The organism is Pelistega indica (assembly GCF_000506865.1).
In the GTDB taxonomy this organism is placed as follows: domain Bacteria; phylum Pseudomonadota; class Gammaproteobacteria; order Burkholderiales; family Burkholderiaceae_B; genus Taylorella; species Taylorella indica.
In genome coordinates this window covers 1-57671 of the sequence record NZ_AYSV01000068.1, presented here as the reverse complement: position 1 = coordinate 57671, position 57671 = coordinate 1, and the positions used below count along the sequence as shown (strand labels likewise).

At 39.1% G+C, this 57671-nt stretch carries 47 protein-coding genes, 2 tRNA genes, 1 other RNA gene and 3 pseudogenes (1 of these 53 running past the window's edge); 39 read left to right on the top strand and 14 right to left on the bottom strand.

Translation table 11 applies throughout. From position 1 onward, the window contains the following. The 5 genes in view from V757_RS19890 to V757_RS27475 are tightly spaced (at most 49 nt apart) and all read left to right on the top strand, a layout consistent with a single transcriptional unit that may run on beyond the window. Positions 1-982 carry the 3' portion of a tartrate dehydrogenase gene (locus V757_RS19890; RefSeq protein ID WP_031274393.1) on the top strand. Its footprint begins 95 nt before the window's first position, so only the last 982 of its 1077 coding nucleotides appear in the window; its start codon lies beyond the left edge, outside the window; its stop codon occupies positions 980-982. A gap of 12 nt (positions 983-994) precedes the next feature. Then, the gene (locus tag V757_RS19885; RefSeq protein WP_245586972.1) at positions 995-1759 is read left to right on the top strand and encodes an NAD(P)-dependent oxidoreductase; all 765 of its coding nucleotides are present in this window, start codon (positions 995-997) and stop codon (positions 1757-1759) included. Next, positions 1749-1877: a hypothetical protein gene (locus V757_RS29605; RefSeq protein ID WP_261796528.1), complete on the top strand. Its 129-nt coding sequence runs from the start codon at positions 1749-1751 to the stop codon at positions 1875-1877. Before V757_RS19885 ends, V757_RS29605 begins: the two co-directional genes overlap by 11 nt. Positions 1878-1926: 49 nt before the next feature. Further along, a complete protein-coding gene (locus V757_RS27480; RefSeq protein WP_052019277.1) occupies positions 1927-2337 on the top strand; it encodes a Rossmann-fold NAD(P)-binding domain-containing protein in 411 nt (136 codons plus the stop codon). Between the two features lie 27 nt (positions 2338-2364). Then, positions 2365-2904, top strand: coding sequence for an NAD(P)-dependent oxidoreductase (locus V757_RS27475; protein ID WP_081710656.1), 540 nt, complete (start codon positions 2365-2367; stop codon positions 2902-2904). A 137-nt stretch (positions 2905-3041) separates the two neighbouring features. On the opposite strand, the pseudogene V757_RS19875 reads toward V757_RS27475, so the two are convergent. The 4 genes and pseudogenes from V757_RS19875 to V757_RS19860 form a co-directional block, all read right to left on the bottom strand. Then, positions 3042-5256 (bottom strand): annotated as a pseudogene (locus V757_RS19875) (NADP-dependent isocitrate dehydrogenase). Positions 5257-5491: 235 nt separating this feature from the next. After that, on the bottom strand, positions 5492-6676 hold the full coding sequence (locus tag V757_RS19870; protein WP_218184489.1) for an MFS transporter: 1185 nt from the start codon (positions 6674-6676) through the stop codon (positions 5492-5494). Further along, the gene (locus V757_RS19865) at positions 6676-7821 is read right to left on the bottom strand and encodes a 5-methyltetrahydropteroyltriglutamate--homocysteine S-methyltransferase (RefSeq protein WP_023950355.1); all 1146 of its coding nucleotides are present in this window, start codon (positions 7819-7821) and stop codon (positions 6676-6678) included. The genes V757_RS19870 and V757_RS19865 overlap by 1 nt, the downstream gene beginning before the upstream one ends. A 209-nt stretch (positions 7822-8030) precedes the next feature. Then, positions 8031-8318, bottom strand: coding sequence for an SWIB/MDM2 domain-containing protein (locus tag V757_RS19860; protein WP_023950353.1), 288 nt, complete (start codon positions 8316-8318; stop codon positions 8031-8033). Positions 8319-8457: 139 nt separating this feature from the next. On the opposite strand from V757_RS19860, the gene pyrC reads away from it, so the two are divergent. Both pyrC and V757_RS19850 read left to right on the top strand, forming a co-directional pair. Beyond that, positions 8458-9516, top strand: coding sequence for a dihydroorotase (gene pyrC, locus V757_RS19855; protein WP_031274392.1), 1059 nt, complete (start codon positions 8458-8460; stop codon positions 9514-9516). A gap of 21 nt (positions 9517-9537) precedes the next feature. Next, entirely contained in the window at positions 9538-10230 is a 693-nt protein-coding gene (locus tag V757_RS19850; protein ID WP_023950350.1) for an O-methyltransferase, read from the top strand. Between the two features lie 113 nt (positions 10231-10343). Here V757_RS19850 and V757_RS19845 read toward each other — a convergent pair. Continuing rightward, positions 10344-11784 (bottom strand): annotated as a pseudogene (locus V757_RS19845) (catalase). A 321-nt stretch (positions 11785-12105) separates the two neighbouring features. Here V757_RS19845 and rnpB point away from each other — a divergent pair. The 16 genes and pseudogenes from rnpB to lpxC all read left to right on the top strand — a co-directional run bounded on the left by rnpB (position 12106) and on the right by lpxC (position 31363). Then, an RNA gene (gene rnpB / locus V757_RS27495) (RNase P RNA component class A) lies at positions 12106-12488 on the top strand. A gap of 448 nt (positions 12489-12936) precedes the next feature. Next, positions 12937-13365, top strand: coding sequence for a division/cell wall cluster transcriptional repressor MraZ (gene mraZ, locus V757_RS19840; RefSeq protein WP_173391498.1), 429 nt, complete (start codon positions 12937-12939; stop codon positions 13363-13365). Next, positions 13365-14360: a 16S rRNA (cytosine(1402)-N(4))-methyltransferase RsmH gene (gene rsmH / locus V757_RS19835; RefSeq protein ID WP_023950346.1), complete on the top strand. Its 996-nt coding sequence runs from the start codon at positions 13365-13367 to the stop codon at positions 14358-14360. Before mraZ ends, rsmH begins: the two co-directional genes overlap by 1 nt. Continuing rightward, entirely contained in the window at positions 14357-14662 is a 306-nt protein-coding gene (gene ftsL / locus V757_RS19830) for a cell division protein FtsL (RefSeq protein ID WP_023950344.1), read from the top strand. Before rsmH ends, ftsL begins: the two co-directional genes overlap by 4 nt. Before the next feature lie 12 nt (positions 14663-14674). Beyond that, positions 14675-16504 carry a peptidoglycan D,D-transpeptidase FtsI family protein gene (locus V757_RS19825; protein WP_023950342.1) on the top strand — a complete coding sequence of 610 codons (1830 nt, stop codon included), beginning with the start codon at positions 14675-14677 and terminating at the stop codon, positions 16502-16504. Continuing rightward, positions 16504-19278 (top strand): bifunctional UDP-N-acetylmuramoyl-L-alanyl-D-glutamate--2,6-diaminopimelate ligase MurE/UDP-N-acetylmuramoyl-tripeptide--D-alanyl-D-alanine ligase MurF, encoded by a 2775-nt coding sequence (gene murF, locus V757_RS19820; protein ID WP_023950340.1) that lies wholly within the window; start codon positions 16504-16506, stop codon positions 19276-19278. Before V757_RS19825 ends, murF begins: the two co-directional genes overlap by 1 nt. A 19-nt stretch (positions 19279-19297) precedes the next feature. Beyond that, positions 19298-20467 (top strand): phospho-N-acetylmuramoyl-pentapeptide-transferase, encoded by a 1170-nt coding sequence (gene mraY, locus V757_RS19815; RefSeq protein ID WP_023950338.1) that lies wholly within the window; start codon positions 19298-19300, stop codon positions 20465-20467. A 12-nt stretch (positions 20468-20479) separates the two neighbouring features. Beyond that, positions 20480-22003 carry a UDP-N-acetylmuramoyl-L-alanine--D-glutamate ligase gene (gene murD, locus V757_RS19810; RefSeq protein ID WP_023950336.1) on the top strand — a complete coding sequence of 508 codons (1524 nt, stop codon included), beginning with the start codon at positions 20480-20482 and terminating at the stop codon, positions 22001-22003. A 56-nt stretch (positions 22004-22059) separates the two neighbouring features. Next, on the top strand, positions 22060-23208 hold the full coding sequence (gene ftsW, locus V757_RS19805) for a putative lipid II flippase FtsW (RefSeq protein WP_052019285.1): 1149 nt from the start codon (positions 22060-22062) through the stop codon (positions 23206-23208). 2 nt (positions 23209-23210) lie between these two features. Beyond that, positions 23211-24287 carry an undecaprenyldiphospho-muramoylpentapeptide beta-N-acetylglucosaminyltransferase gene (gene murG, locus V757_RS19800; protein ID WP_023950332.1) on the top strand — a complete coding sequence of 359 codons (1077 nt, stop codon included), beginning with the start codon at positions 23211-23213 and terminating at the stop codon, positions 24285-24287. A 9-nt stretch (positions 24288-24296) separates the two neighbouring features. Continuing rightward, positions 24297-25710, top strand: a pseudogene (gene murC, locus V757_RS19795) (UDP-N-acetylmuramate--L-alanine ligase). Continuing rightward, positions 25707-26642, top strand: a complete 936-nt coding sequence (locus tag V757_RS19790; protein WP_023950330.1) for a D-alanine--D-alanine ligase — start codon at positions 25707-25709, stop codon at positions 26640-26642. The pseudogene murC and the gene V757_RS19790 overlap by 4 nt, the downstream one beginning before the upstream one ends. A 9-nt stretch (positions 26643-26651) precedes the next feature. Beyond that, on the top strand, positions 26652-27458 hold the full coding sequence (locus V757_RS19785; RefSeq protein ID WP_023950328.1) for a cell division protein FtsQ/DivIB: 807 nt from the start codon (positions 26652-26654) through the stop codon (positions 27456-27458). Continuing rightward, entirely contained in the window at positions 27455-28675 is a 1221-nt protein-coding gene (gene ftsA / locus V757_RS19780) for a cell division protein FtsA (protein WP_023950326.1), read from the top strand. The genes V757_RS19785 and ftsA overlap by 4 nt, the downstream gene beginning before the upstream one ends. 194 nt (positions 28676-28869) lie before the next feature. Further along, positions 28870-30099 (top strand): cell division protein FtsZ, encoded by a 1230-nt coding sequence (gene ftsZ / locus V757_RS19775; protein WP_023950324.1) that lies wholly within the window; start codon positions 28870-28872, stop codon positions 30097-30099. A 334-nt stretch (positions 30100-30433) separates the two neighbouring features. After that, positions 30434-31363 (top strand): UDP-3-O-acyl-N-acetylglucosamine deacetylase, encoded by a 930-nt coding sequence (gene lpxC, locus V757_RS19770; protein ID WP_023950322.1) that lies wholly within the window; start codon positions 30434-30436, stop codon positions 31361-31363. A 77-nt stretch (positions 31364-31440) separates the two neighbouring features. Here the strand turns inward: lpxC and V757_RS19765 are convergent, their stop codons facing one another. Continuing rightward, positions 31441-31620, bottom strand: coding sequence for a hypothetical protein (locus V757_RS19765; RefSeq protein WP_023950320.1), 180 nt, complete (start codon positions 31618-31620; stop codon positions 31441-31443). A gap of 4 nt (positions 31621-31624) precedes the next feature. Further along, positions 31625-31954, bottom strand: coding sequence for a DciA family protein (locus tag V757_RS19760; protein WP_023950319.1), 330 nt, complete (start codon positions 31952-31954; stop codon positions 31625-31627). Positions 31955-32181: 227 nt separating this feature from the next. Between V757_RS19760 and secA the strand changes: the two genes are divergently transcribed. Next, positions 32182-34917 (top strand): preprotein translocase subunit SecA, encoded by a 2736-nt coding sequence (secA, locus tag V757_RS19755; protein ID WP_023950317.1) that lies wholly within the window; start codon positions 32182-32184, stop codon positions 34915-34917. Positions 34918-35021: 104 nt separating this feature from the next. Here secA and mgtE read toward each other — a convergent pair whose 3' ends face one another. Then, positions 35022-36512: a magnesium transporter gene (gene mgtE / locus V757_RS19750; RefSeq protein ID WP_023950315.1), complete on the bottom strand. Its 1491-nt coding sequence runs from the start codon at positions 36510-36512 to the stop codon at positions 35022-35024. Positions 36513-36533: 21 nt separating this feature from the next. Next, positions 36534-37400 carry an inositol monophosphatase family protein gene (locus V757_RS19745; RefSeq protein ID WP_023950312.1) on the bottom strand — a complete coding sequence of 289 codons (867 nt, stop codon included), beginning with the start codon at positions 37398-37400 and terminating at the stop codon, positions 36534-36536. A 157-nt stretch (positions 37401-37557) separates the two neighbouring features. Here V757_RS19745 and V757_RS19740 point away from each other — a divergent pair, with 157 nt between their 5' ends. From V757_RS19740 to V757_RS19730, 3 genes are all read left to right on the top strand, one after another. Beyond that, on the top strand, positions 37558-39330 hold the full coding sequence (locus V757_RS19740) for an FAD-dependent oxidoreductase (RefSeq protein ID WP_023950311.1): 1773 nt from the start codon (positions 37558-37560) through the stop codon (positions 39328-39330). Positions 39331-39468: 138 nt separating this feature from the next. Further along, positions 39469-41625, top strand: coding sequence for a TIM-barrel domain-containing protein (locus tag V757_RS19735; protein ID WP_023950309.1), 2157 nt, complete (start codon positions 39469-39471; stop codon positions 41623-41625). Positions 41626-41642: 17 nt separating this feature from the next. Then, positions 41643-42488, top strand: coding sequence for a polysaccharide deacetylase family protein (locus V757_RS19730; protein ID WP_023950307.1), 846 nt, complete (start codon positions 41643-41645; stop codon positions 42486-42488). Positions 42489-42610: 122 nt separating this feature from the next. Here V757_RS19730 and V757_RS19725 read toward each other — a convergent pair. Further along, positions 42611-42686: transfer RNA gene (locus V757_RS19725), tRNA-Lys, on the bottom strand. A gap of 78 nt (positions 42687-42764) precedes the next feature. Then, positions 42765-42840 (bottom strand) — tRNA-Lys (locus tag V757_RS19720). 246 nt (positions 42841-43086) lie between these two features. Between V757_RS19720 and V757_RS19715 the strand changes: the two genes are divergently transcribed. The 10 genes from V757_RS19715 to V757_RS19675 all read left to right on the top strand — a co-directional run bounded on the left by V757_RS19715 (position 43087) and on the right by V757_RS19675 (position 52605). Next, positions 43087-43290, top strand: coding sequence for a hypothetical protein (locus tag V757_RS19715; protein ID WP_023950303.1), 204 nt, complete (start codon positions 43087-43089; stop codon positions 43288-43290). Positions 43291-43617: 327 nt separating this feature from the next. Further along, positions 43618-45060: a circularly permuted type 2 ATP-grasp protein gene (locus V757_RS19710; RefSeq protein WP_023950301.1), complete on the top strand. Its 1443-nt coding sequence runs from the start codon at positions 43618-43620 to the stop codon at positions 45058-45060. Then, complete coding sequence (locus V757_RS19705; protein WP_023950299.1) at positions 45060-45662, top strand: hypothetical protein; 603 nt, start codon at positions 45060-45062, stop codon at positions 45660-45662. The genes V757_RS19710 and V757_RS19705 overlap by 1 nt, the downstream gene beginning before the upstream one ends. 11 nt (positions 45663-45673) lie before the next feature. Then, on the top strand, positions 45674-46288 hold the full coding sequence (locus V757_RS19700; RefSeq protein ID WP_218184488.1) for a transglutaminase family protein: 615 nt from the start codon (positions 45674-45676) through the stop codon (positions 46286-46288). Beyond that, the gene (locus V757_RS28895) at positions 46270-46464 is read left to right on the top strand and encodes a hypothetical protein (RefSeq protein WP_218184487.1); all 195 of its coding nucleotides are present in this window, start codon (positions 46270-46272) and stop codon (positions 46462-46464) included. The genes V757_RS19700 and V757_RS28895 overlap by 19 nt, the downstream gene beginning before the upstream one ends. Positions 46465-46573: 109 nt before the next feature. Further along, positions 46574-47308 (top strand): proteasome-type protease, encoded by a 735-nt coding sequence (locus V757_RS19695; RefSeq protein WP_023950297.1) that lies wholly within the window; start codon positions 46574-46576, stop codon positions 47306-47308. A 276-nt stretch (positions 47309-47584) separates the two neighbouring features. Beyond that, positions 47585-50185, top strand: coding sequence for a Fe/S-dependent 2-methylisocitrate dehydratase AcnD (acnD, locus tag V757_RS19690; RefSeq protein WP_023950295.1), 2601 nt, complete (start codon positions 47585-47587; stop codon positions 50183-50185). Between the two features lie 43 nt (positions 50186-50228). Next, positions 50229-51422, top strand: a complete 1194-nt coding sequence (gene prpF / locus V757_RS19685; RefSeq protein WP_023950293.1) for a 2-methylaconitate cis-trans isomerase PrpF — start codon at positions 50229-50231, stop codon at positions 51420-51422. A gap of 138 nt (positions 51423-51560) precedes the next feature. Then, positions 51561-52274: an AzlC family ABC transporter permease gene (locus tag V757_RS19680; protein WP_023950292.1), complete on the top strand. Its 714-nt coding sequence runs from the start codon at positions 51561-51563 to the stop codon at positions 52272-52274. Beyond that, entirely contained in the window at positions 52267-52605 is a 339-nt protein-coding gene (locus tag V757_RS19675) for an AzlD domain-containing protein (RefSeq protein WP_023950290.1), read from the top strand. The genes V757_RS19680 and V757_RS19675 overlap by 8 nt, the downstream gene beginning before the upstream one ends. Here V757_RS19675 and V757_RS19670 read toward each other — a convergent pair. The 3 genes from V757_RS19670 to V757_RS19660 all read right to left on the bottom strand — a co-directional run bounded on the left by V757_RS19670 (position 52600) and on the right by V757_RS19660 (position 54741). After that, positions 52600-53406, bottom strand: a complete 807-nt coding sequence (locus V757_RS19670) for a thiazole synthase (protein WP_023950288.1) — start codon at positions 53404-53406, stop codon at positions 52600-52602. The two genes, V757_RS19675 and V757_RS19670, sit on opposite strands and share 6 nt — an antisense overlap. 61 nt (positions 53407-53467) lie before the next feature. Further along, positions 53468-53656, bottom strand: a complete 189-nt coding sequence (gene thiS, locus V757_RS19665) for a sulfur carrier protein ThiS (RefSeq protein WP_023950286.1) — start codon at positions 53654-53656, stop codon at positions 53468-53470. A gap of 20 nt (positions 53657-53676) precedes the next feature. Beyond that, positions 53677-54741: an FAD-dependent oxidoreductase gene (locus V757_RS19660; RefSeq protein ID WP_023950284.1), complete on the bottom strand. Its 1065-nt coding sequence runs from the start codon at positions 54739-54741 to the stop codon at positions 53677-53679. Between the two features lie 165 nt (positions 54742-54906). Here V757_RS19660 and recQ point away from each other — a divergent pair, with 165 nt between their 5' ends. Together recQ and tnpB are read left to right on the top strand one after the other, a co-directional pair. After that, positions 54907-56802, top strand: coding sequence for a DNA helicase RecQ (gene recQ / locus V757_RS19655; protein WP_023950282.1), 1896 nt, complete (start codon positions 54907-54909; stop codon positions 56800-56802). 337 nt (positions 56803-57139) lie between these two features. Beyond that, positions 57140-57532 (top strand): IS66 family insertion sequence element accessory protein TnpB, encoded by a 393-nt coding sequence (tnpB, locus tag V757_RS19650; RefSeq protein WP_023950278.1) that lies wholly within the window; start codon positions 57140-57142, stop codon positions 57530-57532. Positions 57533-57671: the final 139 nt, after the last annotated feature.

Here is a 57671-nt window from a genome sequence, read left to right as displayed (position 1 = left end):
GAAATATCATTTACCTGTAGAGATTGAAAGCTTTTCGTGGCCAAGTTGTGATTATTTTCAAGAGCATGGCAAGATGATGCCGGATGATTGGTTTGCTATTTTAAAAGAATATGATGCGCTTTATTTTGGGGCAATTGGTTGGCCTGAGAGTGTCCCTGATCATGTCTCATTGTGGGGATCATTGTTAAGGTTTAGACGAGAGTTTGATCAGTATGTTAATTTAAGACCCGTACGTCTTTTTAAAGGCGTACCATGTCCTTTAGCGAATAAACAAGCAGGCGATATTGATTTCTTAGTAGTACGTGAGAATACTGAAGGTGAGTACTCATCCGTTGGTGGCAAAATTTATGAAGGAACAGAGCATGAAATCGTCATGCAAGAGTCAATTTTTAGTCGTCGAGGTGTTGATCGTATCTTGCGTTATGCGTTTGATTTGGCTCAAAAAAGAGAAAGAAAGTATCTATCTTCTGCAACCAAATCTAATGGTATCTCTATCAGTATGCCGTATTGGGATGAGCGATTGGCTGATGTAGCGAAAGACTATCCTGATGTTAAATGGGATAAACATCATATTGATATTTTAGCTGCTCGTTTCGTATTGCAACCAGAACGTTTTGATGTAGTAGTAGCGTCTAATTTATTTGGTGATATTTTGTCTGATTTAGGGCCCGCATGTACAGGTACTATTGGTATTGCTTCTTCTGCTAATATTAATCCAACACGTGATTTCCCTTCATTATTTGAACCAGTCCATGGATCAGCCCCCGATATTTATGGCAAAAATATTGCTAATCCTATCGCGATGATTTGGTCAGGGGCGATGATGCTGCAATTTTTGGATCAACATGAAAATTTCCAAAAAGCTCATGATGATATTATGCGAGCTATTGAAACAGTATTAGAGCATGGTCCACATACGCCAGATATGAAAGGATGTGCCACCACACAAATGATAGGCGATGCTGTTGTTAAACACTTATAGAGGCGGGAAATAATGAGCGAACAACAATCTATCGGTATTATTGGTGTTGGTTTAATGGGCCATGGGATTGCAAGTAATATTGTTAAGCATGGCCATTCGTTAACTATTTTAAATCATAGTGGTAATCAACCTGTTGATATATTACTCAGTCAAGGGGCTAAGTTAGTTGATTCGGTAGCTGAATTAGCTAAATCTACACAAGTGATTATTCTTTGTGTAACAGGCTCACCTCAGGTTGAAAGTATTTTTTATCAGGAAGATGGCTTATTAGCAAACCTACGAGAGGGGAGTATAGTTATTGATTGCTCGACAGCGATTCCAACATCAACAGTTAAGTTGGCAAAGGCGGTACAAGCGAAAAAGGCATTTTTCATTGATGCGCCAATGACTAGAACGCCTAAGGAAGCCGCAGAAGGACGCTTAAATCTTATTGTAGGGGGTGATGAAGAAATTTTCCTACGTGTTAAACCTCTATTAAATTGTTTTGCTGAAAATATTGTTTACGCAGGAAAAGTAGGTACAGGGCATCGCTTAAAATTAATTCATAATTTCGTCTCATTAGGGTTTACCGCTGTATTATCTGAAGCTGTGGCAGCAGCTAGAAAAGCAGACATTGATGCTAATGTGCTGATTGATATTTTAGACGCAGGCGGAGGGCAAGGGGTCGTGTTAAACCGTATGAAACCTTATATCCAATCTAATGATGATTCAAGTTTTCGGTTTGCTTTATCTAATGCTTATAAAGATTTGTACATATTATACGGAGATGGCTACTGATAATCATGACTATCAAGTAGTGGCTGATGCGATCAAACAGACGTTTGCATCATGTTTAGCTGAAAAACCAGCAGCTACATTACCTGAAATAGTCTCTTTATTAGCACAGAAAGGGTAGGTGGTTGTTTATAAGTTTTTCCTAAAACAACCATTTTTAGGAGGAGATTATGGATAAAAAACAAGTTGTTTTTTTGGATGATTGGGAGAATTGGTTTCAAGGTAGTATTGATATCCAGCCTATTCGAGAGGTTGCTGAAGTTAAATTTATTTCAAAGAGTCTGGAGGGTAATGAATTAATAACAGCGCTTCAGAAGTGTAATGTATTAGTACTCTTCAGAGAGCGTACAAAAATTACAGAATCTATACTAAAGCAATGCAAAAAGTTAGAAAGGATAATTTGCACGGGAGTTCAGAATAGGAACCTAGATTTAAAAACAGCGGCTGAGTTAGGTATTGAAGTAAGTTATGCCAAAGGGGGAAACTCAAAAGATAGTACATGTGAAATCACATGGACATTACTATTAAGCGCATTTAAACGCTTAAATTTATTAACGCTTTCATCGTCACAACCTGCATGAAGAAAAAATGATGATGGATCTGTTTTTATTCCTTCTAAGCTAAATGGGCGTTGTTTGGGTGTTATTGGTCTAGGTCATATTGGTCAGAAAGTAGCAAAAATTGCACAGGCATTTGGTATGGAGGTGATTTGTTGGAGTCCACACATGACGCAACAAAGAGCAGAAGAATATGGTGTGAAGTATGTGAGTAAAGATGTTCTTTTGCAATCAGCAGATGTTATCAGTCTTCATTTAGTATTATCTGAGACCACAAAGCATATACTCGATACAAACGAGTTGAATTTATGTAAACAAAATGTGTGTATTGTGAATACGGCTAGGGCAGAACTAGTAAACCAAGATGCGCTGTTGAGTTTTTTGCGAGACAATTCAAAAGCTATCTATGCAACAGATGTTTTTGAGCAGGAACCTATTACGGAAGAACATCCATTTTTTGGGTATCAAAATATTTTGATGACAGGACATTGGGGATTTGTTTGTGATGAGGTCTTAGAGGGATTCACTAAAGATGTTCAAAAACAATTAAATGATTTTTGCTTATTGAGTGAAAAAGGAGCAAATGAATAGCTGAGAAGTTGCTTGTGCAATATAAAAAATAAGCTATAAAAGAATCCCAAAAAATTAAACAATTTTTTGGGATTTTCTTTTGAGCTTGAATCAGTTAAGAACGCAAAAAGTAATAATGAGTTCTTAACTTAAAACAATTAAATGCTATCAATAATGCTATTTAATGTAGCAGATGGACGCATTGCTGCAGAAGTCGCATTGAAATCAGGTTGATAGTAACCTTTGATATCTTTTGCTGATCCTTGAGAACCAATCAATTCTTCGTTGATTTTTGATTCTTGTTCTTGCATAGCTTTTGCTACAGGTGCAAATTTAGTAGCTAACTCTGCGTCTTTGCTTTGATTTGCTAATGCTTCAGCCCAGTACATCGCTAAATAGAAATGAGAGCCACGGTTATCAATAGTACCAAGTTTACGTCCAGGTGATTTATCGTTATCTAGGAATTTAGCATTTGCTTCGTCCAATGCATCTGCTAATACTTGTGCTTTAGCATTTTTTTGTGTTTCGGCAACATGCTCTAATGAGGCTTGTAAAGCTAAAAACTCACCCAATGAATCCCAACGTAAGTAACCTTCTTCGATGAATTGCTCAATATGTTTTGGAGCAGAGCCACCTGCACCTGTTTCAAATAAACCACCACCGTTCATAAGAGGAACAATAGAAAGCATTTTAGCTGATGTACCAAGCTCTAAAATTGGGAACAAGTCAGTTAAGTAGTCACGAAGCACATTACCTGTTGCTGAAATTGTATCTTCGCCTTTGCGGATACGAGCAATTGAGAATTTGCATGCTTCCACAGGAGAAAGAATACGAATATCCAAGCCGTTAGTATCAAACTCTTTGAGGTAAGTTTCAACTTTAGCAATGATTTCACGGTCATGAGCACGTGCACTATCTAACCAGAATACTACAGGTGTATTTGATAGACGGGCACGGTTAACTGCTAGTTTAACCCAGTCTTTGATAGGAGCATCTTTTGTTTGACACATACGGAAAATATCGCCTTGAGCAACATTGTGCTCCATAAATACTTTGCCAGCCGCATCCACAACACGAATAACTCCGTCAGTTTCTGCTTGGAAAGTTTTATTCATGTGAACCATATTCTTCCGCTTTTTGAGCCATTAAACCAACGTTTGGTACTGAGCCCATCGTAGCAGGATCATAGGCACCGTTTGCTTTGCAGTCATCAATAACAGCTGTGTAGATACCAGCGTAGCAACGATCAGGGATTAAAGCGAAAGTATCTTGTTGCTTACCATCTTTATTCCACATTTGACCTGAGGTACGAATCATTGCAGGCATTGATGCATCTACAATCACATCAGAAGGAACATGTAAGTTAGTGATACCTTTGTCGGAGTTGACCATAGCAATGGCTGGACCATTTTCGATGGCGGCATCAATAGCAGCTTTTACTTCTGCTTCTTTTGCATGTCCTGCAATTTTTTCATAAAGCTCGCCTAACCCATTGTTTGGATTAATACCTAATTCAGCAAATAAGTCGGCGTATTTAGTGAATACGTCTTCGAAGAAAACAGATACTACAGCACCAAAAATGATTGGGTCAGAAACTTTCATCATAGTAGCTTTTAGGTGTACAGAGAATAATACACCAGCGACTTTAGCTTCGTCTTTTGCTTTTTTCACAAATGCTTTTAAAGCTTTGAGGCTCATCACAGATGAGTCGATGACTTCACCAGCTTTAAGATTAGTTAATGCTTTTAATTCTTTAACTGCACCATCTTTTGCTACAAATTCAATTTTGAATTGTGTTTCGTTAGGTACAGTGACGGATTTTTCAGAACCATAAAAATCACTATCATCCATGTGGGCAACTTTTGTTTTTGAGTCTTTAGACCAAGCGCCCATTGAGTGAGGGTGTTTTTTGGCATAGTTTTTTACAGCTTTTGGTGCACGACGGTCTGAGTTACCTTCACGTAATACAGGGTTTACCGCAGAGCCTAATACTTTTGAATAGGCTGCTTTGATCGCTTTTTCTTCATCAGTTTTTGGATCAGCGGGATAATCTGGTACAGCAAAACCGTGTTTTTGTAATTCAGCAATTGCCTCATTTAATTGAGGAATAGACGCTGAGATATTTGGTAATTTGATGATATTTGCTTCTGGTTTCTTTGCTAATTCGCCTAATTCAGCTAAGGCATCGGCTGTTTTTTGATCCTCTTTTAAATAGCTTGATAAATTGGCTAGGATACGACCAGCTAAAGAGATATCCTTTGTTTCTACGTCAATACTTGCGGCAGAAGTAAAGGCTTTAACAATAGGTAAAAAAGAATATGTCGCCAACATTGGCGCTTCATCTGTTAGTGTGTATGTAATTTTTGCTGACATAATACAAACCCATAAAAAGTTTTAAAAATAAGCATTGAAGAGAAGCATTGGTTGCATCACTCATCATATATTTGTCTATTTTACACGGAAAACGACTTAACTCATATATAAGAGTTGAAGGAGTTTTATTTTTTAGCGATTTTTTGATTTCAGCAAAAAAATTGTCAGTGTTACAAATAGCATAATGAAGGCTGTGGTAAAGTAAAGGTTTTCTTTGCTCCATCCTATTTGTCAGTCAGCCTGCGAGGAGAGGAGAGAGGATTGAGCCTAAACGACCAACACCAATAGCAGCACCAACGCCTGTGCTACGATAATCAGCGTCGTAGAGGGTGGGATTAATTGTATATAATCCTGTGATACAACCGTTCATTAATGCACCAACAAGAATAGCTAGAGTAATAGCGATGGCTAAAATACTAGCGTTGACAAACCAAATGGCAGCAATAGCAGATAGTACAGTAAAAGCCATTAAAGTAGATTTTGCTGAGTATTTGCTGACGATAAACCCAAAAACAAGTGATCCGATAGTACCACCTAATGAGATTGCTATGCCCACGGATTGGCTATGTGTCTTGCTCATTCCCGCAGTTTCCAATAAGGTTGGTGTCCAAGAGCTTACAAAGTAAAAACTAGACATTACTCCAATAAAACTTAACCAGATTAATACGGTCGTTACAAGGTTGCTCGGTTCAAAAAGACGGAAGAAAGAGCCCTTTTTTTGCTGAGGAGATATATCAACTAATGTCCATTCACCAGTTTTTTTTATTTTTTGGGCGATAGTTTGAAGTCTTTGTAATGCCTTGCTAGGACGCTTTGAGAGTAGATAGTCTACAGATTCGGGTAAAAAAACAGTAATGGCTATAACAGTAATTCCAGTTAGAATAGCACCTGTTAGAAATACAGAACGCCAACCATAAGCTGTCTGTAATAAAATAGCAGACATTCCCCCCAAAGTAGCACCAATGCCAAAGCCGGCGGCATATATTGCAATAGCTAGACCACGCCATTTTTTATTTGAATATTCACTGACAATAACGTTTGTACATGGCAAAATCCCACCTACACCTATGCCTGTAAAAACACGCCAAAAAGTGATGCTTTCTAAACTAGAACAAAAATAGGTCATCAACATGCCTAATGAGGCGATCGCCGTTGAGGTAATCAATAGTGGACGTCGTCCAAACTTATCAGCGAAAGGAGCAAGAAAAAATGATCCTAATGCCATACCAATAAAACCAGCACTCATTAAAGTACCAATGTGAGCAGGTTGTAGATTTAACTCACCGCTAATACTTTTGGCAGTAAAAGCGATAGCGAGTACATCGAAACCATCTAGAATATTTAATAGGACAGCGAGAGATACAACTAGCCACTGATAGCCACTCATTGGGCTATCAGCAATTTTTTGACGCAAATCCATTATTTCCCCCAAACCTCTTCAGCGATATCACGAATGAAGGCTAATTTTTGCCATTGCTCCTCTTCACTGAGGATATTACCTTCTTCAGTAGAAGCAAAACCGCATTGTGGGCTTAAGCAAAGTTGATTAATATCAACAAATTGAGTAGCTTCTTTGATACGAGCAATAATATCATCGCGGTTTTCTAATGTTCCTGATTTAGAGGTTACTAATCCTAAAACAACTTGTTGATTTTTAATAAAACGTAATGGTTTAAAGTCACCAGCACGATCACTGTCGTACTCAAGGTAAAAACCGTCAACATGGCAGTTGGAAAATAAAATTTCAGCAATAGGCTCGTAACCACCACTAGAGAACCAGGTCGAACGAAAATTTCCGCGACAAATATGCATAGTAATTGCCATATCAGCTGGAGCAGCTTGACGGATAGCATTAAGAACCTCTACATAGCGTTTTGCGACAGCATCTACATCCACACCTTGGGAAGTGTAGAGTGCACGTTTTTCCTCAGAGCAGAACTCCCCCCATGAGGTATCATCTAATTGTAATTGACGACACCCTAAGTCATAAAAGGCTTTGACAGCATCTAAGTAAGTCTGTGTAATATCTTGGAATAACAATTCTTGGTTATTTTTGTAACGATCAATGAGTTGTGGATTAGCTGTACGAACACACGTAATTAGGTGAAGCATGCTAGGTGATGGAATGGTGAATTTGATAGGATAACCATTAGCCTCTTTATGCAAACGTGTAAAGTGCTCCAAAAAAGGGTGTTCCGGATTCCATTCGACTTTATTCTCAATACGAAGTGTTACAGGACGGTGCATATGTGCTTTAAAAGTTGTTGAGTATTTCTCTACATCTTCTAATGCCACACCTTTGAGATTATAGAGAAAGTCTAAGTGCCACCACGTACGACGGAACTCACCATCACTTACGGCTTTTAAGCCAATTGCCTTTTGTTTTTGTACAAGTTTTTGAATTTCTTGGTCTTCTACGGTTTGTAATTGTTGAGGACTACATTCGCCACAAGCACATTGTTGGCGTGCTAGTTTGAGTGTTTCAGGACGTAGAAAGCTACCGACGATATCAAAACGGTAAGGGGCTTGTGTACGGGGTTTAGCATTAGGAAATAAAGTGTTCATTGTATTTGTTTAATTTGTTTATTTAAAAAATTCATGGAAATAGCAGTATATCAATATACGTGTGGACGATGAATAAGGTTGGACGTGATATTTTTTTCTGAAAAATATGAAAAATATTCATGTAATAAAAAAGCCTTATCGTATTAGATAAGGCTTCGTGCTATTAATATGCTTAGTCATTGATTAGCTAAGCAACAATAGTATGCTACTTATTTTAAATGTTGGCTAACTAGTTTAGTCATTTCGAACATAGAAACTTGGTCTTTGCCAAAAATAGGACGTAATTTAGCGTCAGCATTGATATTGCGACGGTTAGCGGCGTCTTGTAAGTTGTTAGCTTTAATATAGTCCCAAATTTTCTTAGTTACTTCTGTACGAGGTAAAGGAGTAGAGCCAACAACTGCGGCTAATTCTTTACTTGGTGTTAAAGGTTTCATGAACGCTGCGTTAGGTTTACGAGCTGGTTTTTTTTCTGCAGCAACTTTCTTTTCTGCCATTTATATACTCCTGTGTATATTTATAAAATGTGTGTACTGGGTGATTTTAAGCTATTTATTTATAAAAGAGCAATTTTCTTTTGGTAGAGTTTGTAAAATATTAACTATTGTGGATAAAAAACTAAGGATGGCACAGTTTATGCAGCTAACGGAACAAACAATTACATTTATACGTCCAGACGATTGGCATTTACATTTGAGAGATGGTGAGGCACTTTCTGCCGTACTGAAAGATACTGCTCGGCAATTTGCTCGGGCTATTGTGATGCCAAATTTAAAGCCTCCTGTAACGACTGTAGAGTTAGCAAAAACTTATAGAGACCGTATTTTGCAGGTGATGAAGCAACAGAATATCTCTGGTTTTGAACCGTTAATGACCTTATATTTGACGAATAATACTAGTATCGAAGAGGTGTTGAAGGTAGCTGACAGTGGTTTTGTTAAAGCGTTTAAATTATATCCTGCTGGTGCGACTACTAATTCAGATGCAGGAGTAACAGACCTGTTAGGGAACTGCTCTGCCGTATTAGAGATGATGCAGGAGAAAGGGGTTCCTTTATTAGTGCATGGTGAGGTTACAGATATTACCGTGGATTTATTTGATCGTGAAGCTGTATTTATCGATCGTGTAATGTTGCCTTTGCGTAAACGTTTTCCTACCTTAAAGGTAGTTTTTGAGCATATTACGACCAAGCATGGTGCTCAGTATGTGCGTGATGCCGAGGGACCTATTGGTGCTACGATTACCCCACAACATTTACTGTATAACCGTAATGCCATATTCCAAGGCGGTATTCGTCCGCATTATTATTGTCTGCCAGTGTTAAAGCGTGAAGAACATCGTTTAGCTTTAGTTGAGGCAGCAACAAGTGGAAATAAACGCTTTTTCCTTGGGACGGATAGTGCCCCCCATGCTAAGGGAGCAAAAGAAGCGGCTTGTGGATGTGCGGGTTGCTATTCTGCCTTGCATGCTTTGGAACTTTATGCGACAGCATTTGAAAAAGCAGGCAAATTGGATCAGTTAGAAGGTTTTGCAAGTTTAAATGGTCCTGCCTTTTATGGCTTACCTATTAATAAAGAGACAGTAACGCTTAAGCGTCAAGCATTTACTATTCCAGATGAATTAGGTTATGCTGACGGACAACGTTTAGTTCCCTTGGCTGCCGGCGAGTCCTTGGCTTGGTCTTTTGAAAATTAATTTAGTTTATATATAAAGAATATGCGTAGTGCTGTAATACCTTCACCTCTACCAGATGAGGTAGATGATCTTGTTTTTAAGCGTTTACATCAAGATGAAAAGATGTTTGATACCATTTTATCTTTTCATCGGACAAAACCTATTCCCAAAATTAATGTACCAGCCAATCATGGCAAATTCCTGAATTTTCTGATTCGCTTGATGGGTGCCAAACATGTGCTAGAAATAGGGACACTAGCGGGTTACAGCACAGTTTGGATGGCTAAAGATTTACCTGATGATGGCAAAGTAACAACAATAGATTTTGATGAAAATCATATCAAGATTGCTGAGCAAACCTTTGCGATGGTAAATATGCAAGAAAAAATTCGTCTACTACAGGGTAAGGCAATGGATTGTCTGGAGGACTTATTGAAGGAATATAAGCAAGGACTAATTCCTAGTTTTGATTTTATATTTATTGATGCTGATAAGGAAAATAATCCGTATTATTTGGATTATTGTATTGAAATGAGTCATTCTGGAACGGTAATTATTGCAGATAATATGGTTCGAGATGGAAAAATTATTACCGAAGATGATAAGGCACCTAATATTCGAGGGATTAGGCAATATTTGCAAAAATTGCAAGACAATCCACGCTTGGATTCTACAGTGCTACAGACAGTAGGGCACAAAGGGTGGGATGGATTTGCAATAACGATGGTGAAATAAATAGAATCCTTTTTTCTTTAATATGCTCAATTAGTGAAGTATTCTAAAAAGGTCTCGTTAATATCGGATAGATAACGAGACCTTTAGACTTAAAATATTATTAAGTATTAAGCTTATAAAAAGCTAGGTAAATTTTTAGCCGGATCATTTTCACGAGCGTCTAATGCATCCTTTACGCTCAGCCCTAGAGCTTTAGCGACTCCTGCCGCATAGTCAGGGTGACATTTTTCGCAGTTACGTATATGACGATATTTAATAAAATCAGGTGCATCTCCTAAAGCACGAGCTGTATTTCCAAATAAAGCTTCACGTTGTTCTTTAGTCATTAAATTAAACAATGCTCTAGGTTGGCTGAAATAATCACTGTCATCGTCACGAAAATCCCAATGGTCAGCGTCACCATTGATTTTTAGTGGAGGCTCTTTATAAGTTGGTTTGTTCTTGCCATTGGCTAAAACTATTTGGCTCATAATGAGGTAGGCCACCATAGTTACCATCAGCGCGACCTTGTCCATCGCGATGGTTGCTATGCACAGGACAACGAGCAGCGTTGACTGGAATTTGATGGTAATTGACTCCTAAACGATAGCGTTGTGCATCAGCATAGTTTACTAAACGTGCTTGCAACATTTTATCGGGAGAGACGCTAATGCCGGGAACAATAGTACTAGGTGCAAATGCAGCTTGCTCTACATCCGCAAAGAAGTTTTCTGGATTGCGATTTAATTCAAAGAAACCTACTTCAATTAGTGGGTAGTCTGCTTTTGGCCATACTTTAGTTAAATCAAATGGGTGATAAGGTACTTTTTCAGCATCAGTTTCAGGCATGACTTGTATATACATTGTCCATTTAGGAAAATCCCCACGTTCTATCGCTTCATATAAATCACGCTGATGGCTTTCACGACCTTTACCAATTAATGCTTCTGCCTCTGCATCTGTTAAGTTTTTGATTCCTTGCTGTGTTTTGAAATGAAATTTCACCCAGAAACGTTCTTGTTTGCTGTTGATAAAACTATAGGTATGAGAGCCAAAACCATGCATATGGCGATAAGAGGCAGGAATGCCTCGATCGGACATCACGATAGTTACTTGGTGCAGTGCTTCAGGCAAGAGAGTCCAATAATCCCAGTTATAAGTGGCACTACGTAAATTAGTACGAGGATCCCGTTTAACAGCTTTATTTAAATCAGGGAATTTGCGAGGATCACGGATAAAAAATACGGGTGTATTATTGCCAACTAAGTCCCAGTTTCCTTCTTCTGTATAAAATTTTAAGGCAAAACCACGAATATCACGTTCAGCATCAGCTGCACCACGTTCTCCAGCAACTGTGGTAAAGCGAGCGAACATATCTGTTTTTTTAGCTACTTCACTAAAAATTTTTGCACATGAATATTGGGTAATATCATTAGTTACCGTAAAAGTGCCAAAAGCACCAGAGCCTTTTGCGTGCATACGTCGCTCAGGAATTACTTCTCGTACGAAGTTAGCAAGTTTTTCGTTTAACCATAAATCTTGGGTGAGTAATGGACCACGAGCACCCGCTGTCATACTGTTTTGATTATCAGCGACAGGAGCACCAAATTGTGTGGTCAAATGAGTAATGGGGTCATTTTTTGATGTCGTTAGACATAATAAGTTCCTTTGGAGGTATTTGTGATTGAGAAGAAGTACTACTTATGGATGAAATGCTAGTCTACTAAGGTTTATGGTTATAGTAAAATTCTATTTTTTTATTTGATTGATAGATAAAAATTATAATTAATTGTGGATATCTGCTTCCATGTGACAATGTGACATAACCAAAACATGCTGAATTCATTTATCCAATATAATTCATTATTGTTATTATGATGTTACAATAACAAGTGCAAAGTAAGCTAGGCAATCGCGAATTATTAATTCGAGGAAAGTCCGGACTCCGTAGAGCGAGATAGCGGCTAACAGCCGTCCACTTAGCAATAAGTGAGGAATAGGGCCACAGAGACGAGACTATTATGTGGGTTTGTCCTCTGGATAAACACTGATACGGCAACTTCCGTATGGCGTTATGTCAATAACAGCATAGTAGGGTGAAACGCGGTAACCTCTATTTGGAGCAACATCAAATAGGCATACGCTAAGGGCTGCTCGTCCGAGTATGCGGGTAGATGGCTTGAGTACTTAAGTAATTAAGTACCTAGAGGAATGATTGCCGACCCATGAAGAGAAATCTTAAGGGTTTACATAATCCGGCTTATAGGCTTACTTTGTCTTTCTTTTTGGTGTATTACTGTCTATTTTTACTTATTATTCATTTTCTCTTCATTGAGTGGTTTTCCCTCATCATACACCATACTTAACTCCCCCCTACATATCCTCTGATTTCTTTTATCTTTTTGTTTAAACCTACCCACGATTTGCTTTTAATAGTGGCTGAGGACTCTTTGTCTAGGCATACTCTTTGGCGTCTCAGAAAAAACACAGTCGCAATTGTTAAGTTTTGTAAGGTTTTTTGTGATTTTTAAGCTGTATTTAGCGTAATACTTTCAGTTAATTACATAAGCCTTTGATTTTATTAAACTTGAGTTAAGTAGTTGCATTGTTACTAATACATAAGTCTTTATTTTCATTGGAAAAAATGAAATTTCTGCTTGAAAAAGATAAATAAATGCATTAAAGTGGAGATAAGTAGGAAATTGTGTAAAAAAGTGGGATAAAATGATTTTTCAGGGTAACAGTTCACTCACGCTAGATACTAAGGGACGGATGACAATTCCGGCTCGGTATCGTGATGTGCTGTTAACAGAGTCTCATGGCAAGATAACTATCACACGAAACCTTGATGGTGGCTTGTTAATCTACCCCCGATTTGAATGGGAATCACGAAGAAAAATCATTATGGAATTGCCCTCTAATTCGCGAGGATTACAACGACTTTTGTTAGGTAATGCTCAAGATGTGGATATTGATGGTTCAGGACGAGTTCTGATAGCACCAGAGTTGCGTGACATTGCTGGTATTGTTAAGGATGTGGTCTTGGTTGGTATGGGTCAGAAATTTGAGTTATGGGCAGCAGATAAGTTTGCTGAACAGCAAATCACCGATTTGGCCTCCATTGATTTATCCCAATTAGATAGCTTTTCATTGTAATGGACACGATATTTACACATAAAACTGTCTTATTAAATGCGACAGTTAATGCCTTGGTAGCCCGCGACTTTAATGCAAAAGAGGAGTGGGTGCATCTGCCTGTGCCATCAGCTAAGGTGGATGGGGTGTTTGTGGATGGTACTTTTGGTCGTGGTGGTCATAGTCGTTATTTGTTGAGTCATTTGTCTGAATCAGCCAAATTGTTTGTGTTTGATAAGGATCCATTGGCGATACAAGAAGCACAGAGACTGCAGCAACAGGATCAGAGAGTGCACATCATACATGATGGATTTTCGACAATGCAGGAAGCTTTAAAAGAGCATGGTATTGAGAAAGTCCAAGGGATATTGTTGGATCTAGGTATATCATCACCACAGATAGATGATGCGAGCAGAGGATTTTCCTTTATGAAGGAAGGTCCTTTAGATATGCGTATGGATACAACGAGAGGAATAACAGCACAAGAGTGGCTGGAAACAGCAGATATTAACGAAATTAAAGAGGTAATAAAAAATTATGGCGAAGAACGGTTTGCTTTCCAGATTGCAAAGGCGATTGAAAATCGCCGCAAATCCAGCCCTTTACGCACAACGCTCGAACTTGCCGAGCTCGTCTCAGCCACAGTCAGGACGCGTGAAAAAGGCCAACATCCGGCCACACGCACCTTTCAAGCTATACGGATTTACCTCAATGAAGAACTCGAGGAGCTTTCACGCACCCTCGCGTCAATACTAAATTTATTAGCGCCTGAAGGGCGTATGGCGATTATTAGTTTTCATTCGTTAGAAGATCGTTTGGTGAAACAATTTATCGCAAAAGCAGTAAATCCTGCGGCGGCAATTTCTAGGCATTTGCCACTCAGGGAGAGTGAAATGCCCCAAGCGTTATTGAAAAGTTTTGGAAAAATTGTGGCAACAAAACAAGAAGTAGAAGAGAACCCTCGCTCACGGTCGGCTGTGTTGAGAGTAGCGGAGCGGACGGAGGTAGAGCAATGAAAGGTGTGGTCGCTGTATTAGTATTAGTCAGCATATTCATATATAGTGCGATGGATTTGATTACGGTTAGATATCAACAACGTTTGCTCTATAACGATTTGGTGCGTGCGCAAAATGTGGAACAAAAGCTCAATCAAGTGTGGAGCTATTTGCAGTTAGAGCGAGCCAATTTAACTAGTACAGCTTATATTAATACCGTCATGGCTCAAAAGCTAAGTTTAAAACCAGCTGATATTGGACAGATTATTTATATAAAAGACTCTGAGTTACATAAACATAATTCAGTGATAGGGAAAGAGTAGTAAGGGGTTATTATGAAAAAATGGTTTAATAATTCCAATTGGAAAAAACAAAAAAACAATACTAATATTAGCCGTAATTATGAAACAGCTGGTGAGAAAGCCTCTTTTAAAACAAGAGGTAATTGGCTTTATGTGGCGTTACTTTGCGGCTTTGGTGCTGTAGCAGCGCAAGCCTTATATCACCAAGCATTTAATAGTGACTTCCTTAGAAAAGAAGGGGATGCTCGCTATGAAGCTAGAATTCCTTTGCATGCGGAACGTGGGCGTATTGTTGATCGTAATGGAGAGTTTTTAGCGACTAGTGTGCCTGCAAGTAGTATCTGGGTTGTGCCGGAACAATTATTGAAAGCACCTGTAGAAAGCCGTGTCGCTCTTGCTAAAGAGTTGGGAATGGATATTAAGCATTTAGATTCTCAATTAGAAGTAAATAAGAAAAAAGCCTTTTTGTTCTTAAAAAGACAAATTGCCTTAGATATCTCTGATCGTATTAAAGCATTAAAAATCAAGGGTGTGAATATCGACTCAGAAAGTAAAAGACTTTATCCTCAGGGATCACTCATGAGTCATATTGTTGGGTTTACCAATATTGAAAATGATGGTATTGAGGGTTTAGAGAAGCAATATAATAAAGTATTAGAAGGGGCTGATGGTTCACGTGTCGTTATTCGAAATCGTTTAGGGGCTGTGATTGAGGATGTTACCTCTAGTGATAGTTTGCCTGCTCAGCATGGAGATAATATTCAATTAACCATTGATAGTCGAGTTCAGTTCATTGCTAAAAATGCCTTAGAAAAAGCTATTAAAGAGCATGATGCTGAGTCTGGTGGTGTAGTGGTTATTGATGCAACTACAGGCGATATTTTATCGATGGTGAGTATGCCAACTTATGATCCGAACAATAATAAAGATCGTAAGGGAGCGGCGTTAAGAAATCGTGTGATTACGGATACGTTTGAGCCGGGCTCTATTATTAAACCATTGGTCGCAGCCTTAGCTTTGGATGCGGGCGTAGTCACCAAAAATACTAAGTTTGCTACAGGTAATGGTGTGTGGCTATATCAAGGCGCTAGAATTACGGACGTAAGTACACGAAATGGTACATTGGATGTAGCAGGTATTTTGCGTCGTTCAAGTAATATTGGTATGGCGATGATGTCTGAGCGTTTGCGTGCACAACAAATGTGGACAGTATTTAATGCCCTAGGTTTTGGACAAACGCCAACAATGGGTTTCCCTGGTGCAGCGGCAGGTCGTGTTAGACCTTGGAAAACTTGGTTGCCTATTGAAAAAGCTACTATGTCATATGGTTATGGTCTTTCTGTTTCGTTGATTCAAGTTGCTCAAGCTTATACTGCATTGGCTCGTGATGGGGATATGATTTCTTTATCATTGGTGAAACGTAATCCAAATGAGCGCCCAACTAGTATTCAAGTATTTTCGCCAAAAATTGCTAAAGATGTGCGTATGATGCTTGAGGGAGCATCTGGTGCGGAAGGATCAAAAATTCAAGCAAAAGTTAATGGGTATCGTTTAGGTGGTAAATCAGGAACAGCACGTCAGTTGGTTAATGGTCAATATTCTAGGACGGCTTACCGTGGATCGTTTGTGGCATTAGCGCCAGTATCTAATCCTCGCATTGTTGTCGCAGTGACCTTAGATAAGCCTAAAAAAGGTGGTTACTATGGTACTGTTATTTCTGGTCCAGTAGTGGCAGAAGTTGTTGAGCAAACACTTAAATATTTGGGTGTACCACCAGATGCGCCAGTAGATAGTATGAATACCACATCCTTAGAGGCCAATAACAAACCAGCTAAAACTCAAACAAAAAGGACGCAAGGATAATGACAACAATTGATTGGTTGAAGCAATTTACTGCTCAAGGATCTCATCTTCGGCTTGACAGCAGAGACATCCAGAAAGGGGATGTCTTTGTTGCTTGTAAAGGGCATCAGGTAGACGGTGCACGATTTATTCAAAATGCTATTGATAACGGTGCTGTGGCAGTATTGGTAGAAAAAGGCTTGGTGGTACCGCCAACCAATATTCCGGTGCAAGAAATAGTTGGGCTTAGACAGCAGCTGGGTAGTTTGGCTGATGAGTGGTATGGACATCCTTCACAACAATTGATGGTTATTGCTATTACTGGGACAAATGGTAAAACGTCATGTGTTAACTGGGTGGCTAGGGCGTTGAACAATAATAACATCCCATGTGCGACTATTGGTACCTTGGGAACAATATTACCAACAGGTGAAAATTTAGGTGGTTCATTGACAACGCCTGATGTATTGAGTATCCATAGATTATTGGCCGAATTGTTGATCAAAGGCATAAAAGCAGTGGCTATTGAAGCTTCTTCAATTGGTTTAGAGCAAGGACGGCTAGATAATGTAAACATTCAAATTGCAGGGTTCACAAATTTAACCCTAGATCATTTGGATATTCATCAAACCATGCAAGAGTATGAGCGTTGTAAGGGATTGTTATTCGCTTGGAAAAACTTAGAGCACGCTATTATTAATGTAGATGATGATGCTGGTAAACGTTTTTTTCAGCAAACTATAGCCAAACATAAACTTGCTTATACCATTCAAAACCTTTCCCAACAATATTCTCCTGCTTTGTCTGCTAACCATATTGATATCAAAGATAAGCGCATAGTCTTTGATTTATTAACATCGTCAGATAATTCTGTTCGGGTAGAAACTAAATTGGTTGGTGATCATAATGTTTCTAATTTGTTGTTAGTGGTAGGTGTTTTACAAGCGATGGGTTTTTCACTAGAAAAGATTATAGATAGTATTTCTTCGCTTGAACCAGTTCATGGGCGTTTGGAAATTGTGACTATTGAAGGCGTGACTGGTAATACTCTATCTTCGTTGCCCTTGGTGGTAGTGGATTATTCTCATACGCCAGATTCTTTATTACAAGCACTAAAGGCGCTACGTCCTTCTGCGACAGAGAAAAAGGGTAAATTAATTTGTGTATTTGGTTGTGGTGGCGATCGGGATCCTACTAAGCGTCCTGTTATGGGTAAGATTGCTGCTGAAAAAGCTGACCTTGTTTATGTGACTAGTGATAACCCTAGAACAGAAGACCCACAGCAAATCTTGAATCAAATTCTGCAAGCAATGCCAAAAGAGACTTTTGTTAATGTTGATCGTGCAGAAAGTATTGTAAGTGCTATATTAAAAGCAAAACCTGAAGATGTTATCTTGATTGCTGGTAAGGGGCATGAGACTTATCAAGAGATTAATCATCATAAATATCCGTTTGATGATAGCCACTGGGCAAAATTAGCGTTGTTATTGAAGTCTGGTGCGCATATTACAACTGATTCTAGAGCAGTTAAAAAAGGGGATATTTTTGTTGCATTAAAAGGTGATAATTTTGATGCGCATCAATTTTTGCAGGATGTCGCTGAGAAAGGTGCGGCGGCTGCTATTGTTAATCATGTTAATCCAAATGTAGGACTAGAACAATTTGTTGTTGATGATACGCTTAGAGCCTTATCACAAGTGGCAAGAGCTTGGCGTTTAAGTTTTGATATTCCAATTATCGCCGTAACTGGAAGCAATGGTAAAACAACATGTAAAGAAATGATTGCTTCAATTTTACGGGCTTATGTGGGAGAAGAGCATTGCTTAGCTACAGTTGGAAATTTAAATAATCATATTGGTGTTCCGCTTAGTTTGTTGAGACTTAATTCAATGGTAAAAGTGGCTGTCTTTGAATTAGGTATGAATCATCCGGGTGAAATTGCTACGTTGGCTCATTTAACACAGCCGCTAGTAGCAATGGTGAATAATGCACAACGAGAACATCAAGAGTTTATGAAAACCGTAGAGGCTGTGGCTTATGAAAATGGTGAGGTGTTTAAATTCTTACCTGCTAATGGTACAGCTGTATATCCAGCGGATGAAACATATACGTCGATTTGGAAAGGTTTATCAGAGCATGTGCAACAAATTCTGTTCGGAGAACAAGGGAATGTTTGGGCATCCAATATCAATACCACAGCAGGTGGTACAAGTTTTATCTTGCATTATGATGCGCCAGTAAATGCTAAGATTGCTAGCGCACAGATTCCTATTACCTTATCCATTCCGGGTGATCATAACGTGAGAAATGCTTTGGCTGCCGCCGCTTGCGCCTTAGCGATTAAAATCCCATTAGCCACCATCGCTGAAGGTTTATTGAATTTTTCGGGTGCTAAAGGTCGTATGCAAAAACAAGTATTAGATAATGGTACTGTGCTTATTGATGATACTTATAATGCCAATCCAGACTCAGTGATAGCCGCTATTGATGTGATGACTAATTTACCACAACCGGGTTTATTAGTGTTGGGTGATATGGGTGAGGTCGGAGATAATGGTCCAGCTATGCATGCTGAAGTAGGGCATTATGCCAAAGAAAAAGGTATTCAAACCTTATTTGCTATGGGAGAACTTTGCCAAGAGAGTGTCAATGCTTTTGGTGAGGGAGCATTGCATTTTACAGATATTGATGAGTTGATTAATGCCATTACAACGAGTCAATATAAAACAATTTTAGTTAAAGGATCACGCTTTATGAGAATGGAGCGTGTGGTGCAAGCACTTTTGAGTCGGTAGTGCTGAAAAGGAAAAATAAATGTTATACGAGTTATTTAAAGCATTATCAGGCACATTTACCTCATTATCAGTGTTTGAATATATCACGCTGCGAGCAATGTTAGCTTGTGGTACAGCGTTATTTATTGGTCTTATTGCGGGTCCTTATGTGATTCGTCGATTAACTGAGTTAAAGATTGGTCAAGCGGTTAGAGCATACGGCCCTAAAGATCATTTGGCTAAAAATGGTACGCCGACAATGGGTGGTGTATTAATCCTGATTAGTATTGCGATTAGTGCATTTTTGTGGGCAGATTTAAGTAATCGTTTTGTATGGGTTGTTTTACTAGTTACTTTAGGTTTTGGTGCTGTCGGTTGGGTAGATGATTACCGTAAAGTGGTTTATCGTAACCCAGAAGGAATGTCTTCAAAAGAGAAGTTTTTTTGGCAAACATTAATTGGTTTAATCGCATCAATTTATTTAAGTTTCGCGGTAGCAGCACCTGCGAATGCTGAATTATGGCCATTATTTAAAGACTGGGTATTAAGTGGTTTTACGATGTCATTGCCAGCACGTGCTGACTTAATTGTGCCATTTTTTAAGCATGTCAGTTATCCTTTGGGGGTATTTGGTTTTGCAGCATTAACATGGGCAGTCATTGTGGGCGCGAGCAATGCAGTAAATTTAACAGATGGTTTAGATGGTCTTGCTATCATGCCAACAGTAATGGTGGGTGCTGCTTTAGGTATCTTCGCTTATGTAGTTGGTCGCGTTGACTATTCAAACTATTTACTCTTTCCATATATCCCTGGTGCATCTGAAATGATGGTGTTGTGTGCAGCATTAGGTGGTGCCGGTTTGGCGTTCTTATGGTTTAATGCTTATCCAGCACAAGTATTTATGGGAGATGTGGGGGCATTGGCTTTAGGTGGGATGCTTGGCACTATTGCGGTCATTACACGTCAGGAAATTGTATTTTTTATTATGGGTGGCGTTTTTGTTGTTGAAACGTTATCGGTAATGTTGCAAGTGACTTGGTTTAAATATACGAAGAAACGTTTTGGTGAGGGGCGTCGTATTTTAAAAATGGCTCCATTGCATCATCATTTTGAAGTAGGTGGTTGGAAAGAAACTCAAGTGGTAGTGCGCTTTTGGATTATTACAATCATGCTTGTTTTGGTTGGGTTGTCGACTTTAAAGCTTCGTTAATACAGAAAAATCATGAGTCAAATTAATTCAAGTTTAAATGGTTTATCTATACTAGTGCTAGGACTAGGTGAAACAGGTTTAGCATCGGCTAAATGGTGTATGCAACAAGGTGCTATTGTTACCGTAGCTGATACGAGAGAGCAACCACCAGGATTGGCTCAATTACGTGAAGCTGGTGTTCCCGATGAGCGCTTTTTTTTAGGTGAGACAAAGGCACTCAGTAATCAGGCATTAGAGGGGGTGCACAGTATCGTATTAAGCCCCGGCTTAGCACCATTTCAGTCTCCTTTAAAAGAGTTTTTAGATGCAGCAAAGGCACAGAGTATTGAGGTCATTGGTGAGATTGAGTTATTCGCGCGAGCCTTAGTTGATTTGCAAAATAATCAACAGTACATACCCAAAGTATTAGCTATTACGGGAACTAATGGCAAAACAACAGTGACTACGATGACTAGAGATATGTGTCTCAATGCTGGACTAGATGCTGTCGCTGCTGGGAATATTAGTCCTTCTGCGTTGGATGCCTTGATGGAAGCTCAACACAAAAATACGCTACCAGATGTATGGGTACTAGAGTTATCTAGTTTTCAATTGCATACAACAGTCTCTTTAAAACCTAATGCCTCAGTCGTTCTGAATGTTACTCAAGATCACTTGGATTGGCATGGCTCAATGGAACATTATCAAGCGTCAAAAGAAAAATTATTAACCATGAGCGAAATTGCTATTGTTAATAGAGACGATGAATTAACCATGAAAATGGTGACCTATATTGATGATGTGAATGTGCGTTCATTTGGTAGTGATGAGCCAGTATTGGATCAGGACTTAGGTATTGAGACAGTCAATGGTATGGCATGGTTATGTGTGAGTGAGTATGATGATTTTGATGCGCCGATCACTAAAACAAAAAGAAAAACTCAAGAAAGGCCAATGCGTTTTAATGGAGTCATTAAACGATTAATGCCTGCGGATGCTATGCGCGTAAGAGGTCGTCATAATGCGTTAAATGCGTTAGCCGCTATAGGTTTGTGTAGAGCGATAGGGATTGCTTATACACCACTATTGACGACATTAAGAGATTATGAAGCGCAGGCACATCGTAGTAATTTTGTAAGATCAATTAAAGGTGTTGATTTTATTGATGATAGCAAAGGCACGAATGTTGGAGCGACACAAGCGGCCTTACAAGGTATGGGGCGTCCTGTTGTGATTATTCTAGGCGGAATGAGTAAGGGGCAAGACTTTTCATCATTAATTAATCCGATTAAACAATATGCACGAGCTGTTTTACTGATTGGTGTAGATAAAGCTATTATTGAGAATACTTTAAAAGAAACAGGTGTTCCGATAGAGAAATGTGAAACCTTAGAGCAAGCTGTTGAATTATCAATGAATTATGCTAAAGAAGGAGATGTTGTTTTACTTTCACCAGCATGTGCAAGCTTTGATATGTTTAAAGGTTATCATCATCGTGGAGAAGTATTTGTCAATGCTGTTTCTCAATTGGCGATAGAGTTAGGAGAGTTAACGTGAGCGAGGCAACAACTACTGTCAGGGGATTTTCACCTGTAAAACCAACAAGAACTAATATGCGTGATTATGATTTAATGCTTATTAGTACGGTGGGAGCATTACTCATTTTTGGCTTGATTATGGTGTATTCTGCGTCTATCGCCTTGGCTGATGGTCCTAAATATGTTAATGCTGATCGCTATTTCTTTTTTACCCGTCACCTTATTTTTATCATAGTTGGGGTTGTTGCTTGTTTACTTTCCTTACAAATACCCATGGGACTGTGGGAAAAACATGCTTTGCATTTATATATTTTAAGTGCTGTGTTTTTATTATTAGTATTGATTCCATTCATTGGTAGAGAAGTAAATGGAGCGCATCGTTGGATTCCTGTTGGTCCAATTAATTTCCAACCTTCTGAGTTAACCAAGTTTTCAATGATTATTTTTACGGCTTGGTATACGGTTCGTAAGAAACAATATATGAAGCAAGTCAGAGGCTTTTTGCCTATTTTAGGGTTTACTGCCATCGTAGCTTGTTTTTTGATTGCAGAGCCTGATTTAGGGGCGACTATGGTCGTTATCGCTATCGTTTTTGGCTTGATTTTTCTAGGCGGTGTAAATTTAAAAGTATTTGCTTCTTTAATCGTGTTAGCTGTGTTAGGCATTGTGGGGCTCATCGTGATGGCGCCTTGGCGGTTGCAACGTATTTTTGCCTATTTAGACCCTTTTAGTACTGAACATGCTCAATCGACAGGTTACCAGCTGAGCCATTCTTTAATTGCTGTAGGACGTGGCGAAATTTTTGGAGTGGGACTAGGGTTTAGTATTGAGAAATTACACTACTTACCCGAAGCACACACTGACTTTATTATGGCTGTGGTTGGTGAAGAGCTAGGTTTTATTGGTATTTTTATGGTAATTATGCTATTTGCGATTATTGTGAAAAAAGGCTTAAAAATTGGTAACCAAGCGATAGCAATGGATAGGGAATTTAATGGTCTTGTTGCACAAGGAATTGCTATTTGGTTTGGTGTGCAAGCTTTTATTAATTTAGGGGTTTGCTTTGGCTTATTACCGACAAAAGGATTGACCTTACCACTTGTTAGCTATGGTGGCTCAGCATTAGTGATGAATCTGATAGCCGTCGCATTGTTATTGCGAGTGGATTATGAAAATCGCTGCTTAATGCGAGGCCAACATATTGAGGCTAGAAGAAGAGGATAAGCATGCAGAATCAGGTAAAGAGAGCGTTAGTTATGGCCGGTGGCACAGGTGGGCATATTATGCCTGGTTTAGCTGTTGCTGCAGAACTTAAGCAAAGAGGCTGGGAGGTAAAATGGCTCGGCAATCCAGAGAAAATGGAAGGGAAACTTGTGCCTAAATATGGGTTCGAGTTATTGCCTATGGAGTTTGCCGGCTTAAGAGGTAAGGGTATAAAAGCTCTTATTAAATTGCCGTTTACAATGTTAAATGCTTGTTTATCTGCACGCAAAGCTATTAAAGCATTTAAGCCAGACATGGTACTTGGCATGGGAGGATATGTATCTTTCCCAGGAGCTTTAATGGCAAAATTTGCTGGTATTCCCGTTGTAGTGCATGAGCAAAACGCTGTAGCAGGAACAGCTAATAAAAGCATTGCTAAATTTGCAGCTAAAAAATTAACTGGATTTCCAAATGTGCTAGATGGTGGTGTGACCGTAGGGAATCCTGTACGCCAAGCGTTATTAAATTTAGCAAAGCCAGCAGAGCGATATGGGTCACGTCAAGGACCTTTAAACGTTCTGGTGGTTGGTGGTAGTTTAGGTGCAATGGCATTAAATACGTTGGTACCAGAAGCTGTAGCCATGTTGCCTGAGCAAGATCGCCCGATTATTACTCACCAATCAGGTGAGCAACATTTATCGGTACTACAAGCAGATTATCAAAAAGCTGGGGTTGAGGCAAAATGTGTTGCTTTTATTGATGATATGGCAACGGCTTTGGCTGAAACAGATTTAATTATATGTCGTGCTGGAGCGATGACTGTTGCTGAGGTGGCGGCGGTAGGGGTGGCGGCGTTGTTTGTTCCACTACCACATGCGATTGACGATCATCAAACAGCTAATGCTGAATGGTTAAGTAAAGAAAAGGCAGCGTTTACTTATGCACAAAAAAATTTAAACGCATTAGAATTATGTACTTTCTTAAAAACCTATTCGCGTGAGGATTTTAGCCAAGTTGCACAAAGAGCACATCAGATGGCATATACGCATGCCACACAAGATATTGCTGATGTCTGTGAACAAGTCGCTAAAGTTGGTTAGAGGACAAATATGAAACATAAAATACATCATATCCATTTTGTTGGGATTGGTGGCTCTGGTATGAGTGGTATTGCCGAGGTGTTACTCACTTTAGGTTATAAGATCAGTGGTTCAGATATGAGTGATACTGCTATCACTAGACGCTTGGCTAGCTTAGGCGCAACGATTTATAAAGGCCATGAGGCAAGTCATATAGAAAATGCAGATACGGTAGTGACTTCTACCGCTATTCAAGGAAGTAATCCTGAGGTATTAGCTGCTCGAGCTAAGAATATTCCCATTGTTCCTAGGGCGATTATGTTGGCTGAATTGATGCGTTTGAAAAGTGGTATTGCGATTGCCGGAACACATGGAAAAACAACAACAACCAGTCTGGTGGCTAGTATCTTAGGTGAGGCAGGCATGGATCCAACATTTGTTATTGGTGGAAAACTGAATTCAGCTGGTGCGAATGCACGACTAGGGACAGGTGAGTTTATTGTTGTTGAAGCGGATGAGTCTGATGCCTTCATTTTTGAATTTATTGCCCGTCATTGCTGTTATTACGAATATTGATGCGGATCATATGGATACTTATGGACACGATGTAGCAAAATTACGTGGTGCTTTCATTCAGTTTTCACAACGATTACCTTTTTATGGAAGTATTATTGCCTGTACAGATGATGATAATGTTCGCAAAATTTTGCCATTAATTTCATGCTCTGTAACAACTTATGGGTTTAATGAGGAGGCAGATGTACGAGCGCTTAATGTCTGTGCTAAAGGTACGCAGATGTTTTTTGATGTTAAAAGAAGAAATCATCGCAAGGAAAATTTACCTGATCTGCATATCACCTTAAATACCCCAGGAAAACATAATGTACTAAATGCGTTGGCAGCAATTGCTGTGGCAACAGAGGTGGGGGCTTCAGATGCTTCTATTGCACAAGCATTAGAGAAATTTAATGGTGTTGGTCGACGTTTCACTCAGATTGGTGATTTTGCCGTCCCTCAAGAGCATGGTGGTGGTACATTTAAAGTGATTGATGATTATGGACATCATCCAGTTGAAATGGCAGCAACAGTAGAGGCTGCTCGTGGTGCTTATCCCGATAGACGTTTGGTATTGGCTTTCCAACCACACCGTTATACCAGAACTCGGGATTGTTTTGCTGACTTTGTTCATGTATTAGGTACAGCTGATGCGGTAATCTTAACAGATGTCTATCCTGCGGGTGAGGCTGCTATTGCAGGAGCAGATGGCTTAGCACTCTCTAATGCTATTGCAGAGGATGGCAAGGTAAATCCATTGTTTGTGAAAGAGGTGACGAATTTGCCACAGACAATTGTTGATTTTGTTCGTAACAATGATGTAGTGATTTGTATGGGCGCAGGATCTATCAATAAAGTCCCTAACCTTATTGGAGAATTGGTGAAATGAAAAATTTAGGTAAAGTTGGTGTTTTATATGGTGGCATTTCTGCGGAAAGATCCGTTTCATTGCAATCAGGACAGGGTGTTTATGAGGCCTTGAAAAGTAAAGGTGTGGATGCTCATCTTTTTGATACAGGTGAAAGAAGTTTAGCTGATTTGGCAGAACAAAAATTTGATCGCGTTTTTATTGCTTTACATGGCCGTTTTGGAGAAGATGGTTGTACTCAAGGGGTATTAGAGTTACTAGGGATTCCCTATACGGGTCCAGGAGTGATGGCATCTTCCATCGCTATGGACAAAATTATGACCAAACGTATTTTGCTAGAAAAAAACTTACCAACTCCTCGCTATTATGTGGCACGTAGTGAGGAAGATTTACATATGGCAGAAGAACAGCTTGGTTTGCCTATGATTGTAAAACCACCTCATGAAGGCTCTACATTGGGTCTGAAAAAGGTGAATGTATCGCAGGAAATTAGTGAAGCGTTTGAATTATCTAAGACTTATGAAAGTGAGTTATTAGCGGAACAATGTATTATTGGTAGAGAATTAACAGTACCAGTTATGGGTAAAGGAGCAGATGCACATGCCTTGCCTATTATTGAAATTATCGCCCCAGATGGTAATTATGATTTTAATAATAAATATATTGCTAATGATACAGTTTATGAATGTCCTGCAAAATTATCGCCTGAATTAACTGCAAAAATTCAAGAATATTGCGTTCAAGCATATAATGCAATCGGAGCTGAAGGATGGTCTCGAATTGATGTTATGCTAGACAAGAATAATCAGCCATGGATTTTAGAAATTAATACCTCTCCTGGTATGACATCTCACTCTTTAGTTCCAATGTCAGCTAAAGCTAATGGTATGTCATATGCTGATTTATGTGTTTATTTAGTTGAAACCGCTAGTACAAAAGTTTTTAAGAAATAGGTTTGTTTTGTGTTTAATAATCCAAGATTTTTAAATTTTATTGCTAATATCATAATGCTGGTTGCCATACTGGCATTACTTGTCGGCGCTGGTTCTTGGGTTATTAAACAGCCAAGATTTAATATTACCAAAATGGTTTTAGAGCCGAAGGAAGGGAATACGCTACTTCATGTGTCACCGGCCAATATTCAAGCGGTTATTGCAGGACATATTGATGGAAATTTCTTTACAGTAGATTTGCCTGCGTTAAAAGAACAAATTGAAAAAGCCCCTTGGGTTAGAAACGTTGATATTAGTCGTGTATGGCCTGATGGATTGTTGCTCCGAATTGAAGAACACGAGGCTTATGCCAAGTGGAATGAAAATCAGATGATTAATACCTGGGGAGAAATTTTTACGGCTAACCGCGCTGAGTTGGATAGTAATGTGGAATATCCCCAATATAATGGGCCTGATGGTTCTGAAAAATTGATAGTACAACGAGCGGGAGAGTTAGCGACATTATTATCACCATTAAATTTACATATTGATACTATGTCGTTAAGTGATCGCTATGCGTGGCAAGTAAAATTAAAAAATGGTTTAGAATTAATATTAGGTCGAGATGGTGGAGCAGAGGTTGTTGACCCGTTAGGAGGTAGCCAAGAAGCTGTCAGTTTTGCTGAAAATGTAAAGAGATTTGTTCAAGCATGGCCAGTTTTATTGGAAAGAACTAAAGGAAGACGCATCAAAAAGGTCGACCTCAGGTATACTAAGGGTTTTGCTATATCTTTTGATCAAGCAGTCGTTAACGAAGAAAGTACAGAGAAAAAATGAATCGTGATTCAAAAAGGGATTTAATAGTAGCTTTAGATATAGGCACCAGCAAGGTAGTTGCTGTTGTCGCTGAAGCACTACAAGCAGAGGGCCGCTTTGAAGTGTTGGGTCTTGGGCAAGCACCAACTCAGGGTGGAATACGCAATGGTTCAGTGATTAATATTGATATTACCGTTAAAGCTATTCAAAAAGCCTTAGAAGAGGCTGAGTTAATGGCAGATTGTAAGATTCGTGATGCTTTGGTAGGTATCGGTGGAGCACATATTTTAAGTTTTAACTCTAGTGGCATGGTGGCCATTCGTGACAAAGAGGTTACGAGCTACGATGTTAATCGCGTGATTGATACCGCAAAAGCCGTTAATATTTCTAATGATCAGCGTATTCTCCATGTGATTACCCAACAATTTATCGTGGATAGACAAGAGGGAATCTCTAGACCAGAGGGAATGGCAGGCGTACGCTTAGAGGTTCGTGTACATATTGTGACAGGCGAGGAAACAGCCGCACAAAACATTCTAAAATGTGTGCGTAGATGCGGTTTAGAGCCTCATCGCTTAACATTAAATCCATTAGCGGCAAGTAATATTTGTTTAACCGAGGATGAGAAGCAACAAGGCGTGTTGTTGATCGATATCGGGGCTGGTACAACAGGTATTGCGATGTATAAAGATGGATTTATTCGTCATAGCCATATATTTGATATGGGTGGTCAATTAGTGACCAATGACTTGGCGAAAGTATTCCATATTCCTGTGCCAGAGGCAGAAGATTTAAAACTAGAAAATGGGATTGCTAAAGCAAGCTTAGTTTCTGAAAATGATTTTGTTGCATTATCACCAGTAGGTGATCAAGGCCGTCAAGAAAGAAAAGTATCACACCAGATTATTGGTGAAATTATTTTCTCTCGGATGGTCGAGATTTTTGAAACAATTCATCAAGATTTAGAAGAACAAGATTTATCACCACACTCAGTGGTTTTAACAGGTGGTGGTGCTTTGTTACCAGGTATTGCTGAATTAGCCGAAGAGGTTTTCCAAATGCCAGCTAAGGTTGGTCGTCCTCTTTATTATGGAAGCTTGGCGGATGTTGTGTCTCAGCCGCAATTTGCGACCGTAATGGGCTTGTTATTAGAAGCTAGAGTTCATTTGGATCATTTACCATTTGAATCAAGTAAACAAGGATTTTTCAAAAAAATTTGGGAATATATAATGAATTAAACGACTTTTCATTATATAATTCTAGGTGAATGCATCTTAAAAAAGATGCGTATGTAGTATTGGTTGGGGAACCAATACTACATAGGAGACGATTCAAAGAGAATGACGAGTAGTCACGCACTGGTGTTTTCTTTGAGGCGATTTCCGAAATTAGCAGGGGGTTTCGTTAATGGTTTCGTTTTCAGGGGTTGATAATGCCAGTAGGATTCAACTTTATTGATGAAGTAGACACTTCATCCGCTCAACAAAGAGGTTCAAGTTTAGGTTTTGATATAGTCGATGATAGCCAACCCAGCAAGACACTCATTAAAGTAGTAGGTGTCGGTGGCGCAGGTGGTAATGCCATCAATCATATGATTGCATCAGGTGTAAAAGGCGTAGATTTTATTTGTGCTAATACAGATGCTCAGGCCTTAAAACAATCAAAAGCAGAGACGCAAATTGCGTTAGGTAAATCGGGTTTAGGAGCAGGTGCTCGTCCAGAGCAAGGTCGTGCTGCTGCTGAGATGGCTCGTGAACAAATTCGTTCTGCATTACAAGGTGCTCAAATGGTCTTTATTACTGCCGGTATGGGTGGTGGTACAGGCACAGGCGCGGCTCCTGTGGTAGCAGAAATTGCCAAAGAGTTAGGCATTCTTACGGTTGGTATTGTGACGAAACCGTTTGACTTCGAAGGTAGTAAGCGTATGCATATTGCTGAAGAAGGTGTTGCCGAGCTTTCAAAACATGTTCATTCTTTAGTCGTTGTATTAAATCAAAAGCTCATTGATATTATGGGTGAAGATGCAACTTATGAAGATTGCTTTAAAGAAGCAGATAGCGTATTAAATAACGCTTGTGCCGGTATTGCTGAGATTATTAATGTTCAGGGTATTGTTAACGTTGACTTTGAAGACGTTAAAACAGTAATGGGCGAGTATGGTCAAGCGATGATGGGTACAGCGACTGCATCTGGAGAAAATCGCGCAGTTAAAGCGGCAGAAGAAGCTATTGCTTGCCCACTTCTAGAGGGTGTTAACCTAAATGGTGCTCGTGGTGTTCTTATCAATGTGACATCTAGCAAATCTATTAAGATGTCTGAGATGAAGAAAATTAACGAAATCATTACTAGTTATGCAGACAAAGATGCAATGGTTATTACTGGTAACGCTTATGATGAAAGCATGGGTGATAAGATTCGAGTAACTGTTGTAGCAACAGGTTTGGGTCGTAACCTTGAGCTAGTTCATTCAGCAGAAGAAACTCAAACTCCTGCTGTCGCTACTGGTACAGACGGTATTCCTTTGTTCAATGATTTACGTTCATCTGAAAACTCATCTATTGGTTCTATCAGAATCCGTACGACTGGTCGTTCTCGTTCGTTAGGTTCTGGTTCTGATGCTGATCGTGATGTTCCAGCTTACTTGCGTAGACAAGCGAATTAATACAGTCTAAATTTCAACAAGACAAGGGCGGAAGCAGTATATAAGCTGGTTCCGCTGAGGACTGTCGATAAAATTGTAGTTTCGGCGTGCAGGTTTTTATAGCAAATTTGAAGTGGTTGTTTTTTTGCGTCAAACTTGAAAACCTGCACGTCAAAAATAACCTAAAAGGTTTGTTAGTATCTTAGGCGGAAGCAGTATATAAGCTGGTTCCGCTTTTTATTTCAAAGCTAGGTATTTTGAAATAATATTAACTATAATTTGGATTTCTTTATTGTTATTTGGACTAAAATAGTAATCATTATTGAATAGTCTGTTTATAGGGTGAAATTCTCGTATGTTAAAACAAAGAACAATTAAAAAAATTGTGACAGCCACTGGAGTTGGTGTGCATTCAGGCCAACGTGTTAAGCTAGTCTTGCGACCAGCTGAGCCAAATACGGGTATTGTTTTTCATCGGGTTGATACCCCCGAGATGATAGACTTTCCTGCACAAGCAGATAAAGTTGGTGATACGCGCATGGCTTCTGTATTGCAGAATGGGCAATATCGCGTGTCTACAGTTGAACATTTAATGAGTGCTTTAGCAGGTCTAGGCATTGATAACATCCATATTGATGTCGATGCAGAAGAAATACCAATCATGGATGGTAGTGCTGCTACGTTTGTTTTCTTGCTGAAAGATGCAGGCATTATAGAACAAAATGCTCCTAAGCGTTTTTTACGGGTGAAAAAAACGATTGAAGTAAAAGAGGGTGAAGGTCATGAGGCAAAATGGGCAAGATTAGAGCCTTATGAAGGTTTTGCCTTAGCATTCTCTATTGATTTTAAACACCCAGCGATTAATTCAACAGCTAGTTTTGCTGAAATTGACTTTGGCAAAGATTCTTATGTAGACCAGATTGCTAGAGCGCGTACGTTTGGTTTTGCTAATGAAGTTGAAATGCTTCGTGGTATTGGTCTTGCTAGAGGTGGTAGTTTAGATAATGCTATTGTGCTTGATGAATATCGTATTTTAAATGCGGATGGTTTGCGATATGATGATGAATTCGTAAAACATAAAATTCTAGATGCAATTGGTGACTTATATTTGATTGGTTATCCTTTATTAGCACGTTATGTGGCTTGCAAATCAGGACATGGCATCAATAATAAATTGTCACGTGCTTTATTGGCACAAGAAGATGCTTATGAGATTGTAACTTTTGAAGATGAGCGTGATTTAAGACAGGCTGAAGCATTAAATAGAGATTGGCGCCTAGCTTAAATATATTCTTTTTAGTATCTAAATAAACGAGTTCACCATTAAGTGAACTCGTTTTTTTTGTTTGAAAGAAAACTATATCAGGGTGTCTGGCGCTTTGCCAAAATAGATTTCAACGCATCGGCTAAATAACTTTCAGGGCTATGCTCAATTAGAGAGTGGTAAGCCTCATGGCAGGCCTTTTGAGCAGTAGGCTGTGTTTGTGGCAAAGATGATGAGGTAGGTGTTAGATCGCTATTAGGAATATCACAGTTATTCATCACTTTAATGGTTATTTTTTTTTATTATTACATTTTTTTGCGAAAGTTCTTCAGCAAGACTCGGAATCATTTGCCGTATCTTAGTCGCTAATGCGGCATTGGGAACTGAGACGGTGAGTTGTGCATCGTTTAACTCCACGACCTTGCAATAATCGCCGAGATGATTGCTTAAACTTGTTTTAATAGATTCTTCAATATCAACAAATAAGCTTGCTTTAACCAATGTGGCGTGTATAGAGGGTTGAGAAGTGTTTCTCAAGCTGTTTAATGGACTCACAAAGCTCGATTGAATAGATTTACGTTTTTTATGTAATTGGCGATGAGTGATAAACATAGCAAAATAGCCACTTGAAAAACTTCATTTAGTCATTATAACAGTCATGATGATAGTACTGTCTTAGAGGGATGCGTTAATTGAGGATAAAGTAGTAAAATCACTCATAGTTTACTTCTAAAAATAGATAATGCTGAGCGTTGTAGAAATGAGTGAAATAATACCATTCTACATTCTTTATGCGTTAAACTATATAGCTTATAAAAATTTAATTAATTGATTGAAAAATGATTTCTTTATTCAAAAAACTCGTTGGTAGCCGTAACGATCGTCTGTTAAAGCAGTATCGTAAACTTGTGCAAAAAATTAATAGCCTTGAGCCTAGTATTCAAGCATTGTCAGACGCTGATTTAGCGGCTAAAACAGCAGAATTTAAACAGCGCTTAGCTGACGGTTCAAGTTTAGATAGTTTATTACCAGAAGCATTTGCTGTTGTACGTGAAGCATCTTCTCGAGTGCTTGGTATGCGTCATTTTGATGTTCAATTAATTGGTGGGATTGTTCTACACAACGGCAAGATTGCAGAGATGCGTACAGGTGAAGGTAAAACGCTGATGGCAACATTGGCTATTTATCTAAATGCATTGACAGGAGAGGGTGTTCATGTTGTCACCGTCAATGATTACTTAGCACGTCGTGATGCGGAAAATAATGGTCAATTATTTAACTTCCTTGGTTTAACCGTTGGAGTCGTTGTCCCAGGTCAGGATAATTTTGAAAAATATAATGCTTATCGTGCCGATGTGACCTATGGTACAAACAATGAATTTGGGTTTGATTATCTTCGTGACAATATGGAATATAGAGCAGAAGAGCGTCGCCAACGTAAGCTTGCTTATGCCATCGTGGATGAAGTAGACTCAATTCTTATCGATGAAGCTCGTACGCCGTTAATTATTTCAGGCCAAGCAGAAGACAATACTGATTTATATGTACGTATGAATCAAGTGCCTGCGTTGTTAACACGAATGAAAGAAGAGCCAAAACCTCAGGAGCCAGAACCAGAAGGTGATTTCTGGGTTGATGAAAAAGCGCAACAAATCTATCTATCAGAAGCAGGGCATATTCACGCTGAAGAAACCTTGACAAAATTAGGTATCTTGCCAGAAGGTGATTCTTTGTATGATCCTCGTCATATTACATTAATGCACCATTTGATGGTGGCATTAAGAGCACATAATTTGTTTTTTAGAGATCAACATTATGTTGTTCATGACGGTGAGGTGGTTATTGTCGATGAATTTACCGGTCGTTTTATGGCTGGGCGTCGATGGTCTGATGGTTTACACCAAGCTGTTGAGGCAAAGGAGGGTGTCGCGATTCAAAATGAAAACCAAACAATGGCATCTATTACCTTCCAAAACTATTTCCGTATGTACGGTAAATTGGCTGGAATGACAGGTACAGCCGATACCGAAGCTTATGAGTTCCAAGATATTTATGGTCTAGAAACAGTTATTATTCCAACGAACCTTCCAATGATTCGTCAAGATCAAAATGACCAAATTTATCTGAACGATGCTGAAAAATATGCGGCTATTATTAAGGATATTCGTGAGTGCTACGATAGAAAACAACCTGTATTAGTGGGTACAACGAGTATTGAAAATTCTGAGTTACTCTCAGAGCTATTGAAAAAAGAAAATCTGCCTCATGATGTGTTGAATGCTAAACAACATGCACGTGAAGCAGAAATTGTGGCAGAAGCAGGTATGCCAGGCCATATTACTATTGCAACTAATATGGCTGGACGTGGTACTGATATTGTATTAGGTGGTAATGTCTCAAAACAAATCATCCAGATTGAAGCTAATGAGCAATTAACGCCAGAAGATAAAGCTGTAGCTATTGATAAAGTACGCCAAGAATGGAAAGTACGTAACGAACAAGTTAAAGCAGCTGGTGGGTTACGCATTATTGGTACAGAGCGCCATGAATCTCGCCGTATTGACAACCAATTACGTGGTCGTGCAGGACGACAAGGCGATCCTGGCTCTTCACGTTTTTATCTATCCTTAGATGATTCATTAATGCGCATTTTTGCAGGAGATCGTGTTAGAGGGTTAATGGAAAAATTAGGCTCTCCTGGTGAACCTATTGAGGCCAAAATGGTTTCTCGCTCAATTGAGTCTGCGCAACGTAAAGTTGAGGGTAGAAACTTTGATATCCGTAAGCAATTATTGGAGTTTGATAACGTTGCTAATGATCAACGAAAAGTGCTTTATGGGCAACGAAATGAGGTCTTAGACGAAAAATCTGTCCGTGACATGATGGTAGAGTTGCGTGTAAATGCCTTGACCGATTTTGTACGTGCGTATATCCCAGAAGAGTCTTTAGAAGAGCAATGGGAGTTAGAGGCTCTAGAAACTGCTCTAGCTTCAGAGTGGGGGATTAAACTACCTTTAAAAGAGTTAGTGGCTAAAAATCATGACTTAGATGATGATGATATTTTAAAAGCTGTTCTTGATGAGGCGGATAGAATTTGCCAAGAAAAATTAGAATTAGTGGGTGAAGAGTCTTGGAGTCAGTTTGAGCGTTCTGTATTATTAGATCGTTTAGATGGTGCTTGGAGAGAGCATTTAGCCGCTTTAGATCATTTGCGTCAGGGTATTCATTTACGTGGTTATGCTCAAAAAGATCCTAAACAAGAGTACAAAAAAGAAGCATTTGAATTATTCAAATATATGCTTGAACGTGTACGTAATGAGACGTCAAAAATCTTATTGAATGTACAAATTCAATCACCTGCACAAGTTGAAGCTCTAGAGGAAGAACAAGTAGCTAAAGCACAGGAAATGGAAGATAAGATGAATTATCACCATGCTGATTATGATGAGGCATTAGCCGAGGATGTGGCAGTTAAGGAAGTTACATCTGATATGTTTGTCGGTGTCGGTAGAAATGATCCTTGCCCATGTGGTAGTGGTAAGAAATACAAGCATTGCCATGGCGCATTAAGCTAATTCTGTATAAGAAATACTAAAATAAATTCTCCCCTGTTTTATAGAGCTAAACATATAATGTTAGCCCTTGAAATAGGGGATTATTTTGTGTAGTTGAATATTGATTAAAGTAAGAAAATAGTTGCTAGTCCTAGGAAAATAAAGAACCCTAAGGCATCAGTAGCGAATGTTAACAAAACAGAAGAGCCAACCGCTGGATCTTTATTAAATTTAGCACGTACAAGAGGGATAAGTACGCCAAGAAAGGCACCAATGAGCATATTGCATATCATTGCTGTGACCATAACAATGGCAATTTTGTACGAATCAGAGACTAGCCAAGCAAAGAATGCCGCCATAATACTGCCTGTTAAACCGACTAATAGCGTTACATACGTTTCTCTTTTCAGCATGGGCATAATACTTTTAACGTTAATACGCCCCATCGCCATAGCCCTAATGACCAATGTGAGAGTTTGGTTGCCTGAGTTACCCCCAATCCCAGCTACAATTGACATCAAAAAGGCCAAGATAACAATTTGACTGACTGTGCCTTCAAATTGTGAGGCAATAAAGGAGGCTGTTGATGCGGTACAGAGGTTGATTAATAACCAAGGCGTACGGTTACGAACAGCGTGAGCTACTGAGGAGAAAGTATCCTCTTCAGCAAGACCGGCACGAGCAAGATCTTGTTCTTGAGAGTCTTCTTGGATGACATCTACAACGGCATTAATCGTTACTCGTCCAAGGAGGCGGTTTTCATTATCTACCACTGGTGCAGAAACTAAGTCATAACGTTCAAATGCTGAGGTGGCAACGGTATCGCTTTCATTTGGTGTAAGAGAAAAGAACTCTGTTTTCATTAGATCTTTGACGTGACTTTCAGGATCATTAATGAGTAAGTCAGCAAGTGATAAAACGCCGAGTAAATGCTCTTCACGATCAATAATAAATAACTGGTCTGTATGGTCGGGTAAATAATCTAGACGTCTTAAATAGCGCAAGACAACTTCAAGAGTAATATCCTCTCGTACACGCACCATCTCGAAATCCATGATGGCACCAACAGTATCTTTTTCATAGCCTAGGACGGCTAATAACTGATTGCGTTCTTTTTCTGTTAGACCTTTCTGAACTTCAGCCACAATCTCAGCAGGAAGATCTGGGGCTAGATCGGCTAATTCGTCAGTATCAAGTGTTTCTGTTGCTGCCAACAAGTCTTCACGATTCATAGTAGCAATTAGGTCTTCACGAACCCAATCGTCTACTTCTAAAAGAATATCACCGTCATGTTGAGAACTTACGAGTTCCCAGACTTGCATACGCTCTTCATGAGGCAGAGATTCTAGGATATACGCAATATCAGCCGGGTGTAGTGGGCGTAGGAAGTTTTCTAACTCTACATGCTGCTGTCGTTTTAAGAGTTCTTCTACTAATGCGCCACTCTCGGTATTATGTTCTTCTTGTTGATGAACCAAATTTTGCACGAGTGATTGCTTGCTAAGAAGCATTTTAATATGCTCTAACACTTGTTGTGCATCTTCTGAGTCAAGCCTTTTTTGTGAGGTATTGACGTCTTTCTCTGTATCACTGTGCTGGTTTGGTGTTTTTGTCATAGGCAGCTAACCGAGTAAAAATTATGGCAAAGTTTTTAAAGATGGTTTTAGCATGGCGAAAAAATCATCAAAAAGAAGACGGTTTGTCGCAATCACATTCCCAGTGATAGGCCAAGGATGTTGTTTATATAAGTCTTGTACTTGCCCACCAGCCTCTCTGACTAGCAACGTTCCTGCTGCTACATCCCAAGGAGCTAGACGCATTTCCCAATAGGCATCAAAGCGACCACATGCTACCCATGCCAAATCTAGTGCAGCAGCACCATTTCGGCGAATACCTCGGGTTTGATGGATCGCTGCTTTTAGCATAGGATCATATTCATCTTCAAATGAAAAATCACGGAAAGGTAAACCTGTACCGAGTAAGGCATCCCCTAAGGTGGCGGTTTTATTGCAACGAATAGCTTGACCGTTTAACTGACATCCGCCAAAGTAATAGGCACTAAATAATTCTTGACGATTAGGGTCAAGCACAACAGCAACAATAGGTGTGTCTTCTGTGAGAGGAGACATGCCTGCACTTAATACTGTGCCTTTGTGAGCAACTAAACCAATAGAGACTGCAAAATGAGGAATGCCATGTAAAAAATTGGTCGTTCCATCTAAGGGGTCTATATACCATGTAGCTAATGAGCTTTCTGGTTGCTTACCTTGCTCTAATTGGGATTCTTCAGCAATAATTGCAAACTCAGGACATAGCTGAGTTAGCTTGGCAATAATGGCTTTTTCGGCATCTTTGTCAGCTTGTGATACTAAATCATTGCGAGATTTGTGTTCAATCACTAGCTCATCTCTATGATTGAAATATTCCATTAAAATTGCAGCACCTTGATGGGCGGCTTCTGTAGCAGCATGAAGAGCTTTTTGAAAGTCAATATTGGTAGACATGAGAAACCCTTAGAATTCAGAGCATGAAAGATTATAGATATCTTATTGTATATATTTAGCATTACAATAAAGAGTTAGTATTATACACGTTAGCTGTTTAAACGGCTCATTCGCTTGGTATTTATTTTTGTACTACGAGGCGATTAATGGATTGAACATGAAAACTCAGCCTCTGAACATTGCAATTTTAAGTGCCCAATACCTTAAGTATTTACCATCATTATTTGATTTTTGGCAGGGTCAGTCACGTCCTGTTCATATATTAGTTGTTGATGATGATCTCACGGCTCGTCGTGAATTATTACGACGCTTAAGCCAACAATCAATCTCGCCTATTTATGCACGCCTATTGGAACAATGGCCTATTGATTTGCTAGGTTTGCATCGATTAGATATTGAACCGTACCAATTTTGTTTGCATATTTTGAATACTAATCATCCTCATCCTTGGAAAGCATTTAGTGCAGATGTGGATGGTTTTATCGTCGATGAGATTAATCAAGAAGAGCATTTCATGGAAGCATTACGTCTGGCATCACCAATGCCTTTTGTCTATGCTGAAAAAAAATGTGTAGAAATGATTAAGAGTACATTGCAGTATCGACAGTTTTCTTTGCAATGTTCTCAAACTAGTGATGTTGTGATGGATAAATCGTCTGCACCAAATAGTCAGGTATGCTTGGATCCATTAAATTTATTTGCTCAATTTGCTGAGAATTGGCAATATTTACAGCCCACAAGTTTTCGTCCTGTCAAACAGCTAGCTGCTCAAAAAAAACGTGAAATTGCTATTATTGGTGCGGGAGTAGCTGGTGCAGGAGTCGCACATGCAATGGCAAATAGAGGGTGGCAAGTTACTGTTTTTGATCCTATGTTTGCGCATTCTCCCGATGAATTTGTTTTGCAGTTTGCGTCAGGAGCGATTACTCCATTAGTAACAGCAGATGATAGTCATAAGGCTAGGATTAGCAGGGCAGGTGTCTTAAGAGCACGGATACGCTGGCAAGCAATTGCTCAACAGGTTGGTATAAAGTATTGCGGTACGCTAGAACTTAATCGTGATAAAGGTCATGCTAAAGATTTGTTAGATGCTGTAAAGGCGCTGAATTACCCAAGTGAATGGGCGAGATTAGTGAGTGCATCGGAAGCAACGGAAATTGCCGGTATTCCTGTCGAACAAGATGGGGTATATTTTCCAATGGGCATGCAAGTTCCACCTGTTAAATTAGCTCATGTTTTATTACAGCATCCCAATATTCAGTGTAAGGCGCTTAAAATTGAGTGGATAAATAAACAAGCTGATGGGTATGAGTTGATTGGTGTGGACGAGGATGCTGTAGCGACAAAAGTTTTTTTTCATCAGATAGTAGTGGCTAACGCCATAGATAGCAAATCATTGTTAGAGAAAAATGAGTTGCATCGTAAGACACTTAAGTCAGGTAAGCAGGTTAATGCAATAAGTTGCTTAAATACTTTACACGCTTTATCAGGAGAAGTGATGATGATTCCTGATGATTTACTAAATGGTGGGCCAAAATGCATCGTAGGAGGACAGGGCTATTTTTTACCCTCCCAAAATGGATTTTGTGTGATGGGGAGTACCTATGTTCATAATGATTTAACTCCCAAAGTAAGCAAAGAGGGGCAAAAAGTTATTTGGGATAAAATTCCTTTATCACTTTCTCTAGATTTTGAAAGCTTACAACAATCAGCCACTATTAAGGGTAGGGCATGCGTGAGAGCTGTAATTCAAGGAAGGCTTCCCATTATTGGTGAGTTAGAGCATGCCAAAGGAGTTTGGCTTGCTTGTGCGTATGCGTCCCATGGGTTGACATGGAGTAGTTTGGCAGGGGAGTTGATAGGTGCAAGTCTTGAAGGAGAGCCGTTGCCGCTAGAACGGGATTTATTAGTAAGTCTGACACCAAAATAATGGTTTAGCCATAAAATTTTCTGAAGCTTATCATAAGAAATATTTCAGCTAAATCCTTGTATTTACTTTAAATTTTAATGAAAATCAGTCACAATAGCGGTATTAGACAAATAACGTCACCACTTTAAAAGCATAATTGTGATTCAGATCAAAAAGCTCAAGTTAATTGACCACCAACAAGGTCTTTGCCTATTTGAAATAGAAAAAGATTTATTTCTACGTATTGAGGCGACAGCACTAGGGGTATTTCGTATCCGTTGTGGTGCTAAAAACAAGATAGATGATAGTCTTCTTAATCCTCGTGCAAAAGAAAGACAAGAGTTATTATTGGCTCGTAATGAATTAAGTAGTGAGTTTGTTATTGAAGAGCATAAGAAAAACAGTCAGTGGCAAATTTCACATGGTAATACTAGCGTAGAGTTACAAGTAAATCCTTTTGCGATGATATTTCGTAGGGATGGAGAAGTTGTCTTAAAGACTACGGACGAAAATGCGTTAATTGTTGATACAGAAGTAGACGAAGAGGCGTGGACAATTAATTTTGCTCTTCCTAAAAATGATCATGTTTATGGTTTGGGACGCACAGCAGGAGCGTATAGTCGACGTGGCGAGGAATTATTTTCTGATGCACATGACCATCAGTACCTGCCGTTTGCATGGAGTACCAAAGGTTGGGGATTATTTCCTAACAGTTTAAAGCAAGTCAGACATCAGGTTGGTATCAAAAAAGCACCAACGATTTATCAACTGCAGATACATGATAATAGTCTAGATTTATTTGTGTATATTGGTACTGTAGCGGATATTTTTAATCAGTTTAGTGCCTCGCTTGGGCGACCGGGTCAGCCACCTTTATCTGCCATGGGTATTTGGCTTGATCAGATTGATGGGCAATCATTTACTGATGTATTAGAGCAGGCAGAGCAATTAGATCAAAAAGGTTTTGTCGTTGATACAATCAACCTCGCACCTCCTAGCGTATTTTTATTTCAAGATGATAAATTAACTCTTGAATGGGATACTGAGCGTTTGGGCGATGTTCGTCAATTTATTGCTGATTATTTAAAAGAAGGGAAGCATATTTGTGTACCTTCTTGGCCAGGAGTTCCTGTTGGTACTGCGTTATTCAAAGACTTAGAAGATAGGGCATGGTTGCTATTAGATGATGACGGTCACGCTTATCGAGTTAGTACGCCTTACGGTGAGGTGGGCATATTAGACTTGACTTATAAGGATGCTTATAAGTTTTGGGAATCTCGACATCAACAATTACTGGATAACACTGACACGGGGATAAACTTAATTGATGTTATTTCTATCCCTGATCATATTAATGCTAGACAAGGAGAGACGGGGGCTTTTTTACGTCAGCTCTATCCATTACGATTAGAGCAATCAATGTATGATGCTCAGTCTTATCACAAAATTCCTAAAGAAGCTTATTTGCGACGAGAGGCATTAAGTCTAAATAGTCCTCGTTACACTGGATTGCATTTACAGCATTCAATAAATAATTTTGAGGATATTAAGTCTTTATTGAGACTACACTTAACAACACAAGCAAGCGGAGTAATTTCTCAGACACATTCGTTGCTAGTGAATACTAATTCAAGTAATCTTTATTTACGCTTTTTGGCTTTATCGGTTTTTTCAGCTGGATTTAGTTTAGTGGCAGATAAGCAATATTTGCCCGACCAGTTTGATCAAAAAACACAGGAACAGATTAAAGTATTTTTTGATTTACGTTCTCGCTTAATTCCTTATGTGCTAGGAAATATTGAGGATGCGACAAGAACGGGATTGCCTGTTCAACGAATGATGGCAGTTGCTTTCCCTGATGATCAAAAAGCACATAAGTATGAATATCAGTTCTTGTTTGGTCCTGCTTTGTTGGTTGCTCCTATATTGGATGGTGGCAATGAGGTAGAGATATATCTTCCTGAAGGTGAGGCTTGGTGGGATGTGAATACAGGAATCCGTTATGAGGGTGGCCAAGTTTTACAATATGAGTGTGATGTAAGTACGATACCTGTTTTTGGTAGAGAGGGACATATGCTATGTATGGGACCTGTCTTAGAAGGTTTATCCAAATTTAATACAGCGAGAATACTTGATCAAGTGTGGTTATTTGGTATGCCATTATATAACCCAGTTGTGATGCGCAATAAAATTCGTGTTATGCAAATGCAAGGCTCTAGTTATATTAAGGGCTTTGAAGGATTAGATATTTTGCAATCGTCGGGATTAGAAGTAAAACGACGTGGTGCTGAAGTACGTATTTCTCGTGAGCGCTAATAGCATAGAAATTTAATATGAGCACTCCCATAAAAAATCCTGCCAAAATAGTGCCTATCCTACGCTATCGTCATGTCACCCCAAATGGTGGTATGTTTAATTGTGCGCCTGAAATGTTTACAGCACATATGGCACATTTAGCCAACTATGGTTATACAGCACTTAGTGCTACAGAGTTTGAAAAATTTCTAAATGGTGAGCCTGTACCGAATCGCTCAGTAGTCATTACCTTTGATGGTGGATATTTAGATAACTATGTTTTTGCGTTTCCAGTATTAAAAAAGTTTGAACTTAAGGCAAATATTTTCCTGAGTACTAGCGTTATTAAACAAGGTGAGATAAGAGCTAGTTTTGATAGTAATGAAATTATCCCTTTTTGTCCTTCGCATGTAGAATGTAAACAGAGAATTAATAGTGGACACCCTGAAAGTGTTATGATGAACTGGGATGAGATTCGTTTAATGCTACAAAGTGGTTTAATTGATGTCCATAGTTTTGCACATACGCAGACTCGTTGGGATCAGCAATTAAATGAAGAAGGCAAAAATGCCGCTATCCAAAAAGAATTTGAGCAAAGTAAATCGGTATTAATAAGTGAAATTGGTTCGGTTAGTCAGCATTTTTGCTGGCCTAATGGCTACTTTGATGATGATTATCTCGCACTAGCAAAAGAAGCAGGGTTTAAATATTTTTATACCAATGATCCAAGGGGATTTAATACACCAACCACATCTCCTGATTACTTGTATCGTTATATTCCTTCAGAAAAAGGTGAGACTGCTTTTGGTTTGCAATTGTACGGCGCAAGACATCCCAATAAATTAGTTAGATTGTTTAGGCACTATAAGTCAGTTGAAGCCTAAGTTTTAAATAGGACTAAATTTCTAAATAGGAACTAAAAACGACTAGGCAGGATAATATAGTTTTCCTATCAAGGAATAGGATAAAAATAAATATAGGGGAATGTTTAGAATATCACTATAGGTGGTGGGCTGGGCGAGATTCGAACTCGCGACCAACGGATTAAAAGTCCGCTGCTCTACCGACTGAGCTACCAGCCCTGACATATAACGTTAACAATATTAAGTTATAATGCGTGAATAAAAAAACCACTTATCAAAGTGGCTATTTTATTTCACTGGTGGGCTGGGCGAGATTCGAACTCGCGACCAACGGATTAAAAGTCCGCTGCTCTACCGACTGAGCTACCAGCCCGTGAAAGAAATATAATTATGTACGATAAATAATGTCTTGTCAATATTTATCTAGGGGTTAATCAGTAGCTCAGCGTAGTTTTGGGAATTAAAAGCGGCTTTTATACAACATGCCTAGGATAGGCAAGGATGCTTTTTAATTTATTTAACAAAATTAACAGTTTGGGTTATTTGCAAGTGAGTGGTTTCGCGAGTATGCTTATACTCAATAGATTTTTATCTATGTTTGTATGTAAAGGAGATCAAAATGGCTATTAAAGATTCTGAATATGTTAATCAAAGCCAAGAAACTGAATTAAATTATTGTTTAAGAAAACATGGTTTAGCTCAAAGTGCAGATAATCGTAAAGCATTAAAAGATTTATTGCCTCCAAGAACACGTACAGAAGAAGCTGATCGCTTAATTCTTGCAAATCTTGATAAGTTTGCAAAGAGTGCTAGCCAGTCTTAATACGCACAAACAATATATATAAATCCTTTAATTGCTACCGTGGTGATTAAAGGATTTTTTATCAATAGTATGTTTTTCTTTTTTTTTAGTATTATAGATAATAGTACTTCATTATTTTTATACTGGTACTATCTAATAGCAATATTACTTACGGCTGTATAGCAGTCTTTCAATCTACATAATCCTCTCGTTAAAATTCCTATCACTATCTATGCAATATTGATTAAATAGTGGGTACTGAATTTTTATCTTTGACTATACAAAATTTTAAAAATAAACTATTCTTATCGATAAATCTTCTATATTGTGAGAAGAAAAGGATAAATTATGTCAATATTGCCATCTAATTTTTATGATGAACTTTTACAATCGGATGGCACACCTCGTTTGGGGTGTGAACATGTCGCACAATGGTTAAAAGAAAATGAAGCCGCTGATATTGCTACATTAAATCAGCAGGCATTGTCCATGTTTTATCGTAAAGGAGTAACGTTTACTGTTTATAGTGAGGCAAGCAATATTGAGCGGGTGATTCCTTTCGATATTATTCCTAGAATTATCCCTCTAGAAGAGTGGCGAATGTTAGAGCAAGGTTGTACTCAAAGAATACAAGTCTTAAATATGTTTTTACATGACATTTATCACGAACGTAAGATTATCAAAGAAGGGCTTGTTCCTGCTAAACAGATTATGGTTAATGAGTGCTATCAACCATGGATGTATGATATTAAATTGCCATTTCCAATTTATGCGCATATTAGTGGTATTGATCTGGTTCGGCATGGAGACGGTAAGTATTATGTATTAGAGGATAATTTACGTACACCCTCAGGTGTGTCCTATATGCTGGAAGGACGAAAAATTACAGAGAGCTTATTACTTGATTTGTTTAATAAGCAAAAAGTTTTACCCGTAGATAATTATCCTCAATTATTAAAAGAGAATTTGATTGCGTGTAGTGGTAAAGATAATCCTCATATTGTAGTTTTAACACCAGGTAGATTTAATAGTGCCTATTATGAACATGCTTTTTTGGCTCGTGAAATGGGCGCAACATTAGTTCATGGTTATGACTTATTTGTTGAAGATAACTTTGTGTATATCAAAACAGTAAGTGGGCGACAAAAAGTTGATGTAATTTATCGTCGTTTAGATGATGCATTTTTAGATCCTTTGGCGTTTAGACCAGATTCTATTTTAGGTGTACCTGCTCTAATGGCGGCGTATCGGTCGGGTAATGTATTGATTTGTAACGCTCCAGGGACAGGTGTAGCAGATGATAAATCTATTTATCCTTATGTTGATGATATGATTCGATTCTATCTAAGTGAAGAGCCTATTCTATTAAATGTACCTACGTACCAGTGTCGTAAACCAGATGATTTGAAGTATGTATTAGCAAACCTTGATAAGTTGGTGGTTAAAGAAACTCAAGGCAGTGGTGGGTATGGAATGTTAGTGGGACCTAAGGCGAGTAAAAAAGAAATAGAAGAATACCGTTTACGCTTGGAAGCAGATCCAGAAGGGTTTATTGCTCAACCAACATTAGCACTATCCACTTGTCAAACCTGTGTGGATGAGGGTATTGCTCCACGTCATATTGATTTAAGACCCTTTGTATTGACGGGACCTGATAAAGTTCGCATTGTCCCTGGTGGATTAACTCGAGTAGCCTTACGGGAAGGTTCACTTGTGGTGAATTCATCACAAGGTGGTGGTGTGAAAGATACATGGGTTGTTGATACTCAAACTGTACAAGGAGGTCAATAATGAATTTATTATTATCCACCGCCTATAATTTATACTGGCTTGGACGGTATATGCGGCGTACACAAGAGTTACTGCAAACTGCCCTTAAAACTAAACCACAAAAAAGGGCTGAAATGTTGGCTGTTATCGGTTATTCATTAGAGAATTTAGATGATAAATCGGTGTTTAACTTTTTGGTAGAAGAGGCGTTTCCTGAGCATTTTGAGCGGATCCATGCAAATGTTCAAGCCGTCCGTGCTGTCATAGATGCTGATGCTTCTGATTTATTTAACCATGTTCGTCGTCTGTATCAATCAGGCAGTCCAAGGGCAGCTGTTTTTCAACTGGCAGCATGTGATGCTGTGATGCTAGAGCAGCACATATTAGTTACCCAGTTTTGGCAGTTAGGTGACTATGTGGAGATGCTTGATCAACGTATTCGCCAGAATAAGGTAGAGAGTCGTGATTATCGTTATCTTGCTCAAGTGGTCACTAATTTACCAGATGGTACGGGTTGGGACAAAATTAAGCAACAAATTCAGGCCTTAGTTTTTACTACAAAAGATAGTGAGTTTTATGAATGGTTAAAACGACTAGATCAACTCTTTGAAGATGGTGTTTAAAGGAAGAAAAAATGAAGTTGCAAATAGATCATAGCACTCAATATTTTTACGCTAATTCAGCAAAGAGAAGTATCCAAATTTTACGTGTTACGCCACAGACATTGGCGCATCAGCGAGTATTATCGTGGCAATTAACCTTACCTCGTATTTCTGAAGAGTTTTTTGATGGTTTCGGTAATTTTTGTACGGTGTTAAATGTGACCGAACCTCACAATGTATTAAATATTCATGCACAAGGCATTGTGGAGATTGATAATAAGAGTGAATATAGCAATGATGATAGAGTGCCTGCAGATATTTTTCTTAATACGACAGGGTTAACTCATTGCTCGGCTGATATGTATGAGTTTACACAGAAATATACGGGGGGTGTAGGAAATCGTTCTAGCTTAAGTCGCTTAAGTCAGGCTATTTTGGAGTATATTCCTTATACGCCTGGAGCTACGAATGTGGCTACGACAGCGGTGCAATCCTTTGAGGCTAAACAGGGTGTTTGTCAAGATCATACCCATGTATTTTTAGCTTGTGCACGCAGTATTGGGGTGCCTACACGTTATGTATCTGGTTACTTATATGTAGAAGAGGAAAATCATTTGGCTAGCCATTCATGGGCAGAAGCTACTTAAATAATCATTGGTTTGTTTTTGATGTGAGTAATCAACTATTCCAACCTCGCCAACACGTGCAATTAGCCGTTGGTCTGGATTATAACGATGCGGCACCATTGCGTGGTATGCGTCAAGGAGGAGGACAAGAGCAAATGGAGTTCTTAGTACGTGTATCGCCAGTTAAAGAGCAGTAAAATCGGCTATGGATTTTACTGCAATCTCTTTCTCATCGTAGATAGTTGCTTATGATTCCAGTTAAAATAATGTTTGTATAGTTAGAAAATTAGATAGAGATTGAGTACTATGACATATTGTGTCGCTATTCGTTTGCAGGATGGGATTGTTTTTGCTTCTGATACTCGTACAAATGCGGGGGTAGATCACATTTCTGTGTTTAAAAAGTTGTATACCTTTGGTATTGACGGAGAGAGAAGTATTGTACTCTTAACCTCAGGTAATTTGGCAACATCCCAAGCCGTTGTTAAGATGCTAGAAAATGGGGTAAAATTAGGTGCTGATGAGCATATTTTAAATGCGCCAACTTTATTTGATGCCGCACGAATGGTAGGCTCACTCGTTAGTCAAGTGGCAAGGGAGTCGCAGGCAAGAGCTTTTTCTCAAGAAAGCTTTGGGAGTAATTTCTTATTAGGTGGTCAGATCAAAGGTCAACTGCCTGAACTCTATCATATCTATCAAGAAGGTAATTTTATTAATGCCACAGAAGATACGCCATTTTTACAAATTGGTGAAGCAAAATACGGTAAACCCATCTTAGATCGTTCGCTAAATTACCGGAGCAGTTTAGAAGATGCTGTGAGAGCAGTTCTGGTCTCTTTTGATTCTACTATTCGCTCTAACCTTTCTGTAGGTTTCCCTATGGATTTATTGGTATATCGAAACGGGACTTATCATTTACCTAAAGGCATTAGAATTGATGCGAATGACCCTTATTTACATAATGTCAGAACGCAATGGTCTGATGGATTAAAAGCGATCTTACATAGTTTCTCTGTTCCGCCAGATTACTATTTCGAGTAGCAAAAATAAATCTCTAATCGTTAGATTGTCGATAACCTTTTTGTTCATTTTGAGATGAAGGTTTTCGATATCAATTATAAAAAAATTAATAGCGCCTAACACATGGGGAAACCTATACGCCAAAGTACTACTGCATTCATGGTTACACATATCGTTATTATTAGTGTGATTGAGGAATAGCTTAGGTAATTTATATTAGTAAAACTGCTGATTGCTCTAAGTCTTATATAAGACTAAAATGACACAATGCCTTCATTTTATTTTCAGGTGTCAATCATGAGTAATGCACAATTTCGTAAACCTTTACCAGGGACTAATTTAGAATTTTTTGACGCAGCGGCTGCCGTCAATGCTTTGCAGGCGGGTGCTTGGGAAAAATTACCTTATACAGCCAAAATTCACGCTGAAAATTTAGTTAATCGAGCAACCAATGTTGATGATGAAACATTGAATAGTTGGCTATTACAACTTATTGAACGTAAGCAAGAAATAGATTTTCCGTGGTTTCCTGCACGTGTCGTGTGCCATGATATTTTGGGTCAAACCGCATTAGTGGATTTGGCGGGATTGCGAGATGCCATTGCCGATAAAGGTGGTGATCCTTCCAAAGTAAATCCAGTGGTGCAAACGCAATTAATTGTAGATCACTCGTTAGCGGTTGAGTGTGGTGGCTTTGATCCGGATGCTTTCCAAAAAAACCGAGATATCGAAGATCGTCGTAATGAGGATCGCTTCCACTTTATTAATTGGACCAAGACTGCATTTGAAAATGTGGATGTAATCCCTGCTGGTAATGGCATTATGCACCAAATCAATCTTGAAAAAATGTCACCTGTCATTCAGGTACGTAATGGTGTAGCGTTTCCGGATACATGCGTTGGTACAGATAGTCATACTCCTCATGTGGATGCTCTAGGTGTTATTTCAGTTGGTGTAGGTGGCTTAGAGGCGGAAACAGTAATGCTAGGTAGAGCATCAATGATGCGTTTGCCCGATATTGTAGGTGTTGAGTTGGTAGGTAAACGTCAGCCAGGTATTACCGCAACAGATATTGTATTAGCGTTGACTGAGTTCTTACGTAAAGAGAGAGTCGTCGGAGCATATGTTGAATTCTTTGGTGAGGGAGCTTCTAGCTTAAGTATTGGTGATAGAGCAACTATTTCTAATATGACACCTGAATATGGTGCTACTGCTGCTTTATTCTATATTGATCAACAAACGATTGATTATTTAAAAATTACTGGTCGTGATCCTGAGCAAGTAGAGTTGGTAGAAAAATATGCCAAACAAACTGGCTTATGGGCAGATGGCATGAAAAAGGCGGTTTACCCTCGTGTATTACGTTTTGATTTATCCACTGTTGGGCGTAATATGGCGGGACCATCTAATCCACATGCACGCTTTTCAACAACAGATTTAGCCCAAAAAGGTTTAGCAAAACCATACGAAGTACCATCTAATGGTGAAATGCCTGACGGTGCCGTTATTATTGCGGCTATTACTAGCTGTACAAATACATCTAATCCACGTAATGTGGTGGCAGCCGCATTATTAGCACGCAATGCTAATAAATATGGTTTAGTTCGTCAGCCATGGGTCAAAACATCTTTTGCCCCAGGTTCGAAAGTGGCTGAGCTTTACTTAAAAGAGGCTGGTTTATTAGGTGAATTAGAGAAATTGGGATTTGGTATTGTTGGCTTTGCATGTACAACCTGTAATGGCATGAGTGGTGCTTTAGATCCTGTGATTCAAAAAGAAATCATTGATCGTGATTTATATACAACGGCTGTATTATCTGGTAATCGTAATTTTGATGGTCGCATCCATCCCTATGCTAAGCAAGCCTTTTTAGCATCGCCTCCATTAGTAGTGGCTTATGCCATTGCAGGGTCTATTCGATTTGATATTGAGAATGATGTATTAGGCATTTTTGACGGTAAAGAAATTCGTCTAAAAGATATTTGGCCAACAGATGAAGAAATAGATAGCATCGTTGCTAAATTTGTAAAACCAGAACAATTCCGTCAGATTTATATTCCAATGTTTGATACAGGTAAAGCAGAAAAAGCAGCAAGCCCACTCTATGATTGGAGACCGCAATCAACCTATATTCGTCGTCCACCTTATTGGGAAGGTGCATTAGCAGGCGAAAGAACACTTAAAGGGATGCGTCCTTTGGCTATTCTTCCTGATAATATTACGACAGACCATTTATCACCCTCAAATGCTATTTTGCCAAATAGTGCGGCGGGTGAATACTTGGCTAAGATGGGGTTACCAGAAGAGGACTTCAACTCTTATGCGACTCATCGAGGTGATCATTTAACAGCACAACGAGCCACATTTGCCAATCCAAAATTATTTAATGAGATGGTATTAAATGAGGATGGAACGGTCAAACAAGGTTCTTTAGCACGTATTGAGCCAGACGGTAAAGTCACTCGTATGTGGGAAGCTATTGAAACCTATATGGAGCGTAAACAACCATTGATTATCATTGCAGGTGCTGATTATGGGCAAGGTTCAAGCCGAGATTGGGCAGCTAAAGGTGTTCGTCTAGCAGGTGTAGAAGCTATTGTTGCCGAAGGTTTTGAGCGTATTCACCGAACTAATTTAATTGGTATGGGTGTATTACCACTACAGTTCAAGTCAGGCACTAATCGAAAAACATTGGCATTAGACGGAACCGAAACTTATGACGTTATAGGTGAAAGACATCCTCGCACAGATTTAACATTGGTGATTCACCGTAAATCAGGCGAGACCGTTGAGGTACCTGTGACATGTCGTTTAGACACGGCAGAAGAGGTTAGTATTTATGAGGCTGGTGGTGTATTACAACGCTTTGCTCAAGACTTCTTAGAAGGTAATGCTTAGTTTTAACATTATAGTTAATATTTAAAATATATAAGGTTCAGTTATGAGTACTGTTTTTCCTGGTCAAATAAAAATCCCTGCTACGTATTATCGAGGAGGGACATCAAAAGGGGTGTTTTTTAAACTTACTGATTTACCTGAGGTTGCACAGAAGCCCGGTGAGGCAAGGGATAAAATTTTACTACGAGTATTAGGTAGCCCTGACCCTTATGGTAAGCAAATTGATGGTATGGGTAATGCCTCTTCTTCTACAAGTAAGGCTGTTATTATCAGTAAGCCATCTGTTCCAGATCATGATGTGGATTATTTATTTGGACAAGTGTCTATTGATAAACCTTTTGTTGATTGGAGTGGTAATTGTGGTAATTTGACTTCTGCAGTTGGTGCATTTGCCATTAATAATGGTTTAATTGATAAGGCTAAAATTCCTGATAATGGTTTTTGTACGATTAGAATTTGGCAAGCTAATATTCAAAAAACGATTGTGGCTCATATTCCTATTACCAATGGTGAGGTACAAGAAACAGGTGACTTTGAGTTAGATGGTGTTACGTTTCCTGCAGCAGAAATTCAATTAGAATTTTTAGATCCAGCTGATGATGGCGAAGAAGGGGGAGCAATGTTCCCTACTGGCAATGTCGTTGATGATTTAGAGGTGCCTGGTATTGGTATTTTAAAATCAACGATGATTAATGCAGGTATTCCCACTATTTTTGTGAATGCCGCTGATATTGGCTATGTAGGTACAGAACTACAAGATGATATTAATAGCGATCCCAAAGCCTTAGAAAAGTTTGAGACGATTCGTGCTTATGGTGCTGTGAAAATGGGGTTGATTGCAGATATTTCAGAAGCGGCTACACGCCAGCATACGCCCAAAGTGGCATTTGTAGCACCACCACAATCTTATCAAGCATCCAGTGGTAAGCAAGTGGAAAAAGAGAGCATTGACCTATTAGTGCGTGCATTGTCTATGGGTAAACTACATCATGCAATGATGGGAACGGCAGCAGTAGCGATTGGTACAGCTGCAGCTATTCCAGGAACATTGGTTAATCTTGCTGCAGGTGGGGATGAACGAGAAGCGGTGCGCTTTGGACATCCTTCAGGAACACTACGTGTGGGTGCACAAGCAGTGTTGGAAAATAATCAATGGGTAGTTAAAAAAGCGATGATGAGTCGCAGTGCTCGTATTTTGATGGAAGGATGGGTTAGAGTACCAGCCGATACTTTTTAGTTAATACTACGGGAACTGGTGCTAAAGGCTTATAACATTATAGTAAATAATTATTTTTCAACACAAAATAAAAACATTACAATCGGAAGCTAAATAGTTTTAAACTGTAAATCCTTTAATGTTGAATAATAATATTTCATGAGCACCACAAGCTATTTCTTGCAAGGTATTAAGGCAGCTATTCCGACGATGCTGGGTTATATCCCGGCATCGTTGGCTTTTGGGCTAACAGGCGCCAGTATTGGTCTCAGTCCTTTGGAGCTATTTAGTATTTCCTTTTTTGTTTATGCGGGAAGTGCACAGTTTTTTATTTTAGCCTCTTTGCAATTAGGCATGCCTATTTTAAGTATAGTGTTGTTGGTGTTTTTGCTTAATCTTCGCCATGCACTTTATGGTCCTATTATCGCTAAATACCTTCCTGAGTCTTTGAAATTACGCTTAGCTAAAGCTTTTTATTTGACCGATGAGGTATTTGCTGTTTGTTATTTGAAGCTAAAAGATATTCCTGAACAAGGTAAATCAGCATGGTATTTTGGATTGGGTCTCTTCGCTTGGTTCTCATGGCTATTAGGCACAATAATAGGCGTTTTTGCTGGTGCGAGCATTATGCAATCTTTCCCATTATTAGCAAAAACAATGGGTTTTTCATTAACGGCACTATTTATTAGTGTGACTTTATTGACCATGCATGCCACTATGCTACTTCCAATTGCTTGTGGATGTTTAGTTAGCGTGGTAGTGACGTACTTTGGCTATCCTAGTTTAGCAATGATTATTGGTGCTGTGGTTGCTTGTTTCTTGTACCATCCTCATGCTAATTTGCCAGCGACAGAGGAGCATAATCATGGCTGATTTTCAAACATGGCATTTAGTTGTTGGCATCGCTCTGATGGCTATTTTGACTTATTTAACGCGTTCTTTACCTTTTGTATTAATGAAGAAAAGTAAGGCATTTAATCGTCTAGGTTCAGGTAGATTTGCCATCTTAGGGCCTGCGTTACTGGCGAGTACGACGAGTATTATTTTATTTTCTGAAGTGAATAAGGCTATTGATGGTCATGAAATATTGCCGTATGGATTAGCAGTCGTTGGTGTTGTCGTAACGCTGAAATTAAGCAAAAATATAGGCCTAGCAATGTTGATAGGCCTATGTGTCTATGGTTTAGGTTTAAACTATTTATAATAAAAACGGTCTTCCAGTTACTTGGGTGCTAGGTACTGCCATATCTTGTGCTTCCATAATGCCTGCTTCATAGGCAAGGCGACCTGCTTGGATCGCTAGTTTAAAAGCTTCAGCCATACGCACAGGGTCATGAGCTTGGGCGACAGCAGAGTTTAGTAAAACGGCATCAAACCCTAACTGCATAGCTGTGACGGCATCTTTAGGAGATCCAATGCCTGCATCAACCACTAGAAAGGCTTCTGGTAAACGAGAACGTAAAATTCGTAAAGCATAAGGGTTAACCAATCCTTGCCCTGAACCAATGGGTGCTCCCCAAGGCATCAAAATACGACATCCTGCATCCAGTAGACGATTACACGTCACAAGGTCATCCGTACAATAGGGGAAGACTTCAAAGCCATCTTTGATTAGTTCTTTAGTCGCTGTAATAAGCTCTATAGGGTCTGGTTGTAGCGTGTAATCATCACCAACGACTTCTAATTTGATCCAGTGAGTGTCAAAAATCTCACGTGCCATATGTGCTAGGGTAATGGCTTCTCTGGCTGTTTTACAACCTGCCGTGTTTGGTAATAAATGGGCACCACTTTCTTTTAATAATTGAAAAAACGTATTTTCTACACCATCTGTAGTGCTTTGGCTTAATGTTGTCTGGCCAGGGGCTAATTGTCTTTTTAAGCCAACAGTCACTACTTGAGCCTCTGAAATTTTAATAGCATCACTTAATACTTTGGGAGATGGGTAAGTAGCTGTGCCAAGGAAAAAACGACTATTTAAATCAATACCTGCTAGCGAATAACTCATAAAAACTCTTTTAAGGTTGAACTATCCTCCAGTAATTGGAGAAAAGGTCATAATCTGATCATTATTTTTTAGGTATATAACTTGATCGCTGAGTACGTGGAATAAATACCTCATTAACAGCGGTAGCAATAGCTTTGGGATTATTTTCTTGTTGTAATTCTGTTTGAATTAACACGACAAACTCTTCCAAAGAAATTGGCCTTAGTAGGTCTTTAGGTTGTCCATTTATAAATACAGTGATTGCACTCATACTATCCTCATCTATTATACTTAAATCACAGTATATTCTGCGCCTAAAACTTCTTTTAATGCTTGTTCAACAGTAGCTGGTGCAATTAACCAACCATGTCTAAATAGACCATTAATTCTGCTAATACCGGGAGCAGTTTCTATTCGTGGGAAATTATCAATTAAGGCAGGTCGTAAATTAGTTTCTGTATGAATAATACGTGCCTCGGCAAGTTCTGGCAGAACGCTATGGGCTGCAGTCAGTAATTCTACAGTAGTCCTAACAGAAATGGGTGATCTATCTTCGCTTTCTATTTCACTGGCGCCGACAAAGAGGATATCTGGCTGACGAGGTACCAAGTAGACACGATAACGTGGATGTAAAAGCCTAATAGGTCGTTGCAAGGCGAGAGCAGGTGCTTGTAGCCATAGGATTTCCCCCCGAACTCCTCGTACATTTTGGCAAGAGAGGGTATGAGTATTAGCAAATTTAAGCTCTCTAGCTCCGACGCCTCTGGTATCAAATACCCAATCAAATGTAAACGTTTCTCTATCAGTAATGATTTTGTTGGCTTTTAGTTTTTGTACAGGCGTTTGCCAATGCCAGAGTGTGTTTTTGCAAGAAGCATATAGTGCATACATAGCTTCTCGAGTATGAATATGGCCTTCATTTTGTAGTGCCCACGCATGAGCTGGGCCTGAGATAGAGGGTTCTTCGGCTTTTAGTTGTTCAGTAGTTAATTTAATAGGTTTTTGGTCTACAGGTGCTTTTCTTTCTAATAAACTGATAAGACGTTGCGCTGCCCCCTCATCACCTCTGTGAGCAACCATGAGACTACCTTTATAGTGTAATGAAACAGGGGCATCTAGTTGAGGGACAATATGTTTCCAGAGTTCAAGAGAACGAACGCCAAGATTATAAATATGTTCATCTCCACTTTCTAATTCAGCGACATGACTTAGCATGCCTGCAGCAGTGAAACCTGCTGCTACGGGATCAGTGGGATGTGACGCTTTGTCAAAAACCTGTACTTGATGACCTTGCTGTGATAGTAAGAGAGCACATAAACGTCCGGCTAATCCAGCACCAGCAATACCAATATTCATAAAATTCCCTACCTGTTAATGGTTAAATGCTAGCATGACCTTTTAGTAAAGTGCAAATAAGCCCCCAAAAGAAATATATATTTTTTTTATAATATAGGATACATATTTACTAAACATATAAAGCATTGTCTTTTTGGTATTGAGACTATCAAGACATCATCTCTTATGACTGATTTTACTTCCTCTGATTATCAACAAACTATCCCTGACAATAGTGAGGAAGCTCCTACACAAGTGAGTCATGCAGTTAGAATTCTACAAGAAAAATTCGGCTATCGGGGGTTTAGGGGAAATCAGCAAGATATCATTAATCACTTAATTGATGGGAAAGATGCTGTGGTTCTAATGCCCACTGGGGCAGGTAAATCACTTTGTTATCAAATCCCAGCCTTAGTACGCCCTGGGTCAGGTGTGGTGATTTCACCATTGATTGCATTGATGCAAGATCAGGTACAAGCGTTACAAGGATTAGGCATACGAGCAGCTTGCTTAAATTCAAGCATGACATGGGAGCAGATACAGGATACGGAAAACGCATGGTCAAGAGGATATATTGATTTATTGTATATTGCTCCCGAAAGACTATTAACGACACGTGCATTGAATTTATTGAAAAAAGTTCCCATTTCTTTATTTGCTATTGATGAAGCACATTGTGTATCTCAATGGGGGCATGATTTTCGTCCAGAATATTTAGGGTTAAATGAATTAGCTCGTTTATGGCCAACAGTGCCTCGTGTTGCGCTAACAGCGACAGCAACACTAGAAACTCGACAAGATATTGCTGACCGTTTAGCTTTTAATCAGGCAAAGTATTTTGTTTCTAGTTTTGATCGACCTAATATTCGTTATGAAGTGGTAGAAAAAGATAATGTACGAACACAGTTGATGCATTTTATTAGTGAGAACCACCATGGTGAATCAGGCATTGTGTATTGTTTAACACGTAAAAAGTGTGAAGTGATAGCAGAATTTCTAAATAAACAAGGTATTAAAGCATTGGCATATCATGCTGGATTAGATGCTCAAACTAGAGCAAAGCATCAGCAACAATTTTTATATGAAGATGATTTGGTGATGGTAGCTACTATTGCTTTTGGGATGGGGATAAATAAACCTGATGTGCGTTTTGTTGCGCATGTAGATATGCCTAAGTCGATTGAGGGGTATTATCAAGAAACTGGGCGTGCTGGTCGTGATGGCTTACCGGCAACAGCATGGATGGCATTTGGTTTACAGGATGTATTACAACATAGAAAAATGATTGAATCTTCTAATGCTGAAGAGGTTTTTAAGCAACGAGCACGAGAGCAATTACAAGCTATGTTGTCTTACTGTGAGTCATCCTTATGCAGAAGGGTGGCGTTATTAGCGTATTTTGGGCAATCCAGTCATGCCTGTGGTAATTGTGATAGTTGTGATAGACCTATGTCTACTTGGAATGCAACAATTGCAGCACAAAAAATATTATCTACCATTTATTGGTTATATAGACGTTATGAACAACGTTTTGGGGCCAAATATATTATTGATATTTTGTTAGGTAAGCATACGGATAGAATTGATGAGTTTGCGCACTATAAGTTAAGTACATTTGGAATAGGCAAAGAGTATGATGAAGCAACATGGCAAAGTATTATGTTGCAATTAATGGCACAAGGTTATTTGAATGTTGATATAGAAGGTTACTCAACGTTGACATTAACGCCTAAAAGCGTGCCAGTATTAAAGGGACAAGAGTCAGTATTCATGATACAGGCTCCCTCAAATACATCACAAAAATCACGTAATATTATGCCAGTACGTAAAAAGACGTTTGAGGAGCAATTTCCACAAGCGAGTGTACGTTATCATCAGCTTAAACAATGGCGAGAACAGGAAAGTCAAAAAGAGGGCGTAGAGCCACAATTTATTTTCACGGATACTACTCTGAAATATATTGCGTTAGAAAATCCTCAGACGTTAAAAGCATTGGCTAATATAGATGGTATTAATGCTTATAAACTAAATCGCTTTGGATTGTTAGTATTGCACGAATTAAATAGTTTACAAGTAAACTAATGGAGTATTGACAATCTCTTTTATAGTTTACTTTTAAACTAACAGTGTGTTGGCAATCTGTTATGGTATTTTGACGTGCAGGTTTTTTTATCTTAAGTCCAATGAGGAAACTATCAACTACAAAACCTGCACGCCGAAAGTATCTACTTTAGTAATAGACTGATAGTTTACTCGTAAACTAACGGTGTGTTGGCAATCTGTTATGGGATTTTGACGTGCAGGTTTTTTTATCTTAAGTCCAATGAGGAAACTATCAACGTAAGCGTCCGGTGAATACATGTATTCATTCCTGCTAAATTGCGCGACACTATGGTTTTGTGTATGTTAGGAGAAATCAATGCCGTCTTTAATGCGTATCGAGACCGCCCAACGAGTGGGAATTCAAGAGCAAGCGTCTAGCCTACTGGCACTAGATAGAATCATCCTGGTGAGTGAGGCGACAGATTTACGAGCAGGGATGGATACCTTGCGCACTAAGGCAATTCAGCGCTTTGGTCAGGTGGCACCTCACGAAGCCTATGTGTTTATGAATCGCACGCACACGCTTCTTAAATTACTCATGCACGATGCGATGGGGTCGTGGCTATGTGTTCGTCGACTACATGAAGGACGCTTTCACGGTGCAGGCTCACGGATGAATCCGGCACTGTCAGCAGAACAACTGCAGGCCTTAGCCTTGGGGCTGCCTTGGCATCGTTTAGGTGAAGCCGGTATCTATCGTTATTGTTAGTTTGATCGTGAGCTAAGTGGGGCGATCTTGTCAATTAGGTATTCTCGGTATCGCTTATTTTATCGGCATAAGGCATACTACGTCTTATGCCGAATTCTTTTGCTGACTTTCCTCTGATTTATTCCAGTTAACTGTCTGA

What these genes read in the sequence shown, in the direction of transcription:
- prpF (WP_023950293.1), top strand. Translation starts at nt 50,229, where the DNA reads ATGAGTACTGTTTTTCCTGGTCAAATAAAAATCCCTGCTACGTATTAT.
- lpxC (WP_023950322.1), top strand. Translation starts at nt 30,434, where the DNA reads ATGTTAAAACAAAGAACAATTAAAAAAATTGTGACAGCCACTGGAGTT.
- recQ (WP_023950282.1), top strand. Translation starts at nt 54,907, where the DNA reads ATGACTGATTTTACTTCCTCTGATTATCAACAAACTATCCCTGACAAT.
- ftsW (WP_052019285.1), top strand. Translation starts at nt 22,060, where the DNA reads ATGCGTGATTATGATTTAATGCTTATTAGTACGGTGGGAGCATTACTC.
- V757_RS19695 (WP_023950297.1), top strand. Translation starts at nt 46,574, where the DNA reads ATGACATATTGTGTCGCTATTCGTTTGCAGGATGGGATTGTTTTTGCT.
- pyrC (WP_031274392.1), top strand. Translation starts at nt 8,458, where the DNA reads ATGCAGCTAACGGAACAAACAATTACATTTATACGTCCAGACGATTGG.
- V757_RS19715 (WP_023950303.1), top strand. Translation starts at nt 43,087, where the DNA reads ATGGCTATTAAAGATTCTGAATATGTTAATCAAAGCCAAGAAACTGAA.
- V757_RS19660 (WP_023950284.1), bottom strand. Translation starts at nt 54,741, where the DNA reads ATGAATATTGGTATTGCTGGTGCTGGATTAGCCGGACGTTTATGTGCT.
- V757_RS19850 (WP_023950350.1), top strand. Translation starts at nt 9,538, where the DNA reads ATGCGTAGTGCTGTAATACCTTCACCTCTACCAGATGAGGTAGATGAT.
- V757_RS29605 (WP_261796528.1), top strand. Translation starts at nt 1,749, where the DNA reads ATGGCTACTGATAATCATGACTATCAAGTAGTGGCTGATGCGATCAAA.
- V757_RS19885 (WP_245586972.1), top strand. Translation starts at nt 995, where the DNA reads ATGAGCGAACAACAATCTATCGGTATTATTGGTGTTGGTTTAATGGGC.
- thiS (WP_023950286.1), bottom strand. Translation starts at nt 53,656, where the DNA reads ATGAGTGCAATCACTGTATTTATAAATGGACAACCTAAAGACCTACTA.
- V757_RS19710 (WP_023950301.1), top strand. Translation starts at nt 43,618, where the DNA reads ATGTCAATATTGCCATCTAATTTTTATGATGAACTTTTACAATCGGAT.
- V757_RS19865 (WP_023950355.1), bottom strand. Translation starts at nt 7,821, where the DNA reads ATGAACACTTTATTTCCTAATGCTAAACCCCGTACACAAGCCCCTTAC.
- acnD (WP_023950295.1), top strand. Translation starts at nt 47,585, where the DNA reads ATGAGTAATGCACAATTTCGTAAACCTTTACCAGGGACTAATTTAGAA.
- V757_RS19760 (WP_023950319.1), bottom strand. Translation starts at nt 31,954, where the DNA reads ATGTTTATCACTCATCGCCAATTACATAAAAAACGTAAATCTATTCAA.
- rsmH (WP_023950346.1), top strand. Translation starts at nt 13,365, where the DNA reads ATGGACACGATATTTACACATAAAACTGTCTTATTAAATGCGACAGTT.
- ftsZ (WP_023950324.1), top strand. Translation starts at nt 28,870, where the DNA reads ATGCCAGTAGGATTCAACTTTATTGATGAAGTAGACACTTCATCCGCT.
- V757_RS19670 (WP_023950288.1), bottom strand. Translation starts at nt 53,406, where the DNA reads ATGAGTTATTCGCTAGCAGGTATTGATTTAAATAGTCGTTTTTTCCTT.
- V757_RS19745 (WP_023950312.1), bottom strand. Translation starts at nt 37,400, where the DNA reads ATGTCTACCAATATTGACTTTCAAAAAGCTCTTCATGCTGCTACAGAA.
- V757_RS19700 (WP_218184488.1), top strand. Translation starts at nt 45,674, where the DNA reads ATGAAGTTGCAAATAGATCATAGCACTCAATATTTTTACGCTAATTCA.
- murD (WP_023950336.1), top strand. Translation starts at nt 20,480, where the DNA reads ATGAGTCAAATTAATTCAAGTTTAAATGGTTTATCTATACTAGTGCTA.
- V757_RS19680 (WP_023950292.1), top strand. Translation starts at nt 51,561, where the DNA reads ATGAGCACCACAAGCTATTTCTTGCAAGGTATTAAGGCAGCTATTCCG.
- murG (WP_023950332.1), top strand. Translation starts at nt 23,211, where the DNA reads ATGCAGAATCAGGTAAAGAGAGCGTTAGTTATGGCCGGTGGCACAGGT.
- ftsL (WP_023950344.1), top strand. Translation starts at nt 14,357, where the DNA reads ATGAAAGGTGTGGTCGCTGTATTAGTATTAGTCAGCATATTCATATAT.
- V757_RS19825 (WP_023950342.1), top strand. Translation starts at nt 14,675, where the DNA reads ATGAAAAAATGGTTTAATAATTCCAATTGGAAAAAACAAAAAAACAAT.
- V757_RS27480 (WP_052019277.1), top strand. Translation starts at nt 1,927, where the DNA reads ATGGATAAAAAACAAGTTGTTTTTTTGGATGATTGGGAGAATTGGTTT.
- murF (WP_023950340.1), top strand. Translation starts at nt 16,504, where the DNA reads ATGACAACAATTGATTGGTTGAAGCAATTTACTGCTCAAGGATCTCAT.
- V757_RS28895 (WP_218184487.1), top strand. Translation starts at nt 46,270, where the DNA reads ATGGGCAGAAGCTACTTAAATAATCATTGGTTTGTTTTTGATGTGAGT.
- V757_RS19765 (WP_023950320.1), bottom strand. Translation starts at nt 31,620, where the DNA reads ATGAATAACTGTGATATTCCTAATAGCGATCTAACACCTACCTCATCA.
- V757_RS19705 (WP_023950299.1), top strand. Translation starts at nt 45,060, where the DNA reads ATGAATTTATTATTATCCACCGCCTATAATTTATACTGGCTTGGACGG.
- V757_RS19790 (WP_023950330.1), top strand. Translation starts at nt 25,707, where the DNA reads ATGAAAAATTTAGGTAAAGTTGGTGTTTTATATGGTGGCATTTCTGCG.
- ftsA (WP_023950326.1), top strand. Translation starts at nt 27,455, where the DNA reads ATGAATCGTGATTCAAAAAGGGATTTAATAGTAGCTTTAGATATAGGC.
- V757_RS19675 (WP_023950290.1), top strand. Translation starts at nt 52,267, where the DNA reads ATGGCTGATTTTCAAACATGGCATTTAGTTGTTGGCATCGCTCTGATG.
- mgtE (WP_023950315.1), bottom strand. Translation starts at nt 36,512, where the DNA reads ATGACAAAAACACCAAACCAGCACAGTGATACAGAGAAAGACGTCAAT.
- secA (WP_023950317.1), top strand. Translation starts at nt 32,182, where the DNA reads ATGATTTCTTTATTCAAAAAACTCGTTGGTAGCCGTAACGATCGTCTG.
- tnpB (WP_023950278.1), top strand. Translation starts at nt 57,140, where the DNA reads ATGCCGTCTTTAATGCGTATCGAGACCGCCCAACGAGTGGGAATTCAA.
- V757_RS19860 (WP_023950353.1), bottom strand. Translation starts at nt 8,318, where the DNA reads ATGGCAGAAAAGAAAGTTGCTGCAGAAAAAAAACCAGCTCGTAAACCT.
- V757_RS19740 (WP_023950311.1), top strand. Translation starts at nt 37,558, where the DNA reads ATGAAAACTCAGCCTCTGAACATTGCAATTTTAAGTGCCCAATACCTT.
- mraY (WP_023950338.1), top strand. Translation starts at nt 19,298, where the DNA reads ATGTTATACGAGTTATTTAAAGCATTATCAGGCACATTTACCTCATTA.
- V757_RS19730 (WP_023950307.1), top strand. Translation starts at nt 41,643, where the DNA reads ATGAGCACTCCCATAAAAAATCCTGCCAAAATAGTGCCTATCCTACGC.
- V757_RS19870 (WP_218184489.1), bottom strand. Translation starts at nt 6,676, where the DNA reads ATGGATTTGCGTCAAAAAATTGCTGATAGCCCAATGAGTGGCTATCAG.